This is a genomic window from Pseudomonas sp. (genome assembly GCF_030690725.1).
Taxonomy (GTDB): Bacteria; Pseudomonadota; Gammaproteobacteria; order Pseudomonadales; family Pseudomonadaceae; genus Aquipseudomonas.
Map to the genome: position 1 here is coordinate 1 of NZ_JAUYGD010000029.1, position 57,671 is coordinate 57,671.

Here is a 57,671-nt window from a genome sequence, read left to right on the forward strand (position 1 = left end):
CTTTGGCAGTGGTTCAGGCCGTAGGATGGGTGCTAACCCATCAGCCAATTGATGGGTTAGCACCCATCCTACGGTGGTGAGCACAAAGAAATGCCGCTTCCCTGGCAAGGGCGAAGCGGCATTTTTCTTATGTGAACAGCATTACGCTCGAAAGCGGCCTTTTCATTCCAGCAACACAGCTAGTCAGCCAAACGCCAGGTAGTGCCACCCTTGCCATCTTCCAGCACCACACCCATGGCGGTGAGCTGATCGCGGATGCGGTCGGACTCGCCCCAGTTCTTCTCGACGCGGGCCTGCAGACGCGCGGCGATCAGTGCTTCAACCTCGGCAGCATCCACCTTGCCGGCCGCACCGGCCTGCAGGAAAGCTTCCGGCTCAAGCTGCAACACACCCAGCACCCCAGCCAGCTCCTTCAAGCGTGCCGCCAGCCCGGCAGCGGCCTGCAGTTCAGTTTCACGCAGGCGGTTGATCTCGCGGGCCAGCTCGAACAATACGGCGCAGGCTTCCGGCGAGTTGAAATCGTCATCCATGGCCGCCGCAAAACGCTCGACAAATGCCTCGCCACCAACAGGCGCAGCCGCCGGCAGGCCTTTGAGCGCGTTATAGAAGCGCTCCAGAGCGCCTTTGGCTTCGCGCAGGCTGTCTTCGGAGTAGTTGATCGGGCTGCGGTAGTGGCTGGACACCAGCAGGTAACGCACCACTTCCGGGTGATACTTCTCCAGCACTTCGCGAATGGTGAAGAAGTTGCCCAGGGATTTGGACATCTTCTCGCCGTCCACGCGCACCGCGCCAGCGTGCATCCAGGCATTGGCGTAGAGCTTGCCGGTGGCGGCTTCGCTCTGCGCGATCTCGTTTTCATGGTGCGGGAACACCAGATCCGGCCCGCCGCCATGGATGTCGAAGGTCTCGCCCAGGCAGCAGGTCGACATCACCGAGCACTCGATATGCCAGCCTGGACGGCCCGCGCCCCAAGGCGATTCCCAACTCGGCTCCCCCGGCTTGGCCCCCTTCCACAAAACGAAATCCAGCGGGTCCTGCTTGGCTTCGTCGACCTCGATGCGCGCGCCAATCTTCAGGTCTTCGATCTTCTTGCGCGACAGTTTGCCGTAACCGACAAACTTGCCGACCCGGTAGTACACGTCGCCATTGCCAGGCGCGTAGGCAAAGCCTTTGTCGATCAGGGTCTGGATCATCTCGTGCATGCCGGCGATATGCCCGGTGGCACGTGGTTCCTGATCCGGACGCAGGACATTCAGACGCGCTTCGTCTTCGTGCATGGCCGCGATCATGCGCTCGACCAGCGCTTCAAACGGCTCGCCGTTGTCATTGGCGCGCTTGATGATCTTGTCGTCGATGTCGGTGATATTGCGTACGTAGGTCACGTCATAGCCGCGATGGCGCAGCCAGCGAGTCACCACATCGAACGCCACCATCACCCGCGCATGACCGATATGACAGAAGTCGTAAACCGTCATGCCGCACACATACATGCGCACATGGTTCCCCACCAGCGGTTTGAAGACGTCTTTGCTTTTGGTCAGCGTGTTGTAGATCGAGAGCATCGGGGTTCCTTGGAAAACCACGGGCCAGAGGGCTGGCCCGGTCTATAACGCGTTCGGCTTGATTAATTAAGCCCAGGAATCGCGCAGCGTTACGGTACGGTTGAAGACGGGCGCACCCGGCTTGCTGTCCTTGATGTCGGCGCAGAAGTAGCCTTCGCGCTCGAACTGGAAGCGCTCTTCCGGTGCGGCTTCGGCCAAGGATGGCTCGGCGCGACAGCCCTTGAGCACTACCAGCGAATCCGGGTTGATATTGTCGAGGAAGCTGCCGCCCTCTTCGTCCTTCTCCGGGTTGGCCGAGCGGAACAGGCGGTCGTACAGGCGCACTTCACACTCAACGCTTTCAGCGGCCGGCACCCAGTGAATCACGCCTTTGACCTTACGGCCTTCAGGGTTCTTGCCCAGGGTGTTTTCGTCGTAGCTGCAGCGCAGTTCGACGATATTGCCGTCGGCATCCTTGATCGCTTCATCGGCGCGAATCACGTAGCTGCCGCGCAGGCGCGCTTCGCCACCAGGGATCAGGCGTTTGAAGCCGTCCGGCGGGGTTTCTTCGAAGTCACCGGCGTCGATATAGATCTCGCGACTGAACGGCAATACACGCACGCCCATATCCTGCTTGGGATGGCGCGGCAGTTCCAGATTCTCGGTCTTGCCTTCCGGGTAATTGGTGATCACCACTTTCAGCGGCTTGAGCACGCACATGGCGCGGCCCGCATTGGCATCCAGGTCATCACGGATGGCGAACTCGAGCATGCCCATATCAACCACGCCGCCGGCGCGGTTGACGCCAATCATGTCGCAGAAGGTGCGGATCGACGCCGGCGTGTAGCCACGACGACGGAAGCCCGACAGGGTCGACATGCGCGGGTCGTCCCAACCATTGACGTGGTTTTCGTCGACCAACTGCTTGAGCTTGCGCTTGCTGGTGATGGTGTAGTTGAGGTTCAGACGAGCGAACTCGTACTGACGCGGCTGCGCCGGCACTGGCAGTTGCGCCAGGAACCACTCGTACAGCGGACGGTGGTCTTCGAACTCCAGGGTGCAGATCGAGTGGGTGATGCCTTCGATGGCATCCGACTGACCGTGGGTAAAGTCATAGCTCGGGTAGATGCACCACTTGTCGCCGGTCTGGTGGTGATGAGCATGGCGAATGCGGTACAGAATCGGGTCGCGCAGGTTGATGTTCGGCGAGGTCATGTCGATCTTCGCGCGCAGCGAACGGGCGCCATCAGCGAATTCACCGGCTTTCATGCGGGCAAACAGATCAAGGTTTTCCTCGACGCTGCGCTCACGGAACGGGCTGTTCTTGCCCGGCTCGGTCAGATTGCCACGGTAGGCACGCATTTCTTCGGCGTTGAGGTCGCAGACAAAGGCCTTGCCCGCCTTGATCAGCTCGATAGCCCAGGCATGCAGTTGGTCGAAGTAGTTGGAGGCGTAACGCTCCTCGCCAGCCCACTGAAAGCCCAGCCACTGCACGTCGCTCTTGATCGCGTCGATATATTCCTGGTCTTCCTTGGCCGGGTTGGTGTCATCGAAGCGCAGGTTGCACTCGCCACCAAACTCCTTGGCCAGGCCGAAGTTCAGGCAGATCGACTTGGCGTGGCCAATATGCAGGTAGCCATTGGGCTCCGGCGGAAAACGGGTGATGATTTTCGCGTGCTTGCCGGCATCCAGATCGGCCTGGACGATGGGACGAAGAAAGTTAGCGGCGGCGACAGTTTCTGGCTTGCTCATGGGGTCCTTGATCATGCAGGTGCGCGGCGTAGGGTAGGCCGACTAAAACAAAGCGCTTATCATAGCCGAAGCTGTCAACCCCCTGACAGGCCCAAGAACCGCTGCAATGCCCTTTGCTGGAAATTCAGCGGCTCACGGATTTATCGACAGAGCGATTACCTACATGATCAAGCTGCACACCAACCACGGCGTTATCACCCTCAACCTGTTCGAAGACAAAGCCCCGGAAACCGTGGCCAACTTCAAGCAGTACGTCCAAGAAGGTCATTACGACAACACCGTTTTCCACCGCGTGATCAGCAACTTCATGATCCAGGGCGGCGGTTTCGAGCCGGGCATGAAGCAGAAAACCACCCGCGCCCCGATCAAGAACGAAGCCAACAACGGCGTAGCCAACAAGATCGGTACCGTGGCCATGGCCCGTACCATGGAGCCGCATTCGGCCTCCGCGCAGTTCTTTATCAACGTGGGCGACAACAGCTTCCTCAACCACAGCGCGCCGACCGTACAAGGCTGGGGCTATGCGGTGTTTGGTGAAGTGGTTGAAGGCATGGACGTGGTCAACGCCATCAAGGCCGTTGCGACCACCAGCAAATCCGGCCACCAGGATGTACCGGTTGATGATGTGATCATCGAGCGTGCCGAGATCGTTGAGTGATCCTACTGATCTCCGACCTGCATCTTGAACAGGAGCGCCCGGACATCAGCCGGGCGTTTCTGCATTTTCTCGAAACCCGCGCGGTTCAGGCCCAGGCGCTGTATATCTTGGGAGACTTCTTCGAAGTGTGGATCGGCGACGACGCCATCAGCCCCTTTCAACGTTCGATTGCCCAAGCCCTGCGCCAACTCAGTGAGCGCGGCACACGCATCTACCTGATGCATGGCAATCGCGACTTCCTACTCGGCAAGGCCTTCTGCCGCGAAGCCGGCTGTACCCTGCTTCCCGACCCTAGCGTGATCGAACTGAATGGCCAGCGCGTGCTGCTGATGCACGGCGACAGCATGTGTACCCAGGACATCGGCTATATGAAGCTGCGCCGCTGGCTACGCAACCCGCTGTCGCTGTTTATCCTGCGCAACCTGCCGCTGAGCACCCGGCAAAAGCTGGCGCGCAAGCTGCGCAATGAAAGCCGCACGCAAACGCGGATGAAAGCCAGCGAGATAGTCGACGTCACCCCGGATGAAGTACCGCGCGTCATGGCCGAACACGCTGTGCGGACACTGATTCACGGCCACACCCATCGCCCCGCCACTCATCAACTGCAGGTCAACGGCGAGCCCGCGCAGCGCATCGTGCTGGGCGACTGGGATAAGCAGGGCTGGGCATTGCAGGTCGACAGACAGGGTTTTAACCAGGCTCCCTTTACTCTTTAGGCGAGCAGAAGCTCAAAGCGGTGGCACACCGCTATGAAAGCGCATCTCGGTATCTGGCGACTCGATCAACTCCTGCTCCGCCGCTTTCACCCGTTCGATAGCCTGGTTTACGTCGCGTTCATCGCCGTACTGATAGGCCAGCTTCAGGTAGTTCTGAAAATGCCGCGCCTCGCTTTTCAGCAAACCGAAGTAGAACTTGCCCAGTTCTTCATCCAGATGCGGCACCAAGGCCTCGAATCGCTCGCAGCTGCGCGCCTCGATAAACGCACCGACCACCAGGGTATCCACCAGTTTGTGCGGCTCGTGGGTACGCACCACCTTGCGCAGGCCCGAGGCGTAGCGCGCCGCCGACACCGGGCGCAGGCCGATCTTGCGGCGTTTCATGATGCGCAGCACCTGCTCATGGTGCACCAGCTCCTCACGGGCCAGACGCGACATGGCGTTGAGCAGGTCGACATAGGTGCTGTACTTGGCCATTAGGCTCAGGGCTGTGCTGGCGGCCTTGAATTCGCAGTTCTTGTGGTCAATCAGCAGGGTCTGTTGGTCAGCCAGGGCTGCGGTGATCCAGGCATCCGGCGTGCGGCAGCCGAGAAACTCGTGAATTTCCGGCAGGCTCATCGGCGCGTCTCCGTTACAAGACGGTGACATGCCAACAGACAAGGGGCAAAACAACGCAGCAGATCATCGGTTGCGGCTAACAGATACATAAATTCACAAAAATGGGCGGGCTTGAGTGCTGCGGCTGCAGGGCCGCCATTATACGAATGAACACGCGAACAGCCACTCGATTGACGCCGGTCAAGCACCAAGCCAGTGGCAGCGATCTATAGTGATAAACAGTACAACCGACTGCACATGGAGATGATCATGCAAGCTATTCGCAGCATTCTGGTGGTGATGGAGCCCAATCACACGGAAGACCTGGCCCTCAAACGCGCCAAACTGATTGCCGGCGTCACCCAATCGCACCTGCACCTGCTGGTCTGCGACAGGAAAAGTGATCACACCGGCTACCTGCGCGACCTTACCGGCTTGCTCAACAGCGAAGGGTTCAGCACCTCCAGCCAGCAGGCCTGGGATGAAAATCAACACCAGACCATCATCAATGTGCAGCAAGCCGAAGGCTGCGGCCTGGTGGTCAAGCAACACTTCCCCGACAACCCACTGAAAAAAGCCCTGCTCACCCCCGATGACTGGAAACTGCTGCGCTACTGCCCAGCCCCGGTGCTGATGGTAAAAACCGAAAAATCCTGGGCGGGCACCGCCATCCTCGCGGCGGTCGATGTCGGCAATGCAGACAGCGAGCACCGCACCCTGCACACCAGTATCGTCAGCCATGGCTTTGATATTGCCGCCCTGGCCAAAGCCGAGCTGCATGTGATCAGCGCTCACCCGGCGCCGATGCTCTCGGCCGCCGACCCAACCTTCCAGCTCAAGGAAACCATCGAGGCGCGCTACCGCGAGCAATGCAAGGCCTTCCAGGCTGAATACGAGATCAGCGATGAACGCCTGCATATCGCCGAAGGCCCGGCCGACGTGCTGATCCCTCAGGCTGCGCACCGGCTCAACGCTGGCGTGACGGTGATCGGCACCGTGGCGCGCACCGGGATTTCTGGCGCGCTGATCGGCAATACCGCCGAGGTGATTCTCGACTCGCTGGAAAGCGACATTCTGGTACTCAAGCCGGATGACATCATCGCCCACCTGGAAGAACTGGTCGCCCAGCGCTAACCCGCCTGCCGCGCAACAAAAAAGCCGCCTGGAATAGGCGGCTTTTTCATTTGCAAGATGGCTTCAGACTCTTATCTCAAGCCCTTCAAGCAGAAAGCGCGGCGCGATATAGCGCTCGTAGTGCGCTTCGGACAGCAGAAAGAACTCGCGATCAATCGCATCGCGCAACTCCGGCAGGTTCCACTCGCGAAACTCCGGCAACAGCACCATGCCATAGGCATTCAGCTGGCTGATCACCCGCGCACCACGGGCAATCAACTGATAGGCCCAGCAATACGGCGACTGCTGCGGCACAAAGCGGATCTTGCGCTGTTCCAGCTGCATCCGCAGACGATCAGCATCGAAAACTTCCAACTTGGCCGCCATCACCTGCACCAACAGCACCTCCAGGCGCAGCCATACGGCGCGTTTTTCCTCGTCGTTATAGCCGTTCCAGTTGATAACCTCATGGTGGAAGCGCTTGCAGCCACGGCAGACCAAATCGCCGTAAACCGTGGAGCACAGGCCGACACAAGGGGTTTTGATACGTTGGTTGGACATAACGAAAGGCATGGGTACTGGCGGACAGGCTGGCATCTTAGCCCTTTGTCTAAGGCAGATCACCCCCAGATAAACAGGGCCTTTGGCTTAACTTTTTCAAAGCTTTCCAGTAGAATCGGCCGGCCTTTTAGAGGCAGCAACGTCCGTTGGAAGCTGTTTTCAAAGCGTCACGAGCACAGTCAATCCTGCAGGTTCGATGTTGGTGCCGACCCTTGAACCACCCTTCAAGTGTCTGCACCAGCCCTCATCCAGCCCGTCCTGCCGGCGTAAAACTTTGAAAACAGCTTCTGCAAGAAAACAGCAAAACCTCGGCTGAGCGGCCCATAAAGCCACGAAGCGCCTGGTTTGTTGCTTTCTGGATCGCGTCCCGGACAACCCTTTGGGACCACTGATGAGGGTAATAACTGTGCTTGAAGCCTATCGCAAACATGTAGCAGAGCGTGCCGCTCAGGGTATCGTGCCCCAGCCGCTGAACGCCGAACAAACCGCAGGCCTGATCGAGCTGCTGAAAACCCCGCCCACCGGCGAAGAAGCTTTTCTTCTCGACCTGATTACCAACCGCGTGCCGCCAGGCGTCGACGAAGCCGCCTACGTCAAGGCCGGTTTCCTCTCTGCCCTTGCCAAAGGCGAAGTCACTTCCCCACTGATCAGCAAGCAACACGCTGTTGAACTGCTCGGCACCATGCAGGGCGGCTACAACATCGCCACGCTGGTTGAGCTGCTCGACGACAGCGAACTGGCTGCCGTGACTGCCGAGCAACTGAAGCACACCCTGTTGATGTTCGACGCCTTCCACGACGTCGCTGAAAAAGCCAAGAACGGCAACGTTCACGCCAAAGGCGTACTGCAATCCTGGGCTGACGGCGAGTGGTTCAAGAACCGCCCGACTCTGGCCGACAAGATCAGCCTGCGCGTGTTCAAGGTGACCGGCGAAACCAACACCGACGACCTGTCCCCGGCTCCAGACGCCTGGTCGCGTCCGGATATCCCGCTGCACGCCCTGGCCATGCTGAAAATGGCCCGCGACGGCATCGTGCCGGACGAGCAAGGCGTAACCGGCCCGATGAAGCAGATCGAAGCCATGCGCGGCCAAGGTTTCCCGATTGCCTACGTCGGCGACGTAGTCGGTACCGGTTCCTCGCGTAAGTCCGCCACCAACTCGGTGCTGTGGTTCTTCGGCGACGACATCCCTAACGTGCCGAACAAGCGCGCTGGTGGTTTCTGCTTCGGCAGCAAGATTGCTCCGATCTTCTACAACACCATGGAAGATGCCGGCGCCCTGCCAATCGAATTCGACGTTTCCAACATGCACATGGGCGACGTGATCGACCTGTACCCGCATGCTGGCAAAGTCTGCAAGCACGGCACCGACGAAGTACTGACCACCTTCGAAATGAAGACGCCAGTACTGCTCGACGAAGTCCGCGCTGGCGGCCGTATCCCGCTGATCATCGGTCGCGGTCTGACCGAGAAAGCACGCGCCGAACTGGGCCTGGGCCCAACCGATCTGTTCAAGCTGCCTGAGCCACCTGCTGCCAGCACCAAGGGTTTCACCCTGGCGCAGAAGATGGTCGGCAAGGCGTGCGGCCTGCCGGAAGGCAAAGGCGTACGTCCTGGCACCTACTGCGAACCGAAGATGACTACCGTCGGCTCCCAGGACACTACTGGCCCGATGACCCGCGACGAGCTGAAAGACCTGGCTTGCCTGGGCTTCTCCGCTGACCTGGTCATGCAGTCGTTCTGCCACACCGCTGCCTATCCGAAGCCAATCGACGTCACCACCCACCACACCCTGCCGGATTTCATCCGCACCCGTGGCGGCGTGTCCCTGCGTCCTGGCGACGGCATCATCCACAGCTGGCTGAACCGTATGCTGCTGCCGGACACCGTCGGTACCGGTGGTGACTCGCACACCCGCTTCCCAATCGGCATCTCCTTCCCGGCTGGTTCTGGCCTGGTTGCCTTCGCCGCTGCCACTGGCGTAATGCCGCTGGACATGCCGGAGTCGGTACTGGTGCGCTTCAAGGGCAAACTGCAGCCAGGCATCACCCTGCGTGACCTGGTGCATGCCATCCCTTACGTAGCCATCCAGAAAGGTCTGCTGACCGTCGAGAAGAAAGGCAAGAAGAACATCTTCTCCGGCCGCATCCTCGAGATCGAAGGTCTGGACGAGCTGACCGTTGAACAGGCTTTCGAGCTGTCCGACGCCTCTGCCGAGCGTTCCGCCGCTGGTTGCACCATCAAGCTGCCGGAAAAGGCGATTGCCGAGTACCTGCGTTCGAACATCACCCTGCTGCGCTGGATGATCAGCGAAGGCTACGGCGATGCGCGCACCATGGAACGTCGCGCTCAAGCGATGGAAGCCTGGTTGGCCGATCCGAAGCTGATGGAAGCCGACAAGGACGCCGAGTACGCCGAAATCATCGAAATCGACCTGGCCGACATCAACGAGCCGGTTCTCTGCGCACCGAACGACCCGGACGATGCCCGTCTGCTGTCCTCCGTTCAGGGCGAGAAGATCGACGAAGTGTTTATCGGTTCGTGCATGACCAACATCGGTCACTTCCGCGCGGCTGGTAAGTTGCTGGAAAAAGTCGAAGGCACCCTGCCGACTCGTCTGTGGCTGTCGCCGCCGACCAAGATGGACCAGCATCAGCTGACCGAAGAAGGCTACTACGGCATCTACGGCAAAGCCGGCGCGCGCATGGAAATGCCGGGCTGCTCGCTGTGCATGGGTAACCAGGCACGCGTTGAGGCGAACTCCACCGTGGTTTCGACCTCCACCCGTAACTTCCCCAACCGTTTGGGCGATGGTGCCAACGTCTACCTGGCCTCGGCCGAGTTGGCGGCTGTTGCAGCCATCACCGGCAAACTGCCGACTGTTGAGGAATACATGGTCTACGCGAAGAAAATCGACACCATGGCAGCGGACGTCTACCGCTACCTGAGTTTCGACCAGATCGCTGAGTTCCGTGAAGCAGCTGCAAACGCCCAGATCCCTGCTATTCAGGTCTAAGCGTTACCCGCAACAAGAAAGCCCCGCCTAGTGCGGGGCTTTTTCTTTTCCGCCGTAGTAGCTCGCAGGACAGATGGCATATGCCTTGCTTTGGCTTACGCCATTAGGCCTTTCCAACGGCGGAAATGGCTGAAATAGACAATGGTGTCGTTCTGATCGCAGACTGAAGTCGGCGTTTGGTACGGCACCTTTTTGTGTGGGCACAGGAAACGCACCATGAATGAGCACGACATCAGCCGCAGCGATACACCGGAAAAACCGGTACTGAATATCGGCTTTATGGCCCTCACAGACGCCGCATCGGTCATCGTGGCCGCCACCCAGGGCTTCGCCGAGAAGCATGGCCTGACCCTCAACCTGCAGCGCCAGGCCTCCTGGGCCACCTTGCGCGACAAACTGCTGAGCGGCGAGCTGGATGCAGCCCACAACCTCTACGGGCTGATTTATGGCGTGCAGCTGGGCCTGGGCGGTGCGCCAGCCACCGATATGGCGGTGCTGATGGGCCTTAACCAGAACGGCCAGAGCATCAACCTGTCGCCCGCCTTGCAAGCAGCGGGCGTGAGCACTGGCAGCGCATTAGCGCAACGCGCGCACCAGTCTGGCGCAAAACTGACCTTCGCCCAGACCTTCCCCACCGGCACCCACGCCATGTGGCTGAATTACTGGCTGGCCAGCCAGGGCATTCACCCGCTGAGCGATGTCGAAAGCGTTGTCGTACCGCCACCGCAGATGCTCGCGCACCTCAAGGCCCGGCGTATCGACGGCTTCTGCGTCGGCGAGCCCTGGAGCGCCCAGGCAGTGGATGAACAGATGGGCTGCACCCTGACCACCAGCCAGGCGATCTGGCCCGACCACCCGGAAAAAGTCCTGGGTTGTACCCGTGAATTTGCCGAACAGCACCCCAACAGCGCCCGCGCCCTAATTATGGCGGTGCTGGAAGCCAGCCGGTTTATTGATGAAAGCGAAGAAAACCAGCGCAGCACGGCGCAACTGCTTAGCGGCAGCGAGTATGTCGATGCACCGCTGTCGGCGATCCAGCCGCGTTTCCTCGGCCAGTACCAGGACGGCCTCGGCCACGCCTGGCAGGACGCCCATCCGCTGCGCTTCCACGCTGGCGGCGCAGTCAACCAGCCCTACCTGTCCGACGGCATGTGGTTTATGACCCAGTTCCGCCGCTGGGGGCTGCTGCGTGACGACCCCGACTATCTGGCCATCGCTCGCCAGGTGCAACAACTCGACCTCTACCGCCAGGCTGCCGAAGCCCTCGGAATCGACGTACCCGGCGAGATGCGCAGCAGTCAGTTGCTTGATGGCCAGGTCTGGGATGGCAGCGACCCGGCCGGCTACGCACGCAGCTTTGCCCTGCAGGCCCTGGCCGATGCGCCCCTCAGCGCCCAACAGGAGAGCCGCTAACATGCTGCGCATCCTGCTGATTAACGACACCGCCAAAAAGGTCGGCCGCCTGAAAACCGCCCTGACCGAGGCCGGCTTCGAGGTAATCGACGAATCCGGATTGACCATCGACTTGCCGGAACGGGTCGAGGCGGTACGCCCTGACGTGATCCTGATCGACACCGAATCACCGAGCCGCGACGTGATGGAACAGGTGGTGCTGGTCAGCCGTGACCAGCCACGACCGATTGTCATGTTCACCGACGAGCACGACCCCGGCGTGATGCGCCAGGCGATTCAGAGCGGCGTCAGCGCCTATATCGTCGAGGGCATCCACGCCCAGCGCCTGCAGCCGATTCTCGACGTGGCCATGGCCCGCTTCGAGAGCGATCAGGCGCTGCGCGCGCAGCTGCAGGCACGCGATGCCCAGCTGGCCGAACGCAAGCGCATCGAACTGGCCAAGGGCCTGCTGATGAAGATGAAAAGCTGCGACGAAGAACAGGCCTACACCCTGATGCGCCGTCAGGCCATGAGCCGCCAGCAGAAGCTGGCGCAGGTGGCCGAGCAGATCATCGCCATGCACGACATGCTCGGCGGCTAACCACCGCGCCTGTAGCCCGGATGCAATCCGGGGATTGCGCCCCCGGATTGCATCCGGGCTACGACCTACCAACCTACGGCTGTACTGCCGAGTTTCACGGCAACTGCTCTAGACAGGACCACTGCGCCCCGCTTATCTTCGCCGCCTGGCCAGCGCACTGGCCAACGTCGCTCGGACGGTTCCGGGCGCTTACGTATCCGAGGAAAGCATGGCTGACCAAGCTTCGCGCCGCTTTGCGCGCATTGATCGACTCCCCCCCTACGTTTTCAATATCACCGCCGAACTGAAGATGGCCGCGCGTCGCCGTGGCGAAGACATCATCGACTTCAGCATGGGCAACCCGGATGGCCCCACGCCGCCGCATATCGTCGAGAAGCTGGTGCAGGTCGCCCAGCGCGAAGACACCCACGGCTACTCCACCTCACGCGGCATTCCGCGCCTGCGCCGGGCCATTTCGCGCTGGTACAAGGACCGTTACGAGGTCGAGATCGATCCGGAAAGCGAAGCCATCGTCACCATCGGCTCCAAGGAAGGCCTGGCGCACCTGATGCTGGCCACCCTGGACCATGGCGACACCGTGCTGGTGCCCAACCCCAGCTACCCGATTCATATCTACGGCGCGGTAATCGCTGGCGCCCAGGTACGTTCGGTGCCGCTGATTCCCGGCGTGGACTTCTTCGCCGAGCTGGAGCGGGCGATTCGCGAATCGATCCCCAAGCCGAAGATGTTGATCCTCGGCTTCCCCTCCAACCCCACCGCACAGTGCGTGGAGCTGGATTTCTTCGAGCGCGTGGTGGCCCTGGCCAAGCAATATGACGTGCTGGTGATTCACGACCTGGCCTACGCCGATATCGTCTACGACGGCTGGAAAGCCCCGTCGATCATGCAGGTGCCGGGCGCCAAGGACATTGCCGTGGAGTTCTTCACCTTGTCGAAGAGCTACAACATGGCCGGCTGGCGCATCGGCTTTATGGTCGGCAACAAAGAGCTGGTCAGCGCCCTGGCGCGGATCAAAAGCTATCACGACTACGGCACCTTCACCCCGCTGCAGGTGGCGGCAATTGCCGCACTGGAAGGTGATCAACAATGCGTGCGCGATATCGCCGAGCAATACCGCCAGCGCCGCAACCTGCTGGTTAAAGGCCTGCACGAGCTGGGCTGGATGGTCGAAAACCCGAAAGCCTCGATGTACGTCTGGGCGAAGATTCCTGAGCAGTACGCCCAGCTCGGTTCGCTGGAGTTCGCCAAGAAGCTGCTGCTGGAAGCCAAGGTCTGCGTCTCCCCGGGTATCGGCTTTGGTGATTACGGTGATGATCATGTGCGTTTTGCCCTGATCGAAAACCAGGACCGCACCCGTCAGGCGATTCGCGGGATCAAGACGATGTTCCGCGCCGATGGCTTGTTACCCGGCAAGAAGGCCAAAGCCGACGAGTAAACAAACAGAGGGCACCTTAGGGTGCCCTCTTTCGTTTCAACCGGAGTAATCCAGCACCGTCCAAACCCGGGTAAGACCATCGGTAATTACGCAGCCGCTCTGCCCGAGTTGATTATTGCTGTGCAGCGACATCAGGTTGGTCATGCCATCTGCCGCATCCGAGCGCTCGCTCAGCCACTGCACACGGCCGCAGTTGGCCGTTTCGATCACATAACTGGCCGCCACGGCAGAGCTCTCGCTGGGCAGCCTGATCACATCCACCACCGTGCCCTGCTCTTCTACGCGCTTGCCGTCGGATACCAGCACGGCCCAGGCCTGGCCGTTCTCGATCACCAGGTAGGTGCCATTGGCCCTCGGTTGATCAAGCTGCGGTTGCGCACAACCGGCCAAAAGACCCAACAGCACAATTGTCATCAGCATCTGTTGCATTGTTAGTGACTCCTCTGCAGTGCCTGTGGCCATTGGCTTTGCGGGCAGATGGCGCGAGTGATCGAGTAGGTGCCGGTTAGGGCCTTGGGCTTACTATTATCGAATACTGTTTATTTGTACAGTGTTTTTCGATTACCCTTGGTCATGCCATCCAGCCAACCATGTCGCCCGGCAGATCGGGCCCATACAAGGCGTTAACAGGAGTACCCAGATGCTCGACGTACTGCAGCTGAAACACAGCGTAAACCGCATGCACCTGGACAAAGTCCGGGCCACCGTCAATGAATTGCAACTTGAAGGCATCGTCACCGAGGGCAAGACGCCGTTTTCCCGGGTGCACTTCAATACCTGTTTTGCTGAGATCGAGGCACTGCTGCAGCGCGCCGGTTATCACCGCCAGCTAGATGTGGTTGGCTACCAGGGCCAGGCCTATGCCATGTTCGACCCCTCGCGCTGGGAGGCGGTGGAAGTGCTGCGCTGGCTCAAGGAGTTTGTCGAGGAAGCCCAGGGCAAAACGCTGTCGCGCTAGGCCACTGACACGCACCAACACCTGGGCTCGCCCAGCACCAAGGCGAAGCAAAAGCGCTCAACTGCAGTTCGGCCATGCACAGCATTGGCTCAATAAGCTGGCTGAGAGCGCTGCTGATCTGCGGCATGGCGCACCGTGGCGCCAAGAAAGCCCTATTCAAGTCAACATTCAATACTGCGCTTAAGCCTATGATTTATAGCGCTTAAGCCTGCCAACCTAAGGCTCGTTCGAGCCGTCTTCAGCGCGCCACGACAGCGGCTAACTGTGGTGCTGCAGCAAAACTGGCAAGCCCCTTGCAATTGTCCTCACAAGATTCCTGCGCAGCCCACCAACGGCGGTGAGCCGCGGATCACGGACAACGGCGTCCGTCAGGTCCCCTCCTTAGAGGTGGCCTGGCGTACGCCGTTTTTTGTTTCAGCCGTTTTATCGGCCAGAAAGGACAGACCTATGACTGATCGTGATTCGAAGCACCCAAGCCTGCACAGCCGCCGTAATTTCCTGAAAACCTCGATTGCCGTCGCCGGCACCGTCGGCGGTGTCGCCGCCCTTGGTCTTAGCGCACCCGCCTCGCTGCGTAGCGTAGCTTGGGCCGCCGGTTCCGATGCACCAGAAAAAGCGACGCTGAAAGTCGGCTTTATCCCGCTGACTGACTGCGCCTCGGTAGTAGTCGCCGCCACCCAGGGTTTTGGCGAGAAATACGGTCTGACCATCACCCCGAGCAAGGAAGCCTCCTGGGCCGGTGTGCGCGACAAACTGAATACCGGCGAGCTGGATGCCGCCCACGTGCTGTACGGCATGATGTACGGCGCACAGCTGGGTATCGCCGGGCCGCAGAAGGATATGGCCGTACTGATGGGGCTGAACCAGAACGGCCAGGCCATCACCCTCTCCAAACAGCTCAAGGAAGCGGGCGTTACCAACGGTGCGCAACTGGCCGAGCATGTGAAAAAAGGCGGTAATCCGCTGACCTTCGCCCAGACCTTCCCCACCGGCACCCACGCCATGTGGCTGTATTACTGGTTGGCAAGCCTGGGCATCAACCCGATGAGCGATGTGAAAACCATCGTCGTGCCGCCACCGCAAATGGTCGCCAATATGCGCGTCGGCAATATGGACGGCTTCTGCGTCGGCGAGCCTTGGGGCGCGCGGGCGATTGCCGACAAAATTGGCTTCACCGCCGTCACTACCCAGCAAATCTGGCCGGATCACCCAGAAAAAGTCCTCGGCACCACCCGCGCTTTTATCGAGCAATACCCCAACGCGGCCCGCGCACTGATCATGGCCGTGCTGGAAGCCAGTCAGTTTATCGAGGCCAGCGAGGAAAACCGCAAGAGCACGGCCAAGCTGATTTCCGGCAAGGCTTACGTCAATGCGCCGGTCAAGGTGATCGAGCCACGCTTCCTCAGCCATTACGAGGACGGCCTGGGCAACAGCTGGAAGGACGACCACGCCATGGCCTTCTGCAAGAACGGCACGGTGAACTTCCCGTATCACTCCGACGGCATGTGGTTTATGACCCAGTTCAAGCGTTGGGGCCTGATCAAGGAAGACCCGAACTACGCCGCTGTAGCTGCCGGGGTCAACCAGGTGGCGCTATTCAAGGAAGCCGCCAGTGCGCTGAACATCCCTGTGCCGACCAGCTCGCTGCGTAGCAGCACGCTGATCGACGGCAACGTGTGGAATGGCTCCGACCCGGCTGCCTACGCCAACTCCTTTGCGATTAAAGCCTGATTGGGAGGTTCGTGATGAACGCACCACTGAAAACCCCATTGCCGTTAGCTGCGCCGATCAGCAAAGCGCCACGCCTGGTTCTGCCAGGCGTGGCGGCGCTGACCAGCCTGCTCAAGGCGGTTGTGCCGCCATTGCTCGGCATCCTGCTGTTTATCGGCGTGTGGGCGCTGATTGCGACCAAGAGCGAGGGTCTGCCTGGCCCAGTCAGTACCTGGGCGGCGGCGCTGGAACTGTTTGCCAACCCGTTCTATGACAACGGCCCGAATGACATGGGCATCGGCTGGAACATCCTGCATTCGCTGGGCCGCGTCGGTATCGGCTTTGGCCTGGCAGGGCTGGTGGGCATTCCGCTGGGTTTTGCCATCGGCCGCTTTGCCTTCTTGGCCGGCATGCTCTCGCCGATTATTAGCCTGCTGCGCCCAGTGTCGCCGCTGGCCTGGCTGCCCATCGGTCTGCTGGTGTTCGAAGCCGCTGGTCCTGCCTCAATCTGGGTGATCTTTATCAGCTCGATCTGGCCGATCATCCTCAACACCGCTGCTGGCGTGGCCAGCGTGCCGCAGGATTACCTAAACGTGGCGCGGGTGCTCAAGCTGTCAGAGTTCAAGGTGCTCACGCGCATTCTATTTCCCGCCGTACTGCCGCACCTGATGACCGGCATCCGTCTGGCCATTGGCGTGGCCTGGCTGGTGATCGTCGCCGCCGAGATGCTTACAGGCGGCACAGGCCTGGGCTTCTGGGTGTGGGATGAGTGGAACAACCTCAACGTCGAACACATCCTGATCGCCATCATCATCGTCGGCCTGGTCGGCCTGGCTCTGGAGCAACTGCTGTTGCTGCTGGCCAAACGTTTCGACTACGCCAGTTAAAGCAGGCCAGCTGATTACGCCAGTTTAAGGAGCCGCAACATGGATAAATTCGTGGAGCTGACCCAGGTCGGCAAGCATTTCGACACCAAGAAAGGCCGCTTCCAGGCCCTCACCGACGTCAATCTGAGCATTGCCAAGGGTGAGTTCGTCACCCTGATCGGCCACTCGGGTTGTGGCAAATCCACCGTGCTCAACCTGATCGCCGGCCTGCTCGAGGCCAGTGAAGGCGGCCTGATCTGCAACGGCCGCGAGATCGATGGCCCTGGTCCTGAGCGCGGCGTGGTGTTCCAGAACCACAGCCTGTTGCCCTGGATGACCTGCTACGGCAACGTCTACCTGGCGGTGGAAAAGGTCTTCGCCGGCAAGGAAAGCAAGGCCCAGCTCAAGGAGCGCACCGAAGCAGCGCTGGCCATGGTTGGCCTGAGCCACGCCACCTACAAGCACCCCAATGAAATCTCCGGTGGCATGAAACAACGCGTCGGCATCGCCCGCGCCCTGGCCATGCAGCCCAAGGTACTGCTGATGGACGAACCTTTCGGTGCGCTGGATGCTCTGACCCGCGCGCACCTGCAGGACGAGTTGCTGCGCATCGTCGGCGAAACCCACAGCACGGTGGTGATGGTGACCCATGATGTCGATGAGGCCGTGCTGCTGTCTGATCGCATCGTGATGATGACCAACGGCCCGGCGGCGACCGTGGGCGATATCGTCAAGGTCGAGCTGGCGCGTCCACGGGATCGCCTGGCCCTGGCCAATGACCCGCAGTACCACGCCTACCGCACTGCCGTGTTGGAGTTTCTCTACCAGCGTCAGCAACGCCCGGCTGCATAAGGCACGGTTTTGCCCGTCGCGTTCGCCGCTCTGGCCGGACGCGACGGGTAAAGGTGCTTAGCCGCCGATCAGGCTGATTGAACTTCACCCAGCGATATTCACCGAACAGGAGCCAGCCCCTCTTCTCTAAGGATCACCTGTGCTCGACCTCACCACATGGAATCTCTCCGTGCCCAGCGCGCCCGCGCCCAGCACCATCAGCACCGCCCGCCTGAACAACGGCTACAGCAGCCAGTATTTCCGCCGCAACGCCGACGACAGCGTGACCTTCTGGGTGCCGGTCAACGGCTCGCGCACCGCCGACGCCCGCTACCCACGCAGTGAACTGCGCGAGACCCAGGCCGATGGCAGCCTGAGCAACTGGTATCACGCCAGCGCCGACAACTACCTGAGCGCGGTGTTGACGGTCAATCAGGTGCCGAGCCAGAACAAGATCGTGATCGCCCAGGTACACAGCAAGGACGAACCCGGCAGCAACAACGACCCCCTGCTGAAATTGCAGTACCACTATCTGCGCGGCGTCGGCCGCCTCGAACTGCTGCTGCGCAAGCGCCCGGGCGACAGCGGCGTACAAAACATTCTGCTGGCGGAGAATATCCAGCTGAATCAGCGCTTCAGCTACGAGCTGCGCATCACCCCAAATGGCAAGCTCGGCGTCAAAGTCACCAGCAGCCATGGTGATAATGGTTCGTTTTACCAGCAACTGAGCGGATACTGGAGCACGCAACTGCTCTACTTCAAAGCCGGCGCCTACGTTCAGGACAACTACGGCCCCAGCACCGAAGGTGCGCGGGTGACCTTCTACTGGCTTAACAGCCTGCACCGTTAAAACACATCTCCAGGTTAAGCCTCGCTTAAGCCAGCAGCATTAGGCTGCAAGGCTTCGTGCATCTCTAATAAGGAACTGTCTATGCCCCCCTTTGCGCCCGCGCGCCGCGTTGATGCGTTGTATTGGCTGTTTACCTGGCTGGCCGTAGCCATTCACCTCGGCCAGCTTTTCGAACCGGCCGAATCACTGGGCATGGGGGTGTATCAGGGTGCGCTGATCAGCAGCTACGCCTTGTTGTTTATCAGCCCGTTCTGGCTGCTATGCCGGCTCTGCGGGCGCTGGCTGGGGGCGGCGCGCATCGTTTTGCTGATCGCTCTGGCCAGTGCGCTGCAACTGCTGATCTACGCCGACATGCTGCTGTGGAAGCTCTATGGCTTTCACCTCAACGGTTTTGTCTGGAACATTCTCACCACCCCCGGCGGTATTGCCGCACTGGGCTCATCGGAATCCAGCGAGCGCGGCTTTGCCTTGATTGCCCTCGCCACAGTGGCCGGCCAAGGCGCGCTCTATCTGCTGGCCGCAGGTCTGCTGCGCAAGGCACGCGGCGTGCCGGTGCCGCGCCTGCTGTGGGTGCTGCCGCTGTTTATCCTGCTGGCCGTAGGTGAGCGAACCAGCTATGCGCTCAGCCATTTCTATGGCTACAGCCCACTGCTGGAAACCGCCCAGCGCATGCCGTTTTATCAGCCCCTGACCATGCGCGGTTTCCTCGAGAAACGCCTGGGCCTGGAGCGCCCGCAGCGTATGGAAGTGGAAAATGTCGCGTTGAAAGGCCAGCTGGCCTACCCGCAAGCGCCCTTGCGTATTGAACCGCCGGCCAAGCCATTGAACGTGGTCTGGTTGGTGGCCGAGTCCTGGCGTGCGGATAGCCTCAACCCGCGGGTAATGCCGCAGACCAGCGCATTCGCCGAGCGCGCGCAACGTTTCGACAATCACTTTTCCGGCGGCAACGGCACACGCATCGGCATGTTCAGCCAGTTCTACGGGCTGCCGGCCAACCTCTGGTTCCCTGTGCTGGACGCACGGGTGGGCAGTCCGCTGATCGATGTGCTGCAACAGCAGCAGTACCAGATGAAGCTGTTTACCAGTGCCAAATTCAGCTACCCGGAGTTCGACAAAACCCTGTTCGTCAAAGTCCCCGCAGAGCAGATGCAGGCCTTTGACCAGGGCCACAGCTGGCAGCGTGACCGCAAGAATGTCGATGACCTGCTGCAGTTCATTGACCAGCGCGCGCCGGCCAAACCCTTTATGACCTTTATGTTTTTCGAGTCGCCCCACGCCAATTACGAGTTCCCACCCGAGTCGGTTATCGAGCCGGACTACCTGCCGGACTTCAGCTACGCCAGCATGGATCTTGAGCGAGACATCCAGGGCATCTACAAGCGCTACCTCAACTCGGTGCACCACCTCGACAGCCAGATAGCGCGCATCACTGAGCATCTGCAAGCCAAGGGGCTGCTCGACAACACGCTGATCGTAATCACCGGCGACCACGGTGAAGAATTTATGGAAAAAGGCCGTTGGGGCCACAACTCGACCTTTGTTGATGAGCAGATCAAGGTCCCGCTGGTGCTCTGGGTGCCTGGCCAGGCGGCGCATCGCGAAGCGCTGCCGACCAGCCATGTCGACCTGCTGCCAACCCTGCTGCCGCTGCTTGGGGTGAATAACCCACCGCGCGACTACAGCATCGGTCAAAGCCTGTTCAAACCCAGCACCAAACGCATGCTGATTGCCGGCGACTGGGACCGCCTGGCCTTTATGGACGGCCAGCACAAGGTGGTACTGCCATTTTCCAGCGGCAGCTTTACCGCGATGCAAACCAGCCACGCCGACGACCGCCCGATTGTCGATGCCTCGCGGCTATTACCACTGGCCATGCCAGTGATACGCAGCGAACTGCAGGGCATTCGCCGCTTTCTCGCGCATTAACTAGCGCGGGTGTAGACAGCCATGGATGGCGACCGACTCTAGTGGGTAAACTGACAATCTTTCTCGACTGCGATTTTGCCCATGGCCCGCCTGACCCTTGAGTTTCCCGAAGACCAGTTCTGCTACAGCACCCACCTGACCGTGCGGGTGACCGATATCAACGCCGCCAACCACCTGGGCAACGACTCGATGATCTCGATGATTTCCGAGGCGCGGGCGCGTTTTCTGTTTGAGTTCGGCATCGAAGAAACCCAGGAAGACGGCACCGGCATCATCGTCACCGACCTCGCTACCACCTACCGCGCCGAGGCCCACGCCCGCGATCAGTTGCTGTTCGAGGTCGGCGTGATGGACTTCAACACCTACGGCGGCGATATCACCTTCCGCATCACCCGCCCGGCCGACGGCGCGCTGGTGGCCATGGCCAAGTCCGGCTTCGTATTCTTCAACTACAAGCTGGGCAAGGTGGTACAGATGCCGGCGACCTTCAGCGGCAAATTCAGCAAGGTCAACTGGCTCGGTAAGTAACCTAGCCCTAACGGCATAAAGCTGACAATTGCCTGCTTGATCACGCCTGATCGCGACAATCCGTCCGGATCGCAGCTTAATTGCGCAATTATTCGGCTGCTAGCATGACAGCAGGCACATCCTCTGCTACGCCTTAGGCATAACAACAAAAGCAGGGGAATTGCTATGCCGACCACGCGCAGCCATGTCCGCCACGCCGGGCTCTTGAGCAACCTACTCGCTCTGGCCCTCCTTACCCTTCCCTTACCCACTCAGGCTGCAAGTACCGCCGCCGACGCCACATCCAGTGAATCACGCTGCAGCGCGCTAACGCGTATCAGCTGACGCACTCGAACCAAGGCCCATCGCGGCCTGCCCTTCCCCAACCAGGTTTGCCAGAACCGGGAACAGCTTCTGCGCCCTATTCAGGGGCAAGCCATTCACTAACGCCTCCTTTTGCAGCACAGCCGCAGCTATCCAACAGCTGAAAGCCCCGTAAAACCGTGGATTACCCGGTTGGCGCAGCTCTTGCTATAGCCCTGTTACAGGTAGCCAATGGCGGCTGCTCAACAAACGACAAAGACGTCGCATAAACCACGCCCCAAGGCGTTCGGCTTATGCGGCGTTTTGCGTTTTACGCCCCAGCGTTTGGGGCTGGCACCTGCCCTGCGATCCAGGGCTTGCGCTAGTAACTCTCTCAACCCAGCTGTGGCTTCGGCCTCAGGGTGGCGTACCACAAGTACACCACCTCCCCGATGGGTTGTGGCCGCCGTGTCCACGACCATGGCGTACCGCACCCCACCGGGACCCTTTTTTGCTGAATGAGGTTTTCGATGAATACAAGTTTCTGGAAATCCGGCCACGCCCCAACCTTGTTCGCCGCGTTTCTGTATTTCGACCTGAGCTTTATGGTCTGGTACGTGCTCGGCCCACTGGCTGTGCAGATCGCCACCGATCTCGACCTGACGGCGCAACAGCGCGGCCTGATGGTCGCCACGCCAATTCTCGCCGGCGCCGTGCTGCGTTTGCTGATGGGTTTTCTGGCTGATCGTCTGTCGCCCAAGAGCGCCGGCCTGATTGGCCAGGTAATCGTCATCGTGGCGCTGTTCTGCGCCTGGCAGATCGGCATCAGCAGCTATGAGCATGCTTTACTGCTCGGCCTGTTCCTCGGCTTTGCCGGTGCCGCGTTTGCCGTTGCTCTGCCGCTGGCCTCGCAGTGGTATCCGCCGCAGCATCAGGGCAAGGCCATGGGCATTGCCGGTGCGGGCAACTCCGGCACTGTGCTGGCTGCGCTGTTTGCGCCGGGTTTGGCGGCACTGTTCGGCTGGCAGAACGTCTTCGGCTGGGCGCTGATCCCGCTGCTGGCAACCCTGCTGATCTTCGCCCTGATGGCCAAAAACGCCCCCGAGCGGCCCAAGCCAAAAGCCCTGGCCGATTACCTGAAAGCCCTGGGTGACCGCGACAGCTGGTGGTTTATGTTTTTCTACAGCGTGACCTTCGGCGGCTTTATCGGCCTGGCCAGCGCCCTGCCCGGTTACTTCAACGACCAGTACGGCCTGAGCCCGGTGACTGCCGGCTACTACACCGCCGCCTGCGTCTGCGCCGGCAGCCTGATGCGACCACTCGGCGGCGCACTGGCCGACCGTATTGGCGGCATCCGCTCGCTGCTGATGATGTACACCCTGGCCTCCTTGAGCATTGCCGCAGTGGGCTTCAACCTGGAAAGCTCGGCCGCCGCACTGACCCTGTTCGTCACCGCCATGCTCGGCCTCGGCGCAGGTAACGGCGCAGTGTTCCAACTGGTGCCGCAGCGCTTTCGCAAGGAAATCGGCGTAATGACCGGACTGATCGGCATGGCCGGCGGCATCGGCGGCTTCCTCCTCGCCGCTGGCCTGGGCACCATCAAGCAGCAGACCGGTGATTACCAGCTCGGCTTATGGCTGTTCGCCAGCCTCGGCGTGCTCGCCTGGTTCGGCCTCTATGGAGTCAAGCTGCGCTGGCGCACCACCTGGGGCAGCGCAGCAGTGACCGCCGCTAGGGTGTAATAACAAAAGTGCAGGGTGGATGACGTTCGGTTCATCCACCCTGTAGCCATTCATTATTGGAGCACTGAGGCAAAGGCGAGGCTGACTGGCAGCGCTTATTGCACTGGTCAGGAAAGGCGGGAGAAGTCGGCAGCGGCTCTCCTTAGCTGCCTCACCAGCCTCGCCTTTGCCTCAGCGCTTCTTCAGCCGCCTTCCCAGGAACCTCTGCATGGCCTTGCAACTGACCTTCGGCGAAGCCAGCGCCACCGGCCCACGCAGCGAAAATCAGGACGCCATTCGCGTGGTCACCCCGGCTCCGGCGCTGGCAGCCAGCAAGGGCTACCTGTTCGCCCTCGCCGATGGCGTCAGCCAATGCGCCGACGGCGGTCTGGCGGCGCGCGCCACCCTGCAGGCGCTGGCCCTGGATTACTACTCCACCCCAGAAACCTGGGCAGTCACCCAATCGCTGGACCGCGTACTGGTCGCGCATAACCGCTGGTTACAAGCCAATGGCGGTGGCCAGCCGTTGCTGACCACCCTGAGCGCGCTGATCCTGCGCGGGCGGCGTTTCACCCTGGCGCACGTCGGTGATTGCCGGGCCTATCGCTGGCTGAACGGCACGCTCGAGCGCCTCAGCGAAGACCATGTGTGGGAACAACCCGGCATGCAGCATGTGCTCAAACGCGCCATGGGCCTGGATCAGCACCTGGTGATGGACTACCTGGATGGCGAGCTGCGCCAGGGTGAATGCTTTGTGCTGGTCAGCGACGGTATCTGGGCCACCCTGGGCGATGCGGGCATTCAGCGCATCCTCCACGATGAGCAGGATCTCCCCGCCGCCAGCCGTGCACTGGTCAATGCCGCGCACCTGGCCGGCAGCCAGGACAACGCCAGCGCCCTGCTGCTGCGCGTCGAGGCATTGCCGCAAAGTGATCTAGCCGACACCCTGGCGCAACTGCAGCACTGGCCACTGCCGGCCAAACTGCGTGAAGGGCAGAACTTCGAAGGCTGGCAGGTCGAGCGACTGCTGGCCGAATCGCGCCAATCACTGGTGTATCGGGTGCGCGATGCCCAGACGCGGCGCTGGCTGCTGAAAACCCTGCCGCCCAACCGCAACGATGAGCCGCACGCCGGCCCCGCGCTGTTGCTTGAAGAATGGTTTCTGCGCCGCGTGGCCGGACGCTTCTTCGCCGAAGTGCATCCGCTGCCGCAGCGTCAGCATCTGTATTACGTGCAACGCGAATACGCCGGGCAAACCCTGGCCGAGCACCTGCGCCTAAGCGGCCCGCTGGGCCTGCCGGAATGGCTGGACATCGCCCCGCGGCTGATCAAGGCCCTCGGTATGCTGCACCGACGCAATATCCTGCACCGTGATATCAAGCCGGAAAACCTGCTGTGGGGCGATGACGGCGAGCTGCGCGTGCTGGATTTCGGCCTGGCCTACTGCCCCGGCCTGACCCGTGATGAAGCCTGCGAACTGCCCGGCACTCCCAGCTATATCGCCCCGGAAGCCTTTACCGGCGCAGCACCCAGCCCACAACAGGATCTCTACAGCGCAGGCGTTGCGCTGTATTTTCTGCTCACCGGGCATTACCCCTATGGCGAAATTGAAGCCTTCCAGCATCCGCGCTTCGGTCAACCGACCCCAGCCAGCCGCTACCGGCCAGATTTGCCCAACTGGGTCGACGACAGCCTCAACCGTGCCCTTAACGCCGAACCGAAACAGCGCTATGAAACCGCCGAAGAATGGCTACTAACTTTAGAGCAGGCGGAACGTAAATCCCTTAGCAGCCGGCCACGCCCGTTGCTGGAGCGCGAACCGCTGCTGGTCTGGCGCAGCGTGGCATTGTTTTCCCTGCTGCTGAATCTGCTGCTACTGATCGGGCTGTTGCGCTAAAGCCAAAGACCACGCACCAATATGGCGCAAGGCGCGTTAAAAAGGTGCGTACATGCATCACAAATCGACCGTAAGCAACTGATAAGCCTTGAAAAATGCTACTAAGAAAGTTGGCACAAGTTCTGCATTGCTAGATGCACAATTTAATAAAGCGCGGCCTCAACGAAGCAGGCTGTACTTCCCGATAGAACGGGACTTGGACAAAGGCGTCCTCGCTAGGTGACTAGCGGGACGCCTTTTTTGTTTCCAGCCATCCAATATACACAAGGCCCGAGGAGATCAATATGAGCGCAAAAGTCTGGCTGGTAGGCGCTGGCCCCGGTGACCCAGAGCTGCTGACCCTCAAGGCGGTTAAAGCCCTGAACCAGGCCGAGATCGTAATGATTGATGACCTGGTCAACCCCGCCGTACTGGAGCATTGCCGCAACGCGCGGATCATGTCGGTCGGTAAACGCGGCGGTTGCCGTTCAACCCCGCAAGCGTTTATCCACCGCCTGATGCTGCGTTATGCGCGCCAGGGCAAATGCGTGGTGCGCCTCAAAGGCGGCGATCCCTGCATCTTCGGCCGTGGCAGCGAAGAAGCCGACTGGCTGAACGAGCACGGTATCGAGGTGGAAATGGTCAACGGCATCACCGCAGGCCTGGCCGGCGCGACCAATTGTGGCATCCCTCTGACCCTGCGCGGCGTAGCACGCGGGGTAACCCTGGTTACCGCACATACCCAAGACGACAGCAGCCTGAACTGGCCAGCCCTGGCCCAGAGTGGCACCACCCTGGTGGTGTATATGGGCGTGGCCAAGCTGCCGGAAATCCGCGAAAGCCTGCTGGCAGGCGGCATGCGCGCCGACATGCCGGTGGCCATGATCGAAAACGCTTCGCTGCCACAGCAGCGCGAGTGCCGCAGCAGCCTTGCAGCCATGCAGCAAGCCGCTCACGACTTCCAACTGAAAAGCCCGGCCATTCTGGTAATCGGTGAAGTCGCCGCGCAACCGAATATGCAGCTCGCTGCTATCAGCGCCTAACCGCTTCGCGCTCCGCGAAGTTCCCCTTGCCCGCCACCAGCGGGCTTTTTTTGCGCGGGTTTTTCTTTATGGCTGCCCAGGATGGCATGCCATAAAGAAAAACCCGGCCGAAGCCGGGTTTTCTATACAGCCAGATCGATTACTGCTTGATCTGAGCTTCTACTTCAGCTTCTACGCGGCGGTTAACAGCGCGGCCAGCGTCGGTAGCGTTGTCAGCAACCGGACGAGCTTCGCCGTAGCCAGCAGCGTTAACGCGAGCAGCGTCTACACCGTACTGGTTGACCAGCACGTCACGAACAGCGCTTGCACGACGCTCGGACAGGTTCTGGTTGTAGGCATCGCTGCCTTTGGAGTCAGTGTGACCTTCAACCACGGTGGTGGTCTGTGGGTACTGCTTCATGAAGTCAGCCAGGTTCTTGATGTCGCCGTAGCTTTCTTCTTTAACGCTGGCTTTGTCGAAGTCGAACTTAACGTCCAGCTCAACGCGAACCAGTTCCATCGGCTCTTCAGCAGCTACTGGCTCAGGAGTCGGCTCAACAGCAGCGACAACAACTGGAGCCGGCTTGCTGCCGCCACCGAAGTTCATGCCGATACCGACGCTTGGAGCCCACTCGGTGTCGCCCTGGTCGATGTTGTACTGAGCTTCAACGCCAGCACGGGCGTAGAAGTTTTCAGTGAAGTAGTACTTGGCGCCGCCGCCGATGTTGGCGAAGGTGGAGCCGTTACGACCACCGCGACCGGACTGGCCGATGCTCTGATCAGAGAAGCCTGCCGAAACGTAAGGACGCAGTGCGTCGCCAGCGTTGTTGAAGTGGTACAGAGCATCCAGAGCGGTGTTAGAGCCCTTGATGTTGCGGCCGTCTTCGCCACGAGCGTTGTGCACTTCGTCGTAGGCCAGGCGCAGTTCAACGTCGTCAGTCAGGTAGTAGCCGATGCTACCGCCGAACAGGTTGCCGTTGTTTTTGAAGTCACGGGCGCTGTCGAACATTTCCTTCTTAGCAAAACCCTCCACTTCGACAGCGCCTTGACCCTGAGCCAGAACGCTGAGGGAGGATGTGGCCAGCAGCGAGCCAATGACAACGCCTAAAGTGTTTTTCAATTTCATTACTAATGTTCCCTATCTTGGTGGTCAGTAAGTTGTCTGACAGACACAAGACAACTCAGCCGGCTATTCTAACAGAATTAACCGCTAGCTATGACGGGTTTATTCAAGATAAGTTTCAGTGCTATCGGAAAATTTATCGCGCAGACGATCGAGTGCGCGTTTATAGCGCATTTTCGTGGCACTCAGGCCCATGTGCATAATGTCGGCAATCTCCTGGAACTCCAGTTCTGCGACAAAACGTAGCACCAGAATTTCTCGATCAATCGGATTGACGTGCACCAACCAACGATCAAGACCGGCCTTATCTTCAGGCTTTGGCGCCTTTTCTTCGGACGCTTCTTCAAGCGGGTCCAAACTTAAGGCGTCAATAAGACGGCGTTTACGCCGTTCTTTGCGATATTGAGTAATACATTCGTTGTAAGTAATGCTGTACAACCAGGTTTTGAACTTAGATTTACCCTCAAAGTTCTTTAGGCCATATAAGACCTTGAGCATGACCTCCTGACAAACATCGTCAGCATCGCGGTCGTTACCCAAATAACGCGCACACACGTTGAATAACGTGCGCTGGTAACGACGCATCAGCTCTTCATAAGCGCGGGTTATGTGAAATAACTCGTCATGGGCACGCGCCACCAACTCTTCGTCCGAGAGTTCGCGGGGGTCGTAACGCAGAGACGCAGAGTGGGCTTTATTCAAAACGAGTCGGGCCGACAGTCAGGACATAAGCCAGCGCAGCCTGCAAATCAGGCTGCGGATTGGCCGCATACAATAACAGGGATTAGCCTTAGCGGCTGCTTACCTGCTGCTCGAGCAAGGTACGGTTGGCCACTGAAACCAGCTCGCCGGCTTCCGTCAGCAACGTGGTTTTGACCGTGCCGATTTCCTCGATCTGCCCTTCGACCGCACCAACCTGTACTTGTTGCCCAACCTCATACAACTCGCGTACATAAATACCGGCCAGAATCTGGCTGGCAATATCCCGGCTGCCCAGGCCCAGCGCCAGGGCGACCGCCAGACCCACCGAGATCAGCACAATGGCGATCACGTTGTTGAGCAGGTCGGTTTTCACTTCAAGCTGACCGATCGCCACCGAGATACTGATGATGATCACCAGCCCCTGAGCCACGCGCCCCAGCCCGCTTGCATAATCCAGCCCGACACCTTCTGCGGCGCCGCGCACCAGGCCGCTGACCAGTTGCGCCAGCAACACGCCCGCGAGCAGCACCAGGGCGGCACCGAAGACTTTTGGCAGGTACAAGGCCAGCACATCAAGGGTTGCGGAAACCCGCTCCAGCCCTAGGGATTCGGCGGCCGTAACCAGGAAGATCAACAGCACGAACCAGTAGACGATCTTGCCGATCAGGGTCGACACCGGCACCTGAATGCCGGCGCGGCTCAGCAGCTTGGTCAGGCCCGTACCAGCCATCAGGCGATCCAGACCGATCTTGCCGAGCAATTTCGACAGCAGCGTGTCGAGGAACTTGGCCACCACAAAACCCAGCAGTACCACCACCATGGCGCCAAACAGACGCGGGATAAAGGCGGCAATCGGGGTCCAAACGCTGGCCATCGCGTCAACCAGAACTTGAGTAAATTCCATGCTCAGTCAGCCTTATTAACAGTTGATTCGGTGGTTTTACGGCGCGAGACCGGCGCCACATGCGCCGAGCCGTTATTCAGTGCCAGCATCAGTGCGCCGGCCCAGTGCCCCATAAGGGCAAACAGATCGCCTGCACCGACCTGACGGTTGGCGGTTTTCAGCACGCGATGCAGACAAGCGTCATCGTCGTGACTTGAGGTGGGCGACTTGAGCAAATCGCGCAGTGATTCTTCAAAGGGATCGTGCATGGCGCACCTCACAGGATGTGTCGGCTAGACGAGACGAGTACCGGGCAAGTCACATCAGATCCAGCGCAAGCGACGAAACAGCAGCCACTGCACCAGCGCCACGGCGGCCATCAGCGAACAGGCAAGAAGAAAGCCATGGGGGCTTTCCGAACCCGGAATACCGCCGACATTGATGCCGAGCAGGCCGGTGAGAAAACTCATCGGCAGGAAAATCCCGGTAATGATGCCGAAGCGGTACATGGTGCGGTTCATCCGCTCATCCATGCGCCGATTTTCCGCCTCAAGCAGCAGGTTGACCCGTTCACGGCTCAACTCCAACTCTTCGAGGTAGCGCGTCAGGCGGTTATTCAGCTCGTTCCAATAACTGCTGTCGGCGCCCACCAGCCAGGCTTGGGCACTGGCCGTGAGCTGCCCGTAGATATCGCGCTGTGGCGAGAGAAAACGCCGCAAGCTGGCGGCACGCCGGCGAATTTGCAGCAGCGCGGCATGGTCGGGCGCCTGACTTTCCAGCGCATCGGCACGCTCTTCCTGATCGTCGACTTGCTCGGACAACTCGCCGACCAGCAGCTCGATCTTGTCGGTCAGGTAATGCGCCAGACGCAGGATCAGCTCAGCCGAGGTTTTCGGCCCCCTGCCCGCCAGCAAGTCCTCGATCAAGGCTTCGGTTGCGTGCAACGGCCGCAAGCGCAGGGAGATCGCGCGCTGGGCATCAGCAAAAATGCGCACCGAAACCATGTCCTCAGGCTCCGCGCCCGGATTGAGGTTCAGCCCACGCAGAAACAGCAGTAATTGCTGCTCAGGCAACGCCAGCAAACGCGGACGGGTGTTTTCTTCCAACAGCAGGTCGCAGGCAAAAACGCTCAGGCCACTGTCGGTACGCAGCCAGGTATGCGTCTGCGGGTGGCTGCGATCCCAATGCAGCCAGAGGCTTTCCTGCTCGCCCAGCACCAGACCGTGCAGTTCCTGCCGGGCAATGCTGCGGGCGCCGCCCTGACCATTAAGGACAAAGGCGTGCACCAGGCCCCATTGCGCGTTGTCACCTTCGTGCATGACGGTTTCCTGCAAGCGCCCTACTCCGGCATTTGCAGCGCAGACGGCGAGATGATCACGCCGTTGTTGTCGGCATAAACAAACTCGCCCGGACGGAAGGTCACGCCGCCAAAGGTCACCGCGACATTGAGGTCACCGATACCGCGCTTATCGGTTTTCATCGGGTGACTGGCCAGGGCCTGGATGCCCAGATCAGTCTGCGCCAGCACGTCGACATCACGCACGCAGCCATACACCACAATGCCTTCCCAGCCATTCTTCGCGGCTTTCTCGGCGAGCATGTCACCGAGCAGTGCGCGGCGCATGGAAGCACCACCGTCAACCACCAGCACTTTGCCTTTACCCGGAAGGTCGACCTGCTCCTTGACCAGCGAGTTGTCCTCGAAGCACTTGACGGTGACGATCTCGCCGCCGAAAGAGTCGCGACCACCGAAATTGCTGAACATCGGCTCAACCACCTGGACCAGTTCCGGGTAGGCGTCGCACAAATCGGGAGTGATGTAGTGCATGGCAAAGCTCCTTGGATAGTGTGAGGGTGCTTACAGGTCGATCCCGACCCGGTCCGCATCATAAGCCACAGGCAAATACACAAGACTGGCGCAGGGCGCATTCAGCGCGCGGCCACTGGCCAGGTCAAACTCAATTCCGTGCCGCGGGCAACGCAGCACACCAGCGGTGATGCTGGCTTTATCGAGCGCTGCACCTTGATGGGGGCAGCGGTTTTCCAGCAATAAGGTACGACCTTCGACCACCAGCAACAGCAGACTACGCCCCTGCAGCTGAAAAACCTGCCGGTAGCTGTCATCCAGGTTGAGCAAGCGTTCAAGAGCAATAAACATCGCACCTGCGCCTTCGCGGCAAACGTGAACCGCGATACTAGCCGCAAGCTCACTCAGCGGAAACGGCTTTATTGCCCTCTAACTCGCTGCTTTCCAGCTCTGCAGCCACCTGTGGGCTCTTGCGCAACCACTGCTCGACCAGCGGCCAGACCTCGCGCTGCGCTTCTTTACTGACGAGCATTTCGACATGACCGAAATCACCGCTAAAGCCATGCTTTTTGCCTAGACAGAGAAACTCGCTCAGGGGCGAGCCGAATTGCTTGAGCAACTTCTCGCAGGCCCAGGCCGGGTCCTGATGATCACCCAGCGCGGCCACGGCCATAACCGGTACACGCACCTCCGCCAGGCCTGCCCACCAATCACGCTCAGCATCGCCAAAACGGCCGAACAAGCCATGCCAACGCAAGCTTTCGACCGCCAGGCCAATCGGTTCATCCTCAGGGCCGCGCTTGAACCGCGAGCCGGAAATCACCGAGAAACGCTTGAGCAGCAAGCGGCTGCCCCACTCCAGTGGCGGTAACTTCAGTGGCCAGTAAACCCGGCTGACCTGGCTGCCAAACAACACGCCAGAGGCAACGTTGCTTTCACTCAGGTAATGCCCGCCAAGCGCGCCGGCGAGAATGATCCCGCCAAGGGAATGGCCCAGCCAATGGGCCTTTTGCGGGTTCTGCTCATACACAAAATCGGCAATCGCCGGCAGGTCATAGCGCACGTAGTCACTGACCGTGTTGCGTGAATAGTCGCGGTTACGCGGCGACAGGCCATGGCCACGCATTTCGGCGATCCACACATCAAAACCGGCGCGCGCCAGGTAAGGCCCCAAACCAATGCACTTGGGCGAATACCAGAAACGCCGGTTGGAGAAACTGCCGGGAATCAGTATCACCGGCACGCCGCGATGCTGCTCATGTCCGACGCGGCCGAGACGCGTCAGTGCCAGTTCGACACTGCTGTCCGGGCTGTTGCCGGGTTTGAGGCGGTAGACATCCTCGCTCAAATCACCACGCAACTCCGCACTGATCAAGGCGACGGGGAAAAGCTCACTGCTGCTTTGCATCTTCTTGCTCTGGTGTAAAAAATTGCCGGGAGCAATTTTTGACGTCGCGTCGCGACGGCCCGAAGGGTGGTCGCCAGGGATGGCAGACCACAAAAAAGGGCAGGATCAACCCGCCCTTGAATAGAGATTTTAAAGCGCTATCAGGCTGGCGCTTGACCTTCGGCCAGGAAGAACCAGGTATCGAGCACCGAATCCGGGTTCAGCGACACGCTTTCGATGCCCTGCTCCATCAGCCAGCGCGCCAGATCCGGGTGGTCGGACGGGCCCTGACCGCAGATGCCGATGTACTTGCCGGCCTTGTTACAGGCCTGGATAGCGTTGCTCAGCAGCTTCTTCACCGCCGGGTTACGCTCATCGAACAGGTGCGCGACGATGCCGGAGTCACGGTCCAGGCCCAGGGTCAGCTGGGTCAGGTCGTTGGAACCGATGGAGAAACCGTCGAAGAACTCAAGGAACTCTTCAGCCAGAATCGCGTTGGATGGCAGTTCGCACATCATGATGACCTTCAAGCCATCCTGACCACGGGCCAGGCCGTTGGCAGCCAGCAGATCGACCACCTGGCTGGCTTCGCCCAGAGTACGCACGAAGGGCACCATGATCTCGACGTTGGTCAGGCCCATCTCGTTGCGCACTTTCTTCAGCGCGCGGCACTCCAGCTCGAAGCAGTCGCGGAACGATTCGCTGATGTAACGCGAAGCGCCACGGAAGCCCAGCATCGGGTTCTCTTCTTCCGGCTCGTACAGCTTGCCGCCGATCAGGTTGGCGTATTCGTTGGACTTGAAGTCCGACAGGCGCACGATGACCTTCTTCGGCCAGAACGCCGCAGCCAGGGTGCTGATGCCCTCGACCAGTTTCTCGACGTAGAAATTGACTGGATCGTCGTAACCGGCGATGCGCTTCTCGACGCTGTCCTTGATCTCCGGCGGCAGGCCGGCGAAGTTCAGCAGCGCTTTAGGGTGCACGCCGATCATGCGGTTGATGATGAATTCCAGGCGCGCCAGGCCAACACCTTCGTTGGGCAGCTGGGCGAAGTCGAAGGCGCGGTCGGGGTTACCGACGTTCATCATGATCTTGAACGGCAGCTCGGGCATGGCATCGACCGAATTCTTGCGGATATCGAAGCCCAGCTCGCCTTCGAAGATAAAGCCGGTGTCGCCCTCGGCGCATGAAACTGTCACACCCATGCCGTCTTTCAGCACCTGGGTGGCGTTGCCGCAGCCGACTACCGCCGGGATACCCAGCTCACGGGCGATGATTGCCGCGTGACAGGTACGCCCGCCACGGTTGGTGACGATGGCGCTGGCGCGCTTCATTACCGGCTCCCAATCCGGGTCGGTCATGTCGGAGACCAGAACATCGCCGGGCTGGACTTTGTCCATCTCGGACACGTCATGGATAACCCGCACGCGGCCTGCACCGATCTTCTGACCGATAGCGCGACCTTCCACCAGCACGGTGCCGGTTTCCTTGAGCAGGTAGCGCTCCATCACATTGACGTTGGTGCGGCTTTTCACCGTTTCAGGGCGCGCCTGAACGATATACAGCTTGCCGTCATCACCGTCTTTGGCCCACTCGATGTCCATCGGGCGACCGTAGTGCTTCTCGATGATCATCGCCTGCTTGGCCAGCTCGCTGACCTCAGCATCACTCAGGCAGAAGCGCGCACGTTCGGCGCGATCGACATCGACCACCTTGACCGATTTACCGGCCTTGGCTTCGTCGCCGTAGATCATCTTGATGGCTTTGCTGCCCAGATTACGGCGCAGAATCGCCGGGCGACCGGCTTCCAGCGTCTGCTTGTGCACATAGAATTCATCCGGGTTGACCGCACCCTGCACCACGGTTTCGCCGAGGCCATAGGCGCCGGTGATAAACACCACGTCACGGAAGCCCGATTCGGTGTCGAGGGTGAACATCACGCCGGCAGTGCCGGTTTCCGAACGCACCATGCGCTGCACGCCAGCAGACAGGGCGACCAATTTATGGTCGAAGCCCTGGTGAACGCGGTAAGCGATGGCGCGGTCGTTGAACAGCGAGGCGAATACCTCTTTGGCCGCGCGGATCACGTTTTCCACGCCGCGAATGTTCAGGAAGGTTTCTTGCTGGCCGGCAAAGGAGGCGTCTGGCAGGTCTTCGGCGGTGGCCGAAGAACGCACGGCAACGGCCATATTGTCGTTACCGCCGGCCATTTCGGCGAAGGCGGTGCGGATCTGGGCGTTCAACTCTTCGGGGAAAGCCGCATCCATCACCCACTGGCGGATCTGCGCGCCGGTCTTGGCCAGGGCGTTAACGTCATCAACGTCAAGGGCATCCAGCGCGGCATGGATCTGCTCGTTCAGGCCGCTCAGTTCGAGAAAGTCCCGGTAGGCCTGGGCCGTAGTGGCGAAACCGCCAGGCACCGAAACTCCGGCACCGGCAAGGTTGCTGATCATCTCGCCCAGGGAGGCGTTCTTGCCCCCTACGTGCTCAACATCGTGATTGCCGAGCTTATCGAGGGAAACTACGTACTCTACCAAGGTGATCTCTCCACTAAATGTTGGAAAAGCTCAGAACCCGTTCAAGGCTCTCTAGGGGCTGGGAAGCTCGGCGGCATACATGCCCGCACGATTGTGGCCTGGCCCTGGAAAATAAGTAACAATGCCGGCCAGATCGGCCCTGCAAAGGCGGGCCTATGATAGCCAAGATTCGTCCTCAGCTTAAGGCCCATGGTGCAAATGAAACGAACCGCTTTTTTCATCTCCGATGGCACCGGCATAACCGCCGAAACCCTGGGCCAAAGTCTGCTGGCACAGTTTGAAACCATCGACTTCACCAAACTCACGCGCCCTTACATCGACAGCGTGGAAAAAGCGCGCGCAATGGTACAACAAATCAACACCGCCGCAGAGAAAGACGGCGCGCGACCGATCATCTTCGACACCATCGTCAATCAGGACATTCGCGACATCCTGGCCGAATCCGATGGTTTTATGATCGACATTTTCTCGACCTTCCTCGCCCCGCTGGAGCAGGAGCTGACCTCGCACTCCTCGTACTCGGTCGGCAAGTCCCATTCCATTGGCCACAACTCCAATTACATGGAGCGTATCGAGGCGGTCAACTTCGCCCTGGACAACGACGACGGCGCGCGCACCCACTACTACGACAAGGCCGATCTGATCCTGGTTGGCGTCTCGCGTTGCGGCAAAACGCCCACCTGCTTGTATATGGCCATGCAATACGGCATTCGTGCCGCAAATTACCCGCTGACCGAAGACGATATGGAGCGCCTGCAGCTACCAGCCTCCCTGAAAAAGTACAAAGACAAACTGTTTGGCCTGACCATCGACCCGGATCGCCTCACCGCCATCCGCCACGAACGCAAGCCCAACAGCCGCTACGCCAGTTTCGCCCAGTGTGAATTTGAAGTACGCGAGGTGGAAAACCTGTTCCGCCGTGAAAATATCGCCTTTATCAATTCCACCCATTTTTCGGTTGAAGAAATTTCGGCCAAGATTCTGGTTGAAAAAGGTGTTGAGCGCCGTCTCAAGTAACCCATACAACCCATTGAAGCGAAAAGAAAAGGCTCGAACACTTCGAGCCTTTTCTCATTTATAAGCCTACAAAATATCGCCCGGCACGCGCACCCAACCTTCCATCAAGATTCGCGCGCTGCGACTCATGATCGCCTTGGTCACCGTCCACTGGCCATCAACCAGCGCCGCCTGCGCACCAACGCGTAACGTGCCGGATGGATGGCCAAAACGCACCGCTTCGCGCGCGCTGCCGCCGGCCGCCAGATTGACCAAGGTGCCGGGAATCGCCGCTGCCGTGCCGATGGCGACTGCGCAAGTGCCCATCATCGCGTGGTGCAGCTTGCCCATGGACAGCGCGCGCACCAGCAGATCGACTTCAGCGGCCTGCACCATTTTACCGCTGGATGAAACGTAATCCTTGGGTTTGGCGACAAAGGCGATTTTCGGCGTGTGCTGGCGGGTGGCCGCCTCTTCCGACTTCTTGATCAAGCCCATGCGCAAGGCGCCGGCCACGCGAATTTTCTCGAAACGCGCCAACTGCTCAGGGTCACCGTTGATCTGCTCGCGCAGCTCAGTGCCGCTGTAGCCAATGTCTTCGGCATTGACGAATACGGTCGGAATACCGGCAGTGATCATGGTCGCCTTGAAAGTACCGACACCTGGCACCACCAAGTCATCAACCAGATTACCCGTGGGAAACATCGAACCACCCTCTTCGCCGTCATCGGACGGATCGAGGAACTCCAGCACGATTTCGGCCGCCGGAAAGGTCACCCCATCCAGCTCGAAGTCGCCGATTTCCTGTACCTGGCCATTGCTGACCGGCACATGGGCGATGATGGTTTTCTGGATATTCGCCTGCCAGATCCGCACCACGCACACGCCGTTCTCCGGGATACGCGCGGGGTCAAGCAAACCGGCATGAATGGCAAAGGCTCCGGCACCGGTGGACAGGTTGCCGCAGTTGCCGCTCCAGTCGACAAAGGCCTTGTCGATAGAGACCTGGCCATAGAGGTAGTCAACGTCGTGATCCGCCTGACTGCTCTTGGATAGAATCACGCACTTGGAGGTCGAGGACGTTGCGCCGCCCATGCCGTCGATCTGCGCGGCATAGGGATCTGGGCTGCCGATAACCCGCATAAACAGCGTGTCGCGCGCAGCGCCCGGCACCTGGCAGCTTGGCGGCAGGTCCTGCAGGCGGAAGAACACGCCCTTGCTGGTGCCGCCACGCATATAGGTGGCGGCAATCTTGATCTGGGCTGGATAAGCCATAACGCGCTCCTGAAAAAAGACCGGGGCGTTGCCGCCCCGGTGGTGGATCAGCCCTGGGTCGACTCGAGGAAGTCCTGGGCGAAACGCTGCAGCACGCCACCGGCCTTGTACACATGCACTTCGGCCGCAGTGTCCAGACGGCAGATCACCGGCACTTTGACCACATCACCATTGCGGCGATTGACCACCAGGGTCAGCTCGCAGCGTGGCGACACATCGCCCTGAATGTCGTAAGTCTCAGTGCCGTCGAGGCCGAGGGTCAGGCGGGTAGTACCCGGTTTGAACTCGACCGGCAGCACGCCCATGCCAACCAGGTTGGTGCGGTGAATACGCTCGAACCCTTCGGCAACGATCACCTCCACACCCGCCAAACGCACGCCCTTGGCCGCCCAGTCACGCGAGCTGCCCTGACCGTAGTCAGCACCGGCAACGATGATCAGGTTCTGCTTGCGGTTCATGTAGGTTTCGATTGCTTCCCACATGCGCATGACCTTGCCTTCCGGCTCGACGCGCGCCAGCGAACCCTTCTTCACCGCACCGTCAACAACGGCCATTTCATTGACCAGCTCTTTGTTGGCGAACGTCGCACGCTGCGCCGTCAGGTGGTCGCCACGGTGGGTGGCGTAGGAGTTGAAGTCCTCTTCCGGCAGGCCCATCTTGTGCAGGTATTCACCGGCGGCCGAGTTCATCTGGATCGCGTTGGACGGCGACAGGTGGTCGGTGGTGATGTTGTCCGGCAGGATCGCCAGCGGCAGCATGCCCTTGAGCGTGCGCTCACCGGCCAGCGCGCCTTCCCAGTACGGCGGGCGACGGATATAGGTGCTCATCGGGCGCCAGTCGTACAGCGGGCTTTCGGCTTCCTCAATAGTGCCCAGATCAAACATCGGGATGTAGATCTGCTTGAACTGTTCCGGCTTCACCGAGGCGGCAACGATAGCGTCGATTTCCTCGTCGCTCGGCCACAGGTCCTTCAGGGTGATCGGGTTACCGTTCTTGTCAGTACCGAGCACGTCCTGCTCGATATCAAAGCGCACGGTACCGGCGATGGCGTAGGCCACCACCAGCGGCGGCGAGGCCAGGAAGGCCTGCTTGGCGTAGGGGTGGATACGGCCGTCGAAGTTACGGTTGCCGGACAGTACCGCAGTGGCATACAGATCGCGGTCGATGATTTCCTGCTGGATCAGCGGATCCAGCGCACCGGACATGCCGTTACAGGTGGTGCAGGCGTAGCCGACGATGCCGAAGCCGAGCTTTTCCAGCTCCGACAGCAGACCGGCATCTTCCAGGTACAGCTTGGCGACCTTGGAGCCCGGGGCGAAAGAGGTCTTGACCCACGGTTTGCGCAGCAGCCCCAGCTCGTTGGCCTTTTTCGCCAGCAGCCCGGCTGCCACCACGTTGCGCGGGTTGGACGTGTTGGTGCAGCTGGTGATGGCGGCGATGATCACCGCGCCATCGGGCATCAGGCCCTCGGCTTCCTCGACCTTGCCGGATTGCAGCTTGGCTTCGTCGGAGATACCTCGCTCGGCCAGCGCCGAAGTCGGCAGGCGGCGGTGCGGGTTGGACGGGCCAGCCATATTGCGCACTACTGTGCTCAGATCGAATTCGAGCACGCGCTCGTACTCGGCGGTCACCAGCGCATCGGCCCACAGACCGGTGGTCTTGGCGTAGTTCTCTACCAGCTCGATCTGCTCCGGCTCACGACCGGTGAGCTTGAGGTAATCGATGGTTTGCTGGTCGATGTAGAACATCGAGGCAGTGGCGCCGTATTCCGGGCACATGTTGGAAATGGTCGCGCGGTCGCCGATTGACAGGCTATCCGCACCCGCGCCGAAGAACTCGACCCAGGCACCGACCACGCGTTCCTTGCGCAAGAATTCGGTGATGGCCAGGACGATATCGGTGGCGGTAATGCCAGGCTGGCGCTTGCCAGTGAGCCGCACGCCGACGATGTCGGGCAGGCGCATCATCGACGGCAGGCCGAGCATCACGGTTTCCGCTTCCAGGCCGCCGACGCCAATGGCGATCACGCCCAGGGCATCGACGTGCGGGGTGTGCGAGTCGGTGCCCACGCAGGTGTCCGGGAAGGCTATGCCGTCGCGCGACTGGATCACCGGGCTCATTTTCTCCAGGTTGATCTGGTGCATGATGCCGTTACCGGCCGGGATCACGTCGACGTTCTTGAACGCGGTCTTGGTCCACTCGATAAAGTGGAAACGGTCCTCGTTGCGACGGTCTTCGATGGCGCGGTTCTTGGCAAAGGCATCCGGGTCGAAGCCCGGCGCTTCCACGGCCAGGGAGTGGTCGACAATCAGCTGGGTCGGCACTACCGGGTTGACCTTGGACGGATCACCACCCTTCTCGGCGATGGCATCACGCAGGCCGGCCAGATCGACCAGTGCGGTCTGCCCGAGGATGTCGTGGCAGACCACGCGAGCCGGGTACCAAGGAAAATCCAGGTCCTGCTTGCGCTCGATCAACTGCTTGAGTGAATCGGTCAGCGCGGCTGGCTCACAGCGGCGCACCAGCTGCTCAGCCAGCACGCGGGATACGTAGGGCAACTTGGCGTAGGCGCCAGGGGCGATGGCATCGACCGCCTCGCGGGTGTCGAAGTAGTCCAGCGCCGTGCCGGGTAGAGACTTGCGGTACTGAGTATTCATGCTGTTCATGGTTACGGGCGATCCTTGAGCGGCACAAACTTCAGGTCTTCAGGGCCTGTGTAGTTGGCGCTCGGACGGATGATCTTGCCGTCGATGCGTTGTTCAATCACATGGCTGGACCAGCCCGAGGTGCGCGCAATCACAAACAGCGGGGTGAACATGGCGGTGGGCACGCCCATCATGTGGTAGCTGACGGCGCTGAACCAATCGAGGTTGGGGAACATTTTCTTGATTTCCCACATGGTCGATTCCAAGCGTTCGGCAATGTCGTACATCTTCATATTGCCCTGCTCTACCGACAGCTCGCGGGCCACATCCTTGATCACCTTGTTACGCGGATCGCTCACGGTGTAGACCGGGTGACCGAAGCCGATTACCACTTCCTTCTTCTCGACGCGCGCGCGGATATCGGCCTCGGCTTCATCGGCATTGTCGTAGCGCTTCTGAATCTCGAAGGCCACTTCGTTGGCGCCGCCGTGCTTCGGGCCACGCAGCGCGCCGATGCCACCGGCGATGCAGCTGTACATATCCGAACCGGTGCCGGCGATCACCCGCGAGGTGAAGGTGGAGGCATTAAATTCGTGCTCGGCGTACAGGTTGAGCGAGGTATGCATGGCGCGCACCCAGGACTCGCGCGGCTTCTCACCGTGCAGCAGGTGGAGGAAGTGACCACCAATCGAATCGTCGTCGGTTTCCACCTCGATGCGCTTGCCGTTATGGCTGAAGTGATACCAGTAGAGCAACGCGGAACCCAGCGAAGCCATCAGCTTGTCGGCGATGTCACGGGCGCCCGGATGGTTGTGGTCGTCCTTCTCCGGCGACACGCAGCCCAGCACGGATACGGCGGTGCGCATCACATCCATCGGGTGGGCGGACGGCGGCAGTTGTTCGAGCGAGACCTTCAGCGCCGCCGGCAACCCACGCAGCGCCTTGAGTTTGGCCTTGTAACCGGCCAGTTCGGCCACATTGGGCAGCTTGCCGTGCACCAGCAGGTGAGCGATTTCTTCGAAGTCGCAGCGGTTGGCAAAATCCAGCACGTCATAGCCGCGGTAGTGCAGGTCGTTGCCAGTACGGCCGACCGTGCACAGCGCGGTATTACCGGCGGCTGTGCCGCTCAGGGCTACGGATTTTTTCGGCTTGAAGCCTGGGGTGGTTTCTGGGGTCGCACTCATCGCTTGTCTCTCCTCATCCGATCCGGTCGGTCGTTCTTTTAAGCAGGCGGCTAAAACCTGGGTTCCGGTTATTTTTTCGCGGCAAACAGCGCGTCGAGGCTCTGCTCGAAGGCGTGGTAATTGATGCGCTCGTACAGCTCCATGCGGGTTTGCATGGTGTCGACCACATTCTTCTGCGTACCGTCGCGGCGTACCGCCATATAGACGTTTTCGGCCGCCTTGTTCATCGCACGGAAGGCCGACAGCGGGTACAACACCAGGCCGACATCTACCGCAGCCAGCTCTTCGGTGGTGTACAGCGGCGTGGCACCGAATTCGGTGATATTGGCCAGAATTGGCGCTTTCACTCGGTCGGCGAAGGTCTTGTACATCGCCAATTCGGTGATAGCTTCCGGGAAGATCATGTCGGCACCGGCCTCGACACAGGCCGCCGCGCGGTCCAGCGCCGAGTTCAGGCCTTCAACCGCCAGGGCATCGGTACGCGCCATGATCACAAAGCTGTCATCGGTACGCGCATCGACGGCCGCTTTGATGCGGTCAACCATCTCCTGCTGAGTGACGATCTCCTTATTAGGGCGATGACCGCAGCGCTTGGCACCAACCTGATCTTCGATATGAATCGCCGCCGCACCAAACTTGATCATCGACTTGACGGTGCGCGCCACGTTAAACGCCGAGGCGCCGAAACCGGTGTCGACATCCACCAGCAACGGCAGGTCGCAGACGTCGGTGATGCGGCGTACGTCGGTGAGTACATCGTCCAGCCCGGTGATGCCCAGGTCCGGCAAGCCGAGCGAACCCGCCGCCACGCCGCCACCGGACAGGTAGATCGCCTTGAAACCGGCGCGTTTGGCCAGCAATGCATGGTTGGCGTTGATCGCACCAATGACTTGCAGCGGATGCTCTTCAGCAACGGCATCGCGGAAACGCTGGCCTGGACTCTTCAAGCTCATGACTCACCTCGGGTTTTGGCTGTCTTGGGATGCGCGCCCTGCCCCATGCTCATGGCGCTGGCGGCACTCATGGAATAGTGGCGCTCGATATTGCGTTTGGAGGCGCCGATATGCCGGCGCATCAGCAACTCGGCCAGCTCGCCATCACGGTCGGCAATGGCATCGAGAATGCGGTGGTGTTCGGCGAACGCCTGGTGCGGTCGATTGGGCGTAGCGGAGAACTGCAGGCGATACATACGCACCAACTGGTAAAGCTCGCCACAGAGCATCTGGGTCAGGGTCTTGTTGCCGCTGCCCTGAATGATCCGGTAGTGAAAGTCGAAGTCGCCTTCCTGCTGGTAGTAGCCAACACCGGCCTTGAAGGCGGCGTCCTGCTCATGCAGGTCGAGCACCGCACGCAGCTCATCGATTTCCGCCTGGGTCATGCGCTCGGCAGCCAGGCGACAGGCCATACCTTCCAGCGACTCACGAATCTCATAGAGTTCGATCAGCTCGGCATGGCTGAGCGACACCACCCGCGCGCCGATATGCGGCACCCGCACCAGCAGACGCTGACCTTCCAGGCGGTGAATCGCCTCGCGCAGCGGGCCACGGCTAATGCCGTAGGTGCGCGCCAGTTCAGGCTCGGAAATCTTGCTACCCGGGGCAATCTCGCCCTTGACGATAGCTGCCTGAATACGCCGAAAAACCTGTTCAGACAGGGTTTCCGAGTCTTCCTGACTGGACTCGAGCGACTCAATTACATCAAGCATATTGTCGACACTGCATAGATTAAGTGCCTGAAAATTACGCCTGCACGAGATAACTGTCAAACAAACCGCAAACATTGTTGACAGTTTGCGGCACTACTTTAGTCGCCTGCAGCCGCGACCTTACTTGCATAAACGCCTATAAGCGCCTGTCACGACTGAAAAAGTCCATGGTAGAATGCCGCCCGCTCAAGGCTTGCAGTGGAATTTATGACTGCCTGCTAGACTCCAAGCCCAGGTGCGCCAACTGCAACACGCGCAACCGGCATCTGCTCGACCCATCATCAACACCATATTCAGGACTTATGACACTAAAGCCCTCCATCGCGCTGCTATGCCTGCTACTTGCTCCCGGCCTGAGTTTCGCCGCGGAGAAGACAGTCTATGGGCTTAATGAATACGTCCGCCTATTCGACCTCGACCTGAAACTTGCCGCCAAGCTCGACACCGGCGCCAAGACCGCATCGCTCAGCGCTCGCGATATCAAGCGCTTCAAGCGCGATGGCGAAACCTGGGTACGCTTTTATTTGGCCATCGACGAGGCGCACAGCAGCCCCATCGAACGCCCGCTGGCGCGCATCAGCAAGATCAAACGGCGCGCGGGCGACTATGATCCAGAAGAAGAAAAAACCTATACCGCACGCCCCGTGATCGAAATGGATATCTGCATGGGCAAGGCCCTGCGCACAATTGAAGTGAACTTGACCGACCGCAGTGCTTTCCAATACCCGTTGTTGATAGGCTCCGAAGCACTTAAACACTTTTCGGCCTTGGTCGACCCGAGTCTTAAATACGCAGCAGGCAAGCCTGCTTGTGCCCCTGACGCAAACCTTGGCGCCGCCCTTGATGAGTAAATCCCATGCGCTCTCTTAACCTCCATCTGAAAGTCCTGGTCATACTCCTGGTGAGTTTGGGCATTCTGATTACGGCTTATCAGATTTTCATCCTCGGCATTCCGATGACCGAAGACGAGACTGATGATCTGTGGAACATCGACGCCAAAGTCGAGTTCCAGGCCAATCCACGCGAGCCGGTCAAGCTGCAGATGTTCGTGCCGCCGCTGGCCCAGGACTACGTCAGCCTGAATGAGAGCTTTATCTCGAATAACTACGGCGTGAGCATCAACCGCGCCGACGGCAACCGCAAAGTCACCTGGTCGGCACGTCGCGCCAGTGGCAAGCAGACCCTCTACTACCGCCTGGTACTGACCAAGCGTTACAGCGGTGAACAAGCCAAGCCCAAAGGGCCGATTTTCCGCGACAGCATCCCGGTCGAAGGCCCCGAGAAGATTGCCGCCGAAGCCCTGCTCGCGCCGATTCGTCAGCATTCGGCGGACGTCGAAACCTTTATCAGTGAGACCATCAAGCGCGTCAACAACAGCAATGACGACAACGTCAAACTGCTGCTAGCCGGCGATGCCTCAACGCCAAACAAAGCCAAAGCCATCGAGCTGCTGCTGTCCATCGCCCACGTACCGATGGAGCGCGTGCACACCATTCGCCTGGCGGCCGATATCCAGCAAAGCCCAGAACTCTGGCTGCGCAGTTTCAACGGTGAGAAATGGCTGTACTTCAACCCGGAAAGCGGCGAGCAAGGCATGCCAGTTGATCGCCTGGTCTGGTGGATCGGTGATGACAGCCTGATCACACTGGAAGGCGGCAAGCAGGCGCAAGTCAGCTTCAGCCTGAACAACAGCGAAATGAACGCCATTCGCCTGGCCAAGCTGACCGACGAAAACACCGACGCCGACTTCCTCGAATACAGCCTGTATGGCCTGCCGCTGCAGACTCAGCAGACCTTTATGATCATGGTGATGATCCCGATTGGCGTATTGGTGATCCTGATCCTACGTAACCTCGGCGGTTTGCAGACCCTCGGCACCTTCACTCCGGTACTGATCGCCCTGGCCTTCCGTGAAACCCAGCTGGGCTTCGGCATTATCCTGTTTACCGTGATCACGGCCCTGGGCCTGTCGCTACGTTCCTACCTCGAACACCTGAAGCTACAGATGCTGCCAAGGCTATCGGTGGTGCTGACCTTCGTCGTGGTACTGATCGCCGTCATCAGCCTGTTCAGTCACAAGCTCGGCCTTGAGCGTGGCCTGTCGGTGGCACTGTTCCCGATGGTGATTCTGACCATGACCATCGAACGCCTGTCGATCACCTGGGAAGAGCGCGGCGGTGGCCATGCCTTTAAAGTGGCTATAGGCACCCTGTTCGCTGCCACCCTGGCGCACCTGCTGATGAGCGTGCCGGAGCTGAACTACTTCATCTTCACCTTCCCGGCCGTGCTGATGATTCTGGTTGGCTTTATGCTGGCGATGGGTCGCTACCGTGGCTACCGCCTGACCGAACTGTTCCGCTTCAAAGCCTTCCTCAAGGACTAATGCCATGTTCGGTCTGATCAAGACGTGGAAAGCCCTGGAAGCCAAAGGCATCATGGGCATCAATCGGCGTAACGCGGACTACGTGCTGAAGTACAACAAACGGCACCTGTATCCGATTGTCGATGACAAGATCATCACCAAGATGCGCGCCATCGAGGCGGGTATCGATGTGCCGGAAATGTACGGCATCATCGATACCGAAAAAGGCATCGACAACCTGCGCGAAATCATTGGTGATCGCCCGGACTTCGTGGTCAAGCCGGCGCAGGGTGCCGGCGGTGACGGCATCCTGGTGATCGCGGATCGCTTCGAAGACAAGTACAAGACCGTCTCGGGCAAGATCATCAGCCACGAGGAGATCGAGCATCAGATCTCCAGCATCCTCACGGGCCTCTACTCCCTGGGCGGCCACCGGGATCGCGCGCTGATCGAATACCGCGTCACCCCGGACCAGATCTTCAAAAGCATCAGCTACGAAGGCGTACCGGACATCCGCATTATTGTGCTGATGGGCTATCCGATCATGGCCATGCTGCGCCTGCCAACTCGCCAGTCCGGCGGCAAAGCCAACCTGCACCAAGGCGCCATCGGTGTCGGCGTGGACCTGGCCACCGGCGTGACCCTGCGCGGCACCTGGCTGAACAACAAGATCAGCAAGCACCCGGACACCACCAACGCGGTGGACGGTGTGCAACTGCCAAACTGGGACGGCTTTATGAAGCTCGCCGCCGGCTGCTACGAGCTGTGCGGTCTGGGCTATATCGGCGTGGACATGGTGCTGGACCAGGACAAAGGCCCGTTGATTCTCGAACTCAACGCCCGCCCCGGCCTGAATATCCAGATCGCCAACGACTGCGGTCTCACCCACCGCGCCCACGCCGTCGAAGCGCGCATCGCCGAACTGCAGAAAAAAGGCATAGTCGAAACCGCCGAAGAGCGCATGCGCTTCTCGCAAGAGCTGTTTGGTCACGTCTCGATTGCGCAGATCTGATTGATCCTATGACTAAAAAATCCCGGACTTTTCCGGGATTTTTTATAACTGCTTTATGGCGTCGCTAACGCACAATCGCCAGTTCAAACGCGCCTTCATCGCTGTGGGCGTGGCTCTGCATACCCGCCTCATCGAGCGCTAGCGCCTGCAAGGGGCGTTTGAAGGGTTTGTTATCCAAGGTTTGCAGGCTGCGATCCTCATCCGTGGTCAACAGCAGCACATAGTGCTCACCCGCAGCAGCTCTCACCGGCACAGTGCCTTCGATAAAGGCATAGCGATACCAGGTTTCCGCATGCAGCCGGTACACCGCATCGCTGACCAGACGCGTTGGCTGCTTGGCTTGATCGAGGAACAGCAAGGACGGATAGGCCACCTGCTTGTTGGCAAAGCTACGAATGCGCAAACCGAAGTCGTACTGCGAGCGTGGCAGTTTCAGGGCAGCGTAGTAGCTCTTGCCCATGGGGAAATCCAGGCTGGGGGAAAAGCGATTTAGCTCTTCATAGCGTGGCTCATCGGCGCTGAGGGGGGTGAAATCACCCTCAGCCAGTTGCCCACAACACCGCTCGACCAATTCCTGATAGCGCCCTCCGCTTTTTGCCTCGGTTCCGGCCAACAAGGCCTGCATCGCAGCAGTGGGTTGCCCATCCAGCCCCGGCAAGGCTTGCGGCTTGGCGTCAAAGGTAATTTCGCGACCTTGGGTAAGCGGCACATTGTGCAAGGTTGGGGTTGGTGGCGTCGCACCTTTTGCCGGCACCTTGGAGTTGCGCATACGCCCCTGCTCGTCGACCCAGGTGAAATAGCGACCATCCTGCTCATCACGAGCAAAGTCGCGCCCTTCCAGTACGTCCGAGCTGATGTAGGCGCTGGAGCGCTCACCCGTACCCAGAAGAATTTCATTACCGCCGGCTTGCACCTGCTGCCCGGCATAGAAGCTGTTCTGCAGATTGCCGCTGGCATCCACCCAGGTGAAATAGCGCCGCTTACTCTCGCCACTGCTCTTGCTGCCAGGCCAGACCGCTGCCTCACCTTCATTCAACCGCGCCTGATCGCTGCGCTGGATATTGCCGGCAGCAGCGCGCTGATGAGCCGTGTAGCGGTTGTCGACAAAGCTGTTGTGCACCCGCCCCTGGTCATCGACCCAGGTCAGGTAGCGGCCACTGGCGCTGGCCTGCGCGGCCACCAAAAACCCTATCAGCATCAGCACAATGCGCATGGCAGAACCCTAGAAAGTGGTGCGGTAGGTCAACGCCAACACATAGGCTTTGACACTGGTTTTAACATCCAGATCGGCATAGGGGTTGTACACCATACTGTCGATGGATGAGCAGTTGATATTGCAACTGGAGCGAGCCGGAATGTCCTGCTTGCTGACCAGGTAGTTGAAGCCCAAATCGATCACCGTGTCCTTGTCCCACTGGTAACCCAGCCCGAGGCCATAGAGCTTGGCATCGCCCAAAGGCGCCAGCACATCGGCCTTGTTACCGGGAATGGCTGACGGCCGTGGCTCATAGCCCATACGCAGGCTCAGGCGATCATTAACCTGGTACTCGACGCCGACGGCCCAACTCCACACAGACTCATAGCCGCGGTCAAGAATGATGCTGGTGGACGTGGCGTTCTCCGGGGAGAACAGGCTGGCAATGGTCAGAATGTCCAGCTGACGATCAAACTCCAGCTCGAACTTGTCCCAGGCCGCATAGTCGGTCCACTTCACATCCAGGTTGATCTGCCAGCGGTCATGCGGTTTGAGCTTGATGCCCGTGGCAAAGTGCGCCGGGTAGGTCATGTTCAACGAGACGTTGCCCTGCTCTTTATCGAACAAACCGTCAGGCGTCAGGGTATTGAACACCGCGCCGATAAACGAGCTGTCCAGGCCTTGCCAGAAGCCCTGCCAGTTCTCTGAATAATCCACCACATAGCGCCCTTTCAAGCGCATCTTGGCCTCACTCTGGTACACCGCGCCCAGGGCAAACCAGTTGCTCGGTTCCCAGAGAAAACCGATGTTCCAGGTTGGCGAAAGGGTCTGCTGCATGTCGATGTCGATATTGGCGATGTCGGTGAAAGGCCCCAGCTCACCGCCACAGATATTTAGGAATATTTCGAACGGGTTGCCATCCACAAGACATAAGGCGTCCTGAGCCACACCAACGAAGCCTGTGAGGATGCCCGGCGCGCGGAAATCCTGGTTAAGCGCCATAGCCTGATGGGAAAAGCCGATAGACAGCCCTACCGACAGCTCATCGTTGACCTGATATGCCAGTGATGGAGAGAAATAGGTCAGGCGCTGAATCACCAGTTCTTTACCTTGATAACGCCCTGGGTCGTCATCATCACGGGCGAAACCAAGCGCCTGTGGCGTGTACATATTGGTGGCGAAGGTCAGCTTGGAGCCGGGAGGTGTAATGGACAGCCCTGCCAGAGGCGCAAACAGCATCGGCAATTCAGTGGCACCACCCACACCTGGCAGGTACATCATCGCGGCACCTGCACGGCTGGATGAGTTGGCCACCGAATCGTTACTCAACCCAAGAAAGTTGCTGCCATAACCGGCCGGCGCATCGAACTCGGCGCGAATATCCATCATCCCGGTGATGAACTTGACCGTCGTTTGCCGGCCCTTGAGTTTGCTCAATGCCGCCGGGTTGTAATGCACCGCATCGATACCGGTGAAATCAGCCGTTACCGCATTGCCTAATGCCATGGCCTTGGGGCTGCCAATCGTCAGGTTCTGCGCCAATTGTGCATGGGCAAGCCCGCTGCAGAGCGAGGCTGCCCAAAAAATCGCCTGCGTAAGCAGCGAAATTCGCGTGTTCATAGGAAGGTTCGCTCGCGTCTATTGGGCCTTCAGGCCTTTGATATCCAAAGGCATGGAGATGCCCAACAGCACATCTGGCGAATCCTCGGTCATACCGAAACCGGCACTGACGTTGACGATGCGATCCGGTGAAGTACGCAAGCCCAGCGAGAAGTTCATCACCGCACTGGTTTGCCCGCGGCCCTCGGCTTCGCCGTCGGCAAAGGTGAAGGTCGGCTTTAACGAATGCGACATCTGGTAAGAGGTCGCCAGCGACACGTCATAGGACAAGGCGTAGGCAAAGCCCATGCTCAGGGAGAATGACGAACCGGGATCAACTTCCTCAAGCAGGCGCCCACCACGTACCTGACCAATACCGGTGATGGGCATGTTGTAGGTGTAACCGAGCGAGCCGAACAGCACGACCGGGTCGATCACATAGGACATATTTGCCCCGACGCCCAGGCTATAAGTGCCGCTGCCCGTAGACAGGTCGCTCTGGGAGTTGATGTCGTACGGGCTGTTGCCTGTAGGCAAGCCCAGGGTTGCGTAAAGAGTGGTGACCGGCTTGCCGCGCAAGGAGGTCCAGGGCTGCCAACGCAGACTGGCGGAGATATCGCCCAGGCTGTAGGCATTCAGATCACGTTCGGTGTCGTACTTGGCGATCATGGGCAGACGCACGCTGAAGGTCAGGTTGTCCCACACGCCATAATCGAAGGTGAACGAGTTGGTGAAGGTGTGCTGCGCCTCGCTCTGGCCAATCACACTGAATACGTTGTTACCGGTGCGCACAGTCTCAATAACCGTATCGCGCAGCAGCGAGTAATCGAAGCCATAGGTCAGGGTTCGTTCGCCCTTTTTCAGCAAGGTGTAGCTTTTTTCCGCAGCCTGAAACACCTCTTCCAGCGCCTTGGCGCTGTCGGCGTCATCTTCCTGTTTGCTCAAGGCTTCACGAGCCTGATCGACCGAAGCCGGGTCGGCCATTACCGCTGAACTGGCAGCCCCTGCCAGTATGGCCAGCCATACATAATGCAAAACTCTCATGGCGCAGCCCCCAAATATTTATTGTTATGCCGGGCGTTTTACTTGCGTCGGATATAGCGAATATCGCCATCGGAGCCAAGCTCTGTGGCTTGGTTCTCGGTGAATTTGGTCATCTGCGGAAACTCGCGAAATGCCAGCAAGCTGATGGTGCGATCATCAATGATGCGCAGATCCTGCTCGCTCAAGGCCAGGGCATTCGGCGGTTCATTGCCGTTGGGGAAAATCACGAACAGCACGTTCTGATCCCAGATTTCCTCAAAACGCGTGCGGGTAAAACTGATATTGCCCAGCGCCGGGTCCGCGACAAACACATGGTCGTTGTACACATCGCGTACCACCACAAAGTGTTTGAAGCCGGCATATTCAATCGGCACGATGGCCGGATGCTCAAGTGCGTCGAGATCGGCAAAAGCCGCGCGGAAACCGCCACTCTTGTAGCCCAGTGCCGTGACAAAGCGCTTCATGTCGAGCAGGGAAAAACCGCGTCGTTCAACGATCTTGTCCGCCTCGCCAAACTGCAGCAGGCCTTCCATCACCTGACGTTCCTGCAGGTTACGGCCGAGGAAATAATCCAGCAGCGAGGTCAAGGCAGCCGAACCGCAGCTGTAGTCATAGGCCTGACGAATCACGTTGCGAAACTGCAACTGACTCAACGGCTCAAGTGTCACCGTCTCACGCAAGGGCCCGTTTGGCAGCAAATGCTGATTGATATGCACGGTCCCCGGTGTCGGCGGCTTGGTATCCACCGCTTCGGTAAAGCCCCACACACCGATCAGGCTGCCCAGCAGAATCTCGATCATCAGCCAACCGCACTCCTATCCAGCAAGAGAAAAGTCCTACCGGCCAAAACCGGTAAGACTTTTCATCACACGCAACAACTAAGCGAACTTAGTGGCCCCAGACTTTTACAGTGGTGCCCGCCATGTTCATGTCGTTGATCGCCAAGCCGCCAATGCTGGCACCAGTGCCAAGACGGATGGCACCGACGCTCAGCTCGCCAGTGATGGCCGGCAGGCTGATCTGCAGTTGCTGGGTTTGCGTACCGCCGATGTCAGTGCTCACTACGTCGACCATGACCGGCGCCGTGTCAGAAATGTTGAAACCAGTGAAGGCAACAGTTTCCAGATTCAGGCTATTACCATCATCGATGTAGCTGATCTTGCCGATGCTGCCGTTGAAGCTACCGGAAATACTGAGGCCAGCCTGACCCGTTACGGAGGAAAGAGAGCTGTCGTCCATGGCCTTGAGCTCAGCCTGAGCCATGAAAGGAACAGCCAGAACAGCGGTGGCCAGGGCCAGTTGCTTGAGGGTTTTCATTGTTATTGTCTCCACAGTTCACTAATGGGTTGTCCCCGGCAGGCTGCTCTGGACTCCTGTCCGTCTCAGCTACAGCGGCGTGCGCCGCTCACCAGGTCTGACACTGCTTCCCTATTCGCGCCAGGCTTGGAATCGTGAAGCACCATGCTTCTCGTCCTGACGTTAAAACTACTGGTGCATGCCCTGGCTGCCAGCCCATCCAAGGGATGGAGCGCCCATCTGGCGCCAATCAGCCAGCCAACGCTCAGGCCTCGCTCAACAACCCTAGGCTCTTACCCTTCAATACCGCTTGCGTACGGCTGCGCACGCCCAGTTTGGCGAACAGGTTGTGCAGGTGCCATTTGATCGTGGCCTCTGACAAATGCACCGCCTGGGCGATATCGCGGTTCGACAAACCGGCCGCGACAAAGCGCAGAATTTCTCGCTCACGATGGCTAACATCTTGATTTTCATCGAAAGTTTCGAGGTCGATAGACAATCGACGGCATTGCTCACGCAGCTGTTCGGCCAGCCCTTGCCAGGCACTGGCTCGCTTGGGTTCGGCGCTGTGCCAGGCGTCCCAGAGCGGTAGCAGCCAGAGTGCGTCATCCAGAAACATACGCCGGTAACCGCTGGCCCAGGCGTCTTCGACCGTGCTTTTGAGCAAGGCAAAGGCCTTGTCGCTGTTACCTTTGCGCCAGTACGCCACAGAAAGTAACAAGGAAAGGCGCAGGCGCCGATCACGCTGATGCTCGGCCGTCTGTTTGGCCAGGCAGACCTCAAGCACCGCTTGCGCCTTGTCGGCACGGCGCTCGGACAAGGCCAGGCGCGCTTCTGATAACACCTGCACGGTTTCCGCATCGGCATAACGGCCAGGCGGCAATACCGCCAGATGGCGCTGTAACTGCAGGCAAGTACGCTCGGCCTCGTTAGGCTTACGCAGCCACAGCAGAAACTGCACCTTGCAGCTCATACCCAGGGCGTATACCCGCTCATAACCTGGGCCATGCAAACCGGCCAGCCATTCATCCAGCTCCGCCAGGGCCGACTCGCCCTCGCCGGCAAAGAACCGCGCCTTAGCCATCACCAGCTTGCCGCGACTGATCAGCTCAATCGGCGTGGCCACATCACGCCAGGTGGTCGCCAGTGGCAACTCGGCAAGGATCGCGGCATGCCGATCCTGCTCATACAGCAAATCCGCATAAGCCAGGGCCAGCGGCCCGCCTACCCGACTGCGGCGACCGAACACTTGCTCAACCCGCGCCCGCGCACTTTCCGCCAAGGCCCGGCCGCGCTCGGGCTGGCCCATCTCCTTGCAGATCAGTGCTTCGATCAGGCTGACCACCGCATGCAGGTATTCGCTATCGGCCTGCTCCAGGTTGTCGCGCGCCACCGCAATCGATTTGGCCGCATCACCGAACTCCCCCAGCAACGCATAAGCCGCGGCCTGAATGCAGGACATGCTCGCGCGGAAAATCGGCTGGTTATCCGGCACCAGAGCCAGCCAGTGCCGCGCCACCTTCAGCGCGCCCTCGAGCTTGTCCTGATACAGCAGCACCAAAGCCTTGAGCACTTGGGCCACCGCCAGCAGCACCGCCAGGCCAAAGTGCATCGGCTTGCCACGCCCCTGCATCAGGCGCGTGCTGACCTCCTCGATCAGCGCTTCGGCTTCGGCGTACTTCTGCTCGAAGGCCAGCTGCCAGGCGTAGAAAATCTGGAACACCGGGTGCTCGCGAATCACCTCAGCCGGCACATCCTTGAGGATCGCCAGAATGCCGTACACCTGATTGCCCGCAATCAGCGTCGCGCCCTGGCGCTCCAGCAGCTCGGCGGCAAAGGCGTAATCCCGTGCGCGCAAGGCGTACTTGACCGATTTATCGGTCAGCTCATGGCTTTCACACCAACGGGCAGCGGCATGCAGCAGATGGGTTGGGTCGCCCGCACGGCCCAGGCGGCCCTGGAGAAACTCGGCAAACAGATGGTGATAACGGAACCACTCGCCCTGCTCGTCCAGCGCGATGATAAATAGCTGAGCGGTCTGCAAACGCTTAAGCATCTGCGCGCCATCTGTACGACCGGTCAGGGCGTTGCACAACTCGGCATTGAACTCATCAAGTACCGAGGTCTGGTCGAGAAACAGCTGCTGATCCTGCGGCAGATGATCCAGCACGTCCTCGGCCAGGTAATCGGCGATATTGCGCTCGGTGCCGGATAGCCCAGCAAGAAAGCCGCTGCGCTCCGGCTGCCGCGCCAACGCCAGCGCGACCAGGTGCAAGGCCGTAATCCAGCCCTCGGTACGCCGATGCAGCAAATCCAGCTCGGCACTGCTCAGCCGCAACTGCTTGAGCTCGTGGAAATAGGCTTCAGTCTCACTTCGGGTCAGACGCAGCTCGTCAGCTTTGATCCACAGCGCCCAAGGCGAAATGACTGGCTGCTCATCAAGAAAGCGCGGCTTGTAGCGGGTACTGCCAATCATCCGCACATTGGCCGGCACCTGTTTGACGAAATAATTAACCAGCGGCCCCAGGTCGACATGCCGCACGCGGTGGAAGTCATCGAAGATCAGGTACAGGTCGCCCTGGACCCTCTTCAGATCGCCGATAAACGAATCCAGCAGCAGTTCATTCGGCACGCTCAGGTCGTCACGCAGCAGGCGTGCGGTGCTCGCACCAAAGCCCGGCAGCTGCGCCTCGATGGCCGCGATCAGGTAGTGCAGCAAGCGCTGCGGCTCGCTGTCGGCTTCATCACAGGACAACCAGGCGACCCGTGCGCCGGTCTCCAGCAAACGCAGACGAAACTGACTCAGCACCGTGCTCTTGCCGAAGCCAGCTGGTGCGCTGAGCAGAATCAGGCGCTGCTCGCGGGCCTTGAACAGCCGATCAAGCAAGGCATCACGGGCCAGCAACGGCCGACCAGCAGATTCAGCAGGAAACAGCTTGGTACGCAGTAACGGCAATTTGCCCGGACGGGGTTTCGATTGGCTATTCATTGATCAAGAAGACTCAGTTCACGCGCGCGGCGGATGGCTTGTGTGCGGTTACGCACCTTGAGCTTTTCGTAAATATTGTGCAGGTGCCATTTGACCGTACCGAGGGCCAATGAAAGCTGCTGACCGATCTCATCATTCGACATGCCCTGAGCCGCCAGGCAGACCACCTCACGCTCGCGCTCGGTCAGCCCCTCCTCAAGCACTTCCAGAGATTGCCGTGCACTGTTGCCCGGCCAGATGGCCAGCAAGCCGCGGATAAACCCCTGTAGCGCGGGTTGGCGTTCGGCGGCCTCCAGCTGCTGCAGCAACAGGCGAATGGCCTCGCCCTCCTCGACAAACAGGCTGCGCACGCCCTCGCGCTCGGCACCGATCAAGCATTGCACCAACAGGCTTTGCGCACGCTCCTGATAGCCCAGGCGCTGATAACTCAGCGCCGCCAGCAGGTCGAGACGTAGGCGCTGTAGGCCATGCCAGTTATCCAGCAGCATGCCGCGCAGTTGAGTGATTTCATGCAGCGCCTCGCTGTAATGGCCGCGCGCCTGCTGCAGACGAATACGGGTCAGGCCGCGCACCCACAGCACCGGGTTGAAGCGCATGTGCTGGTAATGCTCGGCCAGCTTGTTCCAGTCCACGGTCTTGAGGCGTTGTTCGGCGCGCTTGAGCCGGTCCGCAGCCGGTTCCTGAAGAATCTGCACCACCTCATCGGCCACCGCCTGGGCATAGAAACGCCAGGACTGGTTACGCGCCGCCAGGTTCTGCATCAGCACCAGGCTGGCGTAGGCCTCCTTGGGGTTGTCCTGCATGCGCTGCACATGGGCCATACACAGCATGCCCTGGGCGTAGAGATCAATCGGATTGATCACATCGACTGTGGCCAGCGCCCAGCGCAAGCGTTCCTCAATACCGTCCAAACGGCCCTGGTTATAGGCAATCAGGGCTTCGGTGATGGTCGGCAGCGCCAGGGCCCGTGAGCGGTCGGAGAACCAGGGTATGACCCGCGCACGCAGCTGGGCGAACAGCAGCTCGGCCTGACGAATCTGCCCCTGCTCCAGGCTCAGCAAGACCTCGACGTTGGCCAACTGCATATCCAGATAGCGCCCCTCGAGGAAGTGATTGCGCTGCTGCGCCAGGGCCAGCAAGCGTTTGGCCTGATCCGGCTGACCGATCATCACATTGGCCAGCGCGCCGACGATCAGCATCGCCACTTCGAGAAAGGCAGTGTGTTGGCCCAGCTGCACTTCAACCCGCCGAGCCAGAGCTATGCAGGTTTGTAGATCGTCCTTCTGCAAGGCGATGACTGATTTGATCGCCAGAGTTGCCAGCAGTTTGTCGCTCAACGGCGCGCCCGGCTTGGCTTCAGTCCAACGCTCAAGCAGCTCATCGAGCATGCGATTGGCTTCCACCAGGCCCAGCTCGGCGGCGCGGGTCCAGACATCGGCGAGTACCAGTACAGGGAAGCGCTCGGCGATCTCGTCTGGCACATGCTGACGCCATTTGTAGATCAGGTTGAGCTGACCGCGGTTGATCAGCTCCAGACCGCAACCGTCGACCAATGCCGCGAGCATTTCCGGATCTTCGGCCAGGCAGGCATGCTCGATGGCCAGGTTCTGCATATGGTGGTTGGTGAACCACAGGCTGGCGTTGAAGTGCAGCTGCTTGAAACGCTCGGGGTCGCGCTCTTTCAGGCGGCCGCGCAGAAACTCGGCAAACAGATTGTGAAAGCGGTACCACTGGCGTTCGCGGTCCAGCGGCAGGAGGAACAGCTGCATGGCTTCCAGCTCTTCCAGCAGAAGCTGACCGTCATGTCGCCCGGTCAGGGCGTTGGCCAGGTCACCACTGAGCTGCTGCGCCACGCCCAGGGCCAGCAACAGCTCCTGCTTATCGGCGGGCAGTTGCTCGAACACACTGCGCAGCAAGTAGGCGCCCACCGCCGCCTGGTCAGTGCCCATATCGGCAATCTGCGCGGCGGCCTGGGGCTGATGGCGTAACCATAGGCTGGCGAGGTGCACACCCACCATCCAGCCTTCGGTCTGGCTGTACAGCGCGGAAAACGCCACGGCATCCAGTTGCAGACCGCAACGCTGCAGGTAATCGCGGGTTTCCGCCTTGCTCAGGCGCAATTCCTGTTCACCAATCTCCACCAGCAGATCCTTGGCGCGCAGGGTGGCCAGGTTTAACGCCGGTTGCGAGCGGCTGCCGATGGCCAGGGTAAAGCCTTCGGGAGCGAATTTGATCAGGCGATTCAACGCGCCGAGCAACTCGGCGTCCTGAATCAGGTGCAAGTCATCGAGCACCAGCAGCAGCGGGTTTTCCAGCTGCGCCAGGTCGACCAGCAGGCTTTCCATCACAGCGGATACCGGCACCCGCATGGTGTTCTGCAGATAAGCCAGGGCTTCTGCGCCAAAGCCTGGCAACAGGCGAGAAAGCGCATCGATCAGCTGCAGCAGAAACCGCGATGGCTCATCGTCACCTGGGCCAAGCGACAGCCAGGCAACCGCCTGACCACCTTGCTCGCGGGCATGGGCCAGTGCGACCAGCGCACTGGTTTTGCCAAAGCCGGCCGGGGCTGCCAATAGCAGCACGCGCGCATGGGGGTTAGCGCACAAGGCAGCTTCAAGCTGCGGCCTGACCAGGTAATCCGTAGAGGCCTGGGGTGGCATCAGCTTGGCACGCAAAAGGCTCCCAGCGGCAGGATTTATTACTTCATCCATGGCCTTGATCCCGTAGTAATTATTGTTTTATGAGTCACATCGAACATCCGGGGACATACCCATACTAATGAGCGGCAGCGTCCCGAGTAAACCCACGCGCAAGCTCTAGGATGAATGTTGGCGACGTTCTACAATCGGCATCCGCGCACCTTGAACCTGCCATATGCCTACTTGCCTTGTACAGGCTCTGCCCTACCTCGCAGACCCTTCGCGTTACTTCAGCTGCGTCATGCACGCACCCGGTGCCATTCTGCTGGATGCCGGGCGGCCGACCGCGCAGCGTGGACGCTATGACCTTATCAGCGCCTGGCCATTGGCAGAGCTGGCGCCGACGCCTGACGAAACGGCCAACGCTTTCCTGCAACGCCTGCGCCAGAGCCTTGCAGGCCTCGGCGAATGCCAAGCACCGGCAGATAATCCACTCCCGTTCGTCGGCGGGTTGATTGGCTACCTGAGTTACGATTTCGGCCGCCGGCTCGAACAGCTGCCAGCGCAGGCCATTGACGACCTGGATCTGGCGGACGCTCGCTTTGGCGTTTACGCCTGGGCACTGGTTACCGATCACCAGCAACAACGCAGCCAGTTGGTATTTCAACCAAGCCTGGACGTTGGCGAACGCCAGCGCTTGACTGCTCTGTTCACCACGCTGGCAGCACCTACGCCGCAACCATTCAAGCTACTGGAACGCTTTCAGTCCGACATTAGCGAAGCCGAGTACCAGCAGTGCTTTGCGCGTATTCAGGCCTATATCCAGGCCGGAGACTGCTATCAAGTGAACTTTGCCCAGCGTTTTCGCGCGGGCTATCAGGGCTCGCCGTGGACCGCCTACCAGGCCTTGCGCGCCGCCTGCCCGACGCCCTTTTCGGGTTATCAGACGTTGCCAGGCGGCGGTGCGATCATCAGCCTGTCGCCCGAGCGCTTCTTGCGCATCAGCGCAGGCCAGGTGGAAACCCGACCGATCAAGGGCACCCGTCCACGCCACGCCGACCCAGAGCAGGACCAGGCGCAAGCCGACGCCCTACTAAGCAGTCACAAAGATCGCGCGGAAAACCTGATGATTGTCGACCTGCTGCGCAATGACCTGGGCCGCAGCTGCCGAGTGGGCTCGGTGCAAGTGCCGGAACTCTTCGCCCTGGAAAGCTACCCCAATGTGCATCACCTGGTCAGCGCCGTAACCGGCGAACTGGCGGCCGACAAGGATGCGCTGGATCTGATCGCCGGCAGTTTCCCCGGCGGCTCTATAACCGGCGCCCCGAAGATCCGCGCG

48 protein-coding genes (1 of these 48 running past the window's edge) are annotated in these 57,671 nt (G+C 60.0%); 22 read left to right on the forward strand and 26 right to left on the reverse strand.

The window, feature by feature from the left end; genetic code table 11:
- Window positions 1-179: 179 nt before the first annotated feature.
- Both cysS and Q8O69_RS05200 read right to left on the reverse strand, forming a co-directional pair.
- Window positions 180-1,562, reverse strand: a complete 1,383-nt coding sequence (gene cysS, locus Q8O69_RS05195) for a cysteine--tRNA ligase (RefSeq protein WP_305590129.1) — start codon at window positions 1,560-1,562, stop codon at window positions 180-182.
- A 66-nt stretch (window positions 1,563-1,628) separates the two neighbouring features.
- Entirely contained in the window at window positions 1,629-3,293 is a 1,665-nt protein-coding gene (locus tag Q8O69_RS05200; protein WP_305590131.1) for a glutamine--tRNA ligase/YqeY domain fusion protein, read from the reverse strand.
- A 163-nt stretch (window positions 3,294-3,456) separates the two neighbouring features.
- Here Q8O69_RS05200 and Q8O69_RS05205 point away from each other — a divergent pair, with 163 nt between their 5' ends.
- Both Q8O69_RS05205 and lpxH read left to right on the forward strand, forming a co-directional pair.
- The gene (locus Q8O69_RS05205; RefSeq protein ID WP_304867762.1) at window positions 3,457-3,951 is read left to right on the forward strand and encodes a peptidylprolyl isomerase; all 495 of its coding nucleotides are present in this window, start codon (window positions 3,457-3,459) and stop codon (window positions 3,949-3,951) included.
- Window positions 3,948-4,667 carry a UDP-2,3-diacylglucosamine diphosphatase gene (lpxH, locus tag Q8O69_RS05210; protein ID WP_305590133.1) on the forward strand — a complete coding sequence of 240 codons (720 nt, stop codon included), beginning with the start codon at window positions 3,948-3,950 and terminating at the stop codon, window positions 4,665-4,667. The genes Q8O69_RS05205 and lpxH overlap by 4 nt, the downstream gene beginning before the upstream one ends.
- A 12-nt stretch (window positions 4,668-4,679) precedes the next feature.
- Here the strand turns inward: lpxH and Q8O69_RS05215 are convergent, their stop codons facing one another.
- A complete protein-coding gene (locus Q8O69_RS05215; protein ID WP_305590135.1) occupies window positions 4,680-5,285 on the reverse strand; it encodes a tRNA-(ms[2]io[6]A)-hydroxylase in 606 nt (201 codons plus the stop codon).
- Between the two features lie 249 nt (window positions 5,286-5,534).
- On the opposite strand from Q8O69_RS05215, the gene Q8O69_RS05220 reads away from it, so the two are divergent.
- Window positions 5,535-6,398 carry a universal stress protein gene (locus Q8O69_RS05220; RefSeq protein WP_275962602.1) on the forward strand — a complete coding sequence of 288 codons (864 nt, stop codon included), beginning with the start codon at window positions 5,535-5,537 and terminating at the stop codon, window positions 6,396-6,398.
- A 63-nt stretch (window positions 6,399-6,461) separates the two neighbouring features.
- Here the strand turns inward: Q8O69_RS05220 and Q8O69_RS05225 are convergent, their stop codons facing one another.
- Window positions 6,462-6,938: a DUF1289 domain-containing protein gene (locus Q8O69_RS05225; RefSeq protein WP_305590137.1), complete on the reverse strand. Its 477-nt coding sequence runs from the start codon at window positions 6,936-6,938 to the stop codon at window positions 6,462-6,464.
- Window positions 6,939-7,344: 406 nt separating this feature from the next.
- Here Q8O69_RS05225 and acnB point away from each other — a divergent pair, with 406 nt between their 5' ends.
- The 4 genes from acnB to alaC all read left to right on the forward strand — a co-directional run bounded on the left by acnB (window position 7,345) and on the right by alaC (window position 13,382).
- Window positions 7,345-9,954 carry a bifunctional aconitate hydratase 2/2-methylisocitrate dehydratase gene (gene acnB, locus Q8O69_RS05230; protein WP_305590223.1) on the forward strand — a complete coding sequence of 870 codons (2,610 nt, stop codon included), beginning with the start codon at window positions 7,345-7,347 and terminating at the stop codon, window positions 9,952-9,954.
- A gap of 216 nt (window positions 9,955-10,170) precedes the next feature.
- Complete coding sequence (locus tag Q8O69_RS05235; RefSeq protein WP_305590139.1) at window positions 10,171-11,367, forward strand: CmpA/NrtA family ABC transporter substrate-binding protein; 1,197 nt, start codon at window positions 10,171-10,173, stop codon at window positions 11,365-11,367.
- 1 nt (window position 11,368) lies between these two features.
- A complete protein-coding gene (locus tag Q8O69_RS05240) occupies window positions 11,369-11,947 on the forward strand; it encodes an ANTAR domain-containing response regulator (RefSeq protein ID WP_160014173.1) in 579 nt (192 codons plus the stop codon).
- Window positions 11,948-12,155: 208 nt separating this feature from the next.
- Window positions 12,156-13,382: an alanine transaminase gene (gene alaC, locus Q8O69_RS05245; protein WP_305590141.1), complete on the forward strand. Its 1,227-nt coding sequence runs from the start codon at window positions 12,156-12,158 to the stop codon at window positions 13,380-13,382.
- Window positions 13,383-13,418: 36 nt separating this feature from the next.
- Here the strand turns inward: alaC and Q8O69_RS05250 are convergent, their stop codons facing one another.
- Entirely contained in the window at window positions 13,419-13,811 is a 393-nt protein-coding gene (locus Q8O69_RS05250; protein WP_167144494.1) for a hypothetical protein, read from the reverse strand.
- Window positions 13,812-14,022: 211 nt separating this feature from the next.
- On the opposite strand from Q8O69_RS05250, the gene Q8O69_RS05255 reads away from it, so the two are divergent.
- The 10 genes from Q8O69_RS05255 (at window position 14,023) to cobA (ending at window position 25,973) form a co-directional block, all read left to right on the forward strand.
- On the forward strand, window positions 14,023-14,340 hold the full coding sequence (locus Q8O69_RS05255) for a transcriptional regulator (RefSeq protein ID WP_305590144.1): 318 nt from the start codon (window positions 14,023-14,025) through the stop codon (window positions 14,338-14,340).
- A gap of 447 nt (window positions 14,341-14,787) precedes the next feature.
- The gene (locus Q8O69_RS05260) at window positions 14,788-16,071 is read left to right on the forward strand and encodes a CmpA/NrtA family ABC transporter substrate-binding protein (protein WP_305590146.1); all 1,284 of its coding nucleotides are present in this window, start codon (window positions 14,788-14,790) and stop codon (window positions 16,069-16,071) included.
- Window positions 16,072-16,085: 14 nt separating this feature from the next.
- Window positions 16,086-16,937, forward strand: coding sequence for a nitrate ABC transporter permease (gene ntrB / locus Q8O69_RS05265; protein WP_305590148.1), 852 nt, complete (start codon window positions 16,086-16,088; stop codon window positions 16,935-16,937).
- A gap of 39 nt (window positions 16,938-16,976) precedes the next feature.
- Window positions 16,977-17,768, forward strand: coding sequence for an ABC transporter ATP-binding protein (locus tag Q8O69_RS05270; protein ID WP_304867738.1), 792 nt, complete (start codon window positions 16,977-16,979; stop codon window positions 17,766-17,768).
- Window positions 17,769-17,907: 139 nt separating this feature from the next.
- Window positions 17,908-18,597 (forward strand): polysaccharide lyase family 7 protein, encoded by a 690-nt coding sequence (locus tag Q8O69_RS05275; RefSeq protein ID WP_305590150.1) that lies wholly within the window; start codon window positions 17,908-17,910, stop codon window positions 18,595-18,597.
- Between the two features lie 81 nt (window positions 18,598-18,678).
- Entirely contained in the window at window positions 18,679-20,523 is a 1,845-nt protein-coding gene (locus tag Q8O69_RS05280; RefSeq protein ID WP_305590152.1) for a sulfatase-like hydrolase/transferase, read from the forward strand.
- An 81-nt stretch (window positions 20,524-20,604) separates the two neighbouring features.
- The gene (locus tag Q8O69_RS05285; RefSeq protein ID WP_275962591.1) at window positions 20,605-21,051 is read left to right on the forward strand and encodes a thioesterase family protein; all 447 of its coding nucleotides are present in this window, start codon (window positions 20,605-20,607) and stop codon (window positions 21,049-21,051) included.
- A gap of 812 nt (window positions 21,052-21,863) precedes the next feature.
- Window positions 21,864-23,075 (forward strand): NarK/NasA family nitrate transporter, encoded by a 1,212-nt coding sequence (locus tag Q8O69_RS05290; protein WP_305590155.1) that lies wholly within the window; start codon window positions 21,864-21,866, stop codon window positions 23,073-23,075.
- 208 nt (window positions 23,076-23,283) lie between these two features.
- Window positions 23,284-24,951, forward strand: a complete 1,668-nt coding sequence (locus tag Q8O69_RS05295; protein WP_305590157.1) for a bifunctional protein-serine/threonine kinase/phosphatase — start codon at window positions 23,284-23,286, stop codon at window positions 24,949-24,951.
- A gap of 284 nt (window positions 24,952-25,235) precedes the next feature.
- Window positions 25,236-25,973 (forward strand): uroporphyrinogen-III C-methyltransferase, encoded by a 738-nt coding sequence (gene cobA / locus Q8O69_RS05300; RefSeq protein ID WP_305590159.1) that lies wholly within the window; start codon window positions 25,236-25,238, stop codon window positions 25,971-25,973.
- Window positions 25,974-26,112: 139 nt separating this feature from the next.
- Here the strand turns inward: cobA and Q8O69_RS05305 are convergent, their stop codons facing one another.
- The 9 genes from Q8O69_RS05305 to ppsA form a co-directional block, all read right to left on the reverse strand.
- Window positions 26,113-27,078, reverse strand: a complete 966-nt coding sequence (locus Q8O69_RS05305; protein ID WP_275962587.1) for an OmpA family protein — start codon at window positions 27,076-27,078, stop codon at window positions 26,113-26,115.
- A gap of 99 nt (window positions 27,079-27,177) precedes the next feature.
- On the reverse strand, window positions 27,178-27,777 hold the full coding sequence (gene sigX / locus Q8O69_RS05310) for an RNA polymerase sigma factor SigX (protein ID WP_275962586.1): 600 nt from the start codon (window positions 27,775-27,777) through the stop codon (window positions 27,178-27,180).
- A gap of 88 nt (window positions 27,778-27,865) precedes the next feature.
- A complete protein-coding gene (locus Q8O69_RS05315; RefSeq protein WP_160014145.1) occupies window positions 27,866-28,681 on the reverse strand; it encodes a mechanosensitive ion channel domain-containing protein in 816 nt (271 codons plus the stop codon).
- 2 nt (window positions 28,682-28,683) lie between these two features.
- The gene (locus Q8O69_RS05320) at window positions 28,684-28,929 is read right to left on the reverse strand and encodes a CrfX protein (RefSeq protein ID WP_108488145.1); all 246 of its coding nucleotides are present in this window, start codon (window positions 28,927-28,929) and stop codon (window positions 28,684-28,686) included.
- Window positions 28,930-28,983: 54 nt separating this feature from the next.
- Complete coding sequence (locus Q8O69_RS05325) at window positions 28,984-29,979, reverse strand: zinc transporter ZntB (protein WP_305590162.1); 996 nt, start codon at window positions 29,977-29,979, stop codon at window positions 28,984-28,986.
- 20 nt (window positions 29,980-29,999) lie between these two features.
- The gene (rraA, locus tag Q8O69_RS05330) at window positions 30,000-30,488 is read right to left on the reverse strand and encodes a ribonuclease E activity regulator RraA (RefSeq protein WP_305590164.1); all 489 of its coding nucleotides are present in this window, start codon (window positions 30,486-30,488) and stop codon (window positions 30,000-30,002) included.
- 30 nt (window positions 30,489-30,518) lie between these two features.
- Window positions 30,519-30,818, reverse strand: coding sequence for a Rieske (2Fe-2S) protein (locus Q8O69_RS05335; protein WP_305590166.1), 300 nt, complete (start codon window positions 30,816-30,818; stop codon window positions 30,519-30,521).
- A 49-nt stretch (window positions 30,819-30,867) separates the two neighbouring features.
- Window positions 30,868-31,875, reverse strand: a complete 1,008-nt coding sequence (locus tag Q8O69_RS05340) for an alpha/beta fold hydrolase (protein WP_305590168.1) — start codon at window positions 31,873-31,875, stop codon at window positions 30,868-30,870.
- Window positions 31,876-32,015: 140 nt separating this feature from the next.
- Window positions 32,016-34,391, reverse strand: coding sequence for a phosphoenolpyruvate synthase (ppsA, locus tag Q8O69_RS05345; RefSeq protein ID WP_305590170.1), 2,376 nt, complete (start codon window positions 34,389-34,391; stop codon window positions 32,016-32,018).
- Between the two features lie 198 nt (window positions 34,392-34,589).
- Between ppsA and Q8O69_RS05350 the strand changes: the two genes are divergently transcribed.
- Window positions 34,590-35,408, forward strand: coding sequence for a pyruvate, water dikinase regulatory protein (locus tag Q8O69_RS05350; RefSeq protein WP_275962579.1), 819 nt, complete (start codon window positions 34,590-34,592; stop codon window positions 35,406-35,408).
- 66 nt (window positions 35,409-35,474) lie between these two features.
- Here the strand turns inward: Q8O69_RS05350 and prpF are convergent, their stop codons facing one another.
- From prpF to Q8O69_RS05375, 5 genes are all read right to left on the reverse strand, one after another.
- Window positions 35,475-36,662 (reverse strand): 2-methylaconitate cis-trans isomerase PrpF, encoded by a 1,188-nt coding sequence (prpF, locus tag Q8O69_RS05355; protein WP_305590172.1) that lies wholly within the window; start codon window positions 36,660-36,662, stop codon window positions 35,475-35,477.
- Between the two features lie 47 nt (window positions 36,663-36,709).
- Window positions 36,710-39,319 carry a Fe/S-dependent 2-methylisocitrate dehydratase AcnD gene (gene acnD, locus Q8O69_RS05360; protein ID WP_305590225.1) on the reverse strand — a complete coding sequence of 870 codons (2,610 nt, stop codon included), beginning with the start codon at window positions 39,317-39,319 and terminating at the stop codon, window positions 36,710-36,712.
- Between the two features lie 11 nt (window positions 39,320-39,330).
- Entirely contained in the window at window positions 39,331-40,491 is a 1,161-nt protein-coding gene (gene prpC / locus Q8O69_RS05365) for a 2-methylcitrate synthase (protein WP_305590174.1), read from the reverse strand.
- Between the two features lie 68 nt (window positions 40,492-40,559).
- On the reverse strand, window positions 40,560-41,444 hold the full coding sequence (gene prpB / locus Q8O69_RS05370; RefSeq protein ID WP_275962576.1) for a methylisocitrate lyase: 885 nt from the start codon (window positions 41,442-41,444) through the stop codon (window positions 40,560-40,562).
- Window positions 41,441-42,196, reverse strand: a complete 756-nt coding sequence (locus Q8O69_RS05375; RefSeq protein WP_305590177.1) for a GntR family transcriptional regulator — start codon at window positions 42,194-42,196, stop codon at window positions 41,441-41,443. Before Q8O69_RS05375 ends, prpB begins: the two co-directional genes overlap by 4 nt.
- 302 nt (window positions 42,197-42,498) lie before the next feature.
- On the opposite strand from Q8O69_RS05375, the gene Q8O69_RS05380 reads away from it, so the two are divergent.
- From Q8O69_RS05380 to Q8O69_RS05390, 3 genes are read left to right on the forward strand one after another with little or no spacing between them, the layout of a single operon-like run.
- Window positions 42,499-43,047, forward strand: coding sequence for an ATP-dependent zinc protease (locus Q8O69_RS05380; protein WP_275962574.1), 549 nt, complete (start codon window positions 42,499-42,501; stop codon window positions 43,045-43,047).
- A 5-nt stretch (window positions 43,048-43,052) separates the two neighbouring features.
- Complete coding sequence (locus Q8O69_RS05385) at window positions 43,053-44,579, forward strand: inactive transglutaminase family protein (RefSeq protein ID WP_305590180.1); 1,527 nt, start codon at window positions 43,053-43,055, stop codon at window positions 44,577-44,579.
- Between the two features lie 4 nt (window positions 44,580-44,583).
- A complete protein-coding gene (locus tag Q8O69_RS05390) occupies window positions 44,584-45,570 on the forward strand; it encodes an alpha-L-glutamate ligase-like protein (RefSeq protein WP_305590182.1) in 987 nt (328 codons plus the stop codon).
- A gap of 64 nt (window positions 45,571-45,634) precedes the next feature.
- On the opposite strand, the gene Q8O69_RS05395 is transcribed toward Q8O69_RS05390, so the two are convergent.
- From Q8O69_RS05395 to Q8O69_RS05425, 7 genes are all read right to left on the reverse strand, one after another.
- A complete protein-coding gene (locus Q8O69_RS05395) occupies window positions 45,635-46,783 on the reverse strand; it encodes a MalM family protein (RefSeq protein ID WP_305590184.1) in 1,149 nt (382 codons plus the stop codon).
- Window positions 46,784-46,792: 9 nt separating this feature from the next.
- Window positions 46,793-48,385: an outer membrane protein transport protein gene (locus Q8O69_RS05400; protein ID WP_305590186.1), complete on the reverse strand. Its 1,593-nt coding sequence runs from the start codon at window positions 48,383-48,385 to the stop codon at window positions 46,793-46,795.
- A gap of 18 nt (window positions 48,386-48,403) precedes the next feature.
- Window positions 48,404-49,408: a transporter gene (locus tag Q8O69_RS05405; protein WP_305590188.1), complete on the reverse strand. Its 1,005-nt coding sequence runs from the start codon at window positions 49,406-49,408 to the stop codon at window positions 48,404-48,406.
- A gap of 38 nt (window positions 49,409-49,446) precedes the next feature.
- Window positions 49,447-50,208, reverse strand: coding sequence for a C39 family peptidase (locus Q8O69_RS05410; RefSeq protein WP_275962568.1), 762 nt, complete (start codon window positions 50,206-50,208; stop codon window positions 49,447-49,449).
- 88 nt (window positions 50,209-50,296) lie between these two features.
- A complete protein-coding gene (locus tag Q8O69_RS05415; RefSeq protein WP_305590190.1) occupies window positions 50,297-50,725 on the reverse strand; it encodes a DUF6160 family protein in 429 nt (142 codons plus the stop codon).
- A 244-nt stretch (window positions 50,726-50,969) separates the two neighbouring features.
- A complete protein-coding gene (locus tag Q8O69_RS05420) occupies window positions 50,970-53,693 on the reverse strand; it encodes a LuxR C-terminal-related transcriptional regulator (RefSeq protein ID WP_305590192.1) in 2,724 nt (907 codons plus the stop codon).
- Window positions 53,690-56,404 (reverse strand): LuxR C-terminal-related transcriptional regulator, encoded by a 2,715-nt coding sequence (locus tag Q8O69_RS05425; RefSeq protein WP_305590194.1) that lies wholly within the window; start codon window positions 56,402-56,404, stop codon window positions 53,690-53,692. Before Q8O69_RS05425 ends, Q8O69_RS05420 begins: the two co-directional genes overlap by 4 nt.
- A 163-nt stretch (window positions 56,405-56,567) precedes the next feature.
- Between Q8O69_RS05425 and pabB the strand changes: the two genes are divergently transcribed.
- Window positions 56,568-57,671, forward strand: the 5' portion of a protein-coding gene (gene pabB, locus Q8O69_RS05430; protein WP_305590196.1) for an aminodeoxychorismate synthase component I. 246 nt of this gene lie beyond the right edge of the window; the window shows 1,104 of its 1,350 coding nt (coding positions 1-1,104); it begins with the start codon at window positions 56,568-56,570; the stop codon falls past the right edge of the window.

Excerpts from the sequence above, each read along its gene's own strand:
- Q8O69_RS05410 (WP_275962568.1), bottom strand. The coding sequence starts at position 50,208 with ATGATCGAGATTCTGCTGGGCAGCCTGATCGGTGTGTGGGGCTTTACC.
- Q8O69_RS05385 (WP_305590180.1), top strand. The coding sequence starts at position 43,053 with ATGCGCTCTCTTAACCTCCATCTGAAAGTCCTGGTCATACTCCTGGTG.
- rraA (WP_305590164.1), bottom strand. The coding sequence starts at position 30,488 with ATGCACTACATCACTCCCGATTTGTGCGACGCCTACCCGGAACTGGTC.
- Q8O69_RS05250 (WP_167144494.1), bottom strand. The coding sequence starts at position 13,811 with ATGCAACAGATGCTGATGACAATTGTGCTGTTGGGTCTTTTGGCCGGT.
- Q8O69_RS05325 (WP_305590162.1), bottom strand. The coding sequence starts at position 29,979 with ATGCACGAAGGTGACAACGCGCAATGGGGCCTGGTGCACGCCTTTGTC.
- prpC (WP_305590174.1), bottom strand. The coding sequence starts at position 40,491 with ATGAGTGCGACCCCAGAAACCACCCCAGGCTTCAAGCCGAAAAAATCC.
- Q8O69_RS05260 (WP_305590146.1), top strand. The coding sequence starts at position 14,788 with ATGACTGATCGTGATTCGAAGCACCCAAGCCTGCACAGCCGCCGTAAT.
- Q8O69_RS05425 (WP_305590194.1), bottom strand. The coding sequence starts at position 56,404 with ATGGATGAAGTAATAAATCCTGCCGCTGGGAGCCTTTTGCGTGCCAAG.
- Q8O69_RS05335 (WP_305590166.1), bottom strand. The coding sequence starts at position 30,818 with ATGTTTATTGCTCTTGAACGCTTGCTCAACCTGGATGACAGCTACCGG.
- ntrB (WP_305590148.1), top strand. The coding sequence starts at position 16,086 with ATGAACGCACCACTGAAAACCCCATTGCCGTTAGCTGCGCCGATCAGC.
- Q8O69_RS05320 (WP_108488145.1), bottom strand. The coding sequence starts at position 28,929 with ATGCACGATCCCTTTGAAGAATCACTGCGCGATTTGCTCAAGTCGCCC.
- Q8O69_RS05420 (WP_305590192.1), bottom strand. The coding sequence starts at position 53,693 with ATGAATAGCCAATCGAAACCCCGTCCGGGCAAATTGCCGTTACTGCGT.
- Q8O69_RS05235 (WP_305590139.1), top strand. The coding sequence starts at position 10,171 with ATGAATGAGCACGACATCAGCCGCAGCGATACACCGGAAAAACCGGTA.
- Q8O69_RS05295 (WP_305590157.1), top strand. The coding sequence starts at position 23,284 with ATGGCCTTGCAACTGACCTTCGGCGAAGCCAGCGCCACCGGCCCACGC.
- Q8O69_RS05395 (WP_305590184.1), bottom strand. The coding sequence starts at position 46,783 with ATGCGCATTGTGCTGATGCTGATAGGGTTTTTGGTGGCCGCGCAGGCC.
- Q8O69_RS05405 (WP_305590188.1), bottom strand. The coding sequence starts at position 49,408 with ATGAGAGTTTTGCATTATGTATGGCTGGCCATACTGGCAGGGGCTGCC.
- Q8O69_RS05270 (WP_304867738.1), top strand. The coding sequence starts at position 16,977 with ATGGATAAATTCGTGGAGCTGACCCAGGTCGGCAAGCATTTCGACACC.
- prpF (WP_305590172.1), bottom strand. The coding sequence starts at position 36,662 with ATGGCTTATCCAGCCCAGATCAAGATTGCCGCCACCTATATGCGTGGC.
- Q8O69_RS05240 (WP_160014173.1), top strand. The coding sequence starts at position 11,369 with ATGCTGCGCATCCTGCTGATTAACGACACCGCCAAAAAGGTCGGCCGC.
- Q8O69_RS05400 (WP_305590186.1), bottom strand. The coding sequence starts at position 48,385 with ATGAACACGCGAATTTCGCTGCTTACGCAGGCGATTTTTTGGGCAGCC.
- Q8O69_RS05340 (WP_305590168.1), bottom strand. The coding sequence starts at position 31,875 with ATGCAAAGCAGCAGTGAGCTTTTCCCCGTCGCCTTGATCAGTGCGGAG.
- Q8O69_RS05280 (WP_305590152.1), top strand. The coding sequence starts at position 18,679 with ATGCCCCCCTTTGCGCCCGCGCGCCGCGTTGATGCGTTGTATTGGCTG.
- Q8O69_RS05225 (WP_305590137.1), bottom strand. The coding sequence starts at position 6,938 with ATGTCCAACCAACGTATCAAAACCCCTTGTGTCGGCCTGTGCTCCACG.
- Q8O69_RS05255 (WP_305590144.1), top strand. The coding sequence starts at position 14,023 with ATGCTCGACGTACTGCAGCTGAAACACAGCGTAAACCGCATGCACCTG.
- Q8O69_RS05390 (WP_305590182.1), top strand. The coding sequence starts at position 44,584 with ATGTTCGGTCTGATCAAGACGTGGAAAGCCCTGGAAGCCAAAGGCATC.
- Q8O69_RS05350 (WP_275962579.1), top strand. The coding sequence starts at position 34,590 with ATGAAACGAACCGCTTTTTTCATCTCCGATGGCACCGGCATAACCGCC.
- Q8O69_RS05290 (WP_305590155.1), top strand. The coding sequence starts at position 21,864 with ATGAATACAAGTTTCTGGAAATCCGGCCACGCCCCAACCTTGTTCGCC.
- Q8O69_RS05200 (WP_305590131.1), bottom strand. The coding sequence starts at position 3,293 with ATGAGCAAGCCAGAAACTGTCGCCGCCGCTAACTTTCTTCGTCCCATC.
- Q8O69_RS05285 (WP_275962591.1), top strand. The coding sequence starts at position 20,605 with ATGGCCCGCCTGACCCTTGAGTTTCCCGAAGACCAGTTCTGCTACAGC.
- prpB (WP_275962576.1), bottom strand. The coding sequence starts at position 41,444 with ATGAGCTTGAAGAGTCCAGGCCAGCGTTTCCGCGATGCCGTTGCTGAA.
- Q8O69_RS05305 (WP_275962587.1), bottom strand. The coding sequence starts at position 27,078 with ATGAAATTGAAAAACACTTTAGGCGTTGTCATTGGCTCGCTGCTGGCC.
- acnD (WP_305590225.1), bottom strand. The coding sequence starts at position 39,319 with ATGAATACTCAGTACCGCAAGTCTCTACCCGGCACGGCGCTGGACTAC.
- Q8O69_RS05380 (WP_275962574.1), top strand. The coding sequence starts at position 42,499 with ATGACACTAAAGCCCTCCATCGCGCTGCTATGCCTGCTACTTGCTCCC.
- Q8O69_RS05215 (WP_305590135.1), bottom strand. The coding sequence starts at position 5,285 with ATGAGCCTGCCGGAAATTCACGAGTTTCTCGGCTGCCGCACGCCGGAT.
- Q8O69_RS05315 (WP_160014145.1), bottom strand. The coding sequence starts at position 28,681 with ATGGAATTTACTCAAGTTCTGGTTGACGCGATGGCCAGCGTTTGGACC.
- Q8O69_RS05375 (WP_305590177.1), bottom strand. The coding sequence starts at position 42,196 with ATGCTTGATGTAATTGAGTCGCTCGAGTCCAGTCAGGAAGACTCGGAA.
- alaC (WP_305590141.1), top strand. The coding sequence starts at position 12,156 with ATGGCTGACCAAGCTTCGCGCCGCTTTGCGCGCATTGATCGACTCCCC.
- Q8O69_RS05220 (WP_275962602.1), top strand. The coding sequence starts at position 5,535 with ATGCAAGCTATTCGCAGCATTCTGGTGGTGATGGAGCCCAATCACACG.
- Q8O69_RS05205 (WP_304867762.1), top strand. The coding sequence starts at position 3,457 with ATGATCAAGCTGCACACCAACCACGGCGTTATCACCCTCAACCTGTTC.
- Q8O69_RS05415 (WP_305590190.1), bottom strand. The coding sequence starts at position 50,725 with ATGAAAACCCTCAAGCAACTGGCCCTGGCCACCGCTGTTCTGGCTGTT.
- cysS (WP_305590129.1), bottom strand. The coding sequence starts at position 1,562 with ATGCTCTCGATCTACAACACGCTGACCAAAAGCAAAGACGTCTTCAAA.
- cobA (WP_305590159.1), top strand. The coding sequence starts at position 25,236 with ATGAGCGCAAAAGTCTGGCTGGTAGGCGCTGGCCCCGGTGACCCAGAG.